A 55884-nucleotide genomic window follows, 5' to 3' on the forward strand; every position below is an offset into this window, starting at 1 on the left:
GCTGGTCACGCTGGGCATTTTCGGCGCCTCGCTGTTCTACGGCGACGGCGTGATCACCCCGGCGATCTCGGTGCTCGGCGCGGTCGAGGGCGTGAAGGTGGCGGAGCCCGGGATGGCGCACTGGGTGGTGCCGATCTCGGTCGTGGTGCTGCTGGTGCTGTTCTCGGTGCAGCGTTTCGGCACCGAAAAAGTCGGCCGTCTGTTCGGGCCGGTGATGCTGGTCTGGTTCGTGGCGATTGCGCTGTTCGGCATCCACATGATCGTGCGCAATCCGGCGGTGCTGTGGGCGCTCGACCCCATGTACGGCGTGCGCTTCTTCCAGGTGCACGGAATGATGGCCTTCATTTCGCTGGGCGGCGTGGTGCTGGCACTGACCGGTGCCGAGGCGCTGTATGCCGACATGGGGCACTTCGGTAAGAAGCCGATCCGGCTGGCCTGGTTCAGCTTCGTGCTGCCGGCGCTGACGCTGAACTATTTCGGCCAGGGTGCGCTGCTGCTGGAGCATCCCGCCGCGATCGACAACCCGTTCTTCAAGCTGGTGCCGCATGTGCTGCTCTACCCGATGATCGGGCTGGCCACGGTGGCGGCAGTGATCGCCTCGCAGGCGGTGATTTCCGGCGCCTTCTCGATGACCCGCGAGGCGATGTCGCTGGGGTATTCGATGCGCATGCCGGTGCTGCACACCTCGCGCGAGATGTCCGGGCAGATCTTCGTGCCGTGGGTCAACGGCTTCCTGCTGGTGATGGTGCTGGTCGCGGTGCTCGGGTTCCGCAGTTCCGACAACCTCAGTGCGGCCTACGGCATCGCGGTGACCGGAACCATGGCGATCACCACCCTGCTGGCGCTGGTGGTGGCCCGCCGCCAATGGCACTGGAACGGTTTCGTGGTGGTGCTGGGCGGCATCGTGCTGCTGGCCATCGACCTGTCGCTGTTCAGTGCCAACGTGATCAAGATCGATCATGGCGGCTGGTTCCCGCTGGTGCTGGGGCTGGGCGTGTTCGTGCTGATGACCACCTGGCGCCGCGGTCGCGAGCTGGTGGTGCGCGAGATCAAGCAGGGCGGCCTGGCGCTGGCGCCGTTCATCCAGAACATCGGCGAGCATCCGCCGATCCGCGTGCCGGGTACGGCGGTGTTTCTCACCGCGAACCAGGAGGCGGTGCCGCACTCGCTGCTGCACAACCTGAAGCACAACAAGGTGCTGCACGAGCGCAATGTGCTGTTGACGGTGGAGATACTCGAAACCCCGGTTGCCGAGGCCGACGAGCGCATCCGCATCGCCAGCCTGGGTGGCGAGTTCTACAGCATCGAGCTGCAGTTCGGTTTTGCCGAGGATCCGAACGTGCCGCTGGCCTTGTCGCAATGCGCCCGCAACGGCCTGCCGTTCGACATGATGGACACGACCTTCTTCCTCTCGCGCGAGACCGTGGTCGCGCACAAGCGGCGTCCCGGCATGGCACTGTGGCGCGACAAGCTGTTCGTGTTCATGGCGCGCAACGCACTGCCGGCGACCGCGTTCTTCCAGATTCCCGGCAATCGCCTGATCGAGCTCGGCGCGCAAGTGGAGATCTGATCCGTTCGGTCAGCGGAACCTGGGCGGTCTCCGCCCGGCCAGGCGAGTCGGGGACGTGCCGGACGCACTTTCCCGACAAAATGAAGCAAGCCGGATTTGACAGGCAGTTCGTCCATTTCCCGGCATGTGCCGCCATAATGTCCCCATGACCGATACCCGCATCGTGACCGCCGCCACCCAGTTCGACGACGAGGCGCTGGAGGCGTCCATTCGCCCGAAGCGGCTAGCCGAGTATCTCGGGCAGCAAGCGGTGCGCGAACAGCTCTCGATCTACATCGAGGCCGCGAAAAAGCGCGGCGGGGCGCTCGACCATGTGCTGATCTTCGGTCCGCCGGGTCTGGGCAAGACCACACTCAGCCACGTGATCGCCAACGAGCTGGGCGTCAACGTGCGCTCCACCTCCGGCCCGGTGCTGGAGCGTGCCGGCGATCTGGCCGCGCTGCTGACCAATCTCGAGCCGCACGACGTGCTGTTCGTGGACGAGATCCATCGCCTGTCGCCGGTGGTCGAGGAAGTGCTCTACCCGGCGATGGAAGATTTCCAGATCGACATCATGATCGGCGAGGGACCCGCGGCACGTTCGATCAAGCTGGACCTGCCGCCGTTCACCCTGATCGGTGCCACCACCCGTGCCGGCCTGTTGACCGCACCGCTGCGCGACCGCTTCGGCATCGTGCAGCGACTGGAGTTCTATTCGGCGGATGAGCTGACTGCGATCGTGCGGCGTTCGGCGCGCATCCTCGGCATCGATTGCGAGGTGGAGGGGGCGCAGGAAATTGCGCGCCGCTCGCGCGGTACGCCGCGTATCGCCAACCGCCTGCTGCGACGGGTCCGCGACTATGCCGAAGTGCGCGCCGGTGGACGCATCACGGTAGCGGCGGCCCAGGCGGCCACCGACATGCTTAAAGTCGATGCCGAAGGCTTCGACGAACTCGATCGTCGCCTGTTGACCATCATTATCGAGAATTTCGACGGCGGCCCGGTGGGCGTCGAATCGCTGGCGGCCGCACTGAGCGAGGATCGCGGCACGCTGGAGGACGTGGTCGAGCCCTACCTGATCCAGCAGGGCTTCCTGGTCCGCACGGCACGAGGTCGCATGGCCAGTGCCCGCGCCTGGCGTCACCTGGGGCTGAGCCCGCCGCCGCGCCGTCCCGCGCCCGGCGACCTGTTCGCCGAAGGGCAGGGCTGAGCCGGCTCCATTTTCGGCTTCCATCCGCGACGCGGCGAAACCGCGCGGTTGCCGGTATGCTTTGAGGCTGGACCAAACGGTCCGACCTCCCGTCATGTCTCCCGGTTTCCATGTCCCCAGCAACCGTCCAGCCGTCCGAACCGTTTCGTTGGCCCGTCCGCGTCTATTGGGAAGACACCGACGCCGGCGGCGTGGTCTATCACGCCAGCTACCTGCGTTTCATGGAGCGTGCCCGCAGCGAGTGGCTGCGCGGGCTGGGGGTGGATCAGTCGGCCCTGCGCGAGGCCACCGGACTGGCCTTCATGGTGCGCCACATGCAGCTGGACTTCCTGCGCCCGGCCCTGCTGGACGATGAACTGCAGGTAACGGTAGCCGTCCAGGAACGGCGCGCAGCCAGTATCCTTTTCGCCCAGTCGATCTACCGGCCGGACGGCACGGAACTCATCCGTGCGCTGGTGCGGGTGGCATGCGTGGACTTGCGACGCATGCAACCGGCACGCATCCCGGACGGCGTGATCCCTGGCGTCGACCCCTGAACACAACAACCCTCGCGGCGGAGCACCCCCAAGCAATGAACGGTGGAATGAACATTTTCTCGCTGATCGCGGATTCCAGCTGGCCGGTCAAGGCCGTGCTGCTGGTACTGCTGGGCTTCTCCTTCATGTCGTGGGTGATCATCGTGCGCAAGTACGTGCAGATGAAGGCCGCGATGTCCGACGCCGAGGCGTTCGAAGAGCGCTTCTGGTCCGGTGCCGACCTGGCCCAGCTGTTCCGTGAAGTGAACGGGCGCGGCGCCGAGAACGGCGGCATGGAAAACATCTTCGAGTCCGGCTTCCGCGAGTTCGCCCGCCAGCGCCAGCGCCGCGTGCACGACCAGCGCATCGTGATCGAGGGCGCCGAGCGTGCGATGCAGGTCACCGTGACCCGCGAAGTCGGCCTGCTCGAGCGCAACCTGGAGTTTCTTGCCAACGTCGGCTCGATCAGCCCCTACGTGGGCCTGTTCGGCACGGTGTGGGGCATCATGGGCGCGTTCCAGGGCCTGGGCCAGATCAAGGACGTCACCATCGCCGTGGTCGCGCCGCACATCTCCGAGGCACTGATCGCCACCGCGATGGGCCTGTTCGCCGCGATTCCCGCGCAGTGGGCCTATAACCGCTATGCCAACAAGGTGGAGCGGGTGGCCTCGCGCTACGACGTGTTCCAGGAGGAGTTTTCCTCCGTGCTGCAGCGGCAGATCCAGTCCGACGACGCAGCCTGAGCAGGAGCACCCGCATGCGTTCCGCGCGACCCTCAAGGCGCCACAAGCGCTTCAAACTGAAGTCAGAGATCAACGTCGTCCCCTACATCGACGTGATGCTGGTGCTGCTGATCATCTTCATGGTCACCGCGCCGATGATCAACGCCAGTGTCGACGTCAACCTGCCCCAGGCCGATGCCAAGGCGCTGCACACCAAGGAAGAGCCGGTCATCGTCGAGGTCGACCGCAACGGCAACTTCTTCCTGCGCAAGAGCAAGCATGACCGCGACCCGGTGACGCCCGAGCAGCTGAAGGTGGAGATCGGCGCTATCGTCAAGGAAAACCCGGATGTCAGCGTGCTGGTGGCAGGCGACCAGTCCGGCAAGTACAACGGCGTCTACCAGGCCCTGACCGACCTGCAGCAGGCGGGTGTGTCCAAGGTCGGCCTGATGAGCACGCCGGAGTCGGGCAAATAGAATGCGCGACCGTAACGCGACCCCGTTGGCGGTGGTCGTCTCCGCCATCCTGCACCTGGGCATCGTGGGATTCCTGTTCCTGGCGACGCTGCCTTGCACCAGCTACGAAAGCCTGTTCCAGGCGCTGCACCTGCCGCAGTGGATGAACCGGATCACCTGTTCGCCGCCCTTGCAGTTGCAGGGGCCGGTGATCGAGGCGACCCTGGTGGGGCCCACCACCAGCCCGCGGCCGAAGGCGAGCAAGGCGAAGCCGCAACCACATACCCAGCCACCACCGCCCAAACTGCCACCGCCGACCCCGCCGCCGACGCCCGCGCCCAAGGTCAAGACCCTGCCGCCACCGCCGGTGCATCCGGACGTGAAGGACCAGGAACGGGTGGTCGAGCAGGGCCTGCAGAAGGCCGAGGCCGACCGCGTGCAGAAGGAGCGCGAGCGCCAGCACATGGCCGAACTCGACGCCCAAGCGGCCAAGCGCAAGGAAGAGCTGAAAAAGGTCGACGAGCTGTTCGCCAAGATGGATGCGGCGGCCAAGAACACGCAGAAGCTGGATTCGGCGGCCAAGCGGCAGCAGGCGGACCTGAAGAAAGCCCAGGCCAACCTTCCCAAGGGCGACCAGCTGCAGAGCGGGACCGGGGCACTCGACAGTTCCCTGGTCGACCGTTATGCAGCGGCGATTCAGAACGCAGTCACACCGAATTGGTTAAGGCCGGATAACATGCCGAATGTTCCCTGCAAGGTTCATATCGTGCAGTTGCCCGGTGGCCAGGTGATGAGCGCCAAGGTCGACCCCAGCTGCCCGTACGACGATGCCGGCCGACGCTCCATCGAGAATGCGGTGCTGCGGACCCGGACCTTGCCCTACAAGGGGTTCGAGAAGGTGTTCAGCCGCAGTATCACCCTCACTTTCATGCCGCGATAATCCAGTCCATGCGTAAATCCAGCTCGTTGTTCGCCCTCGTTCTGCTGGTTCTGGCGGCGTTTGTCGCGATTCCGGCATCCGCGCAATCGCTCAATGTCGACATCGTCGGTGGCCTGAAAACGGCAACGCCGATCGTGGTGGTACCGTTCGCGCAGCCGTCCGGCGCACCGTTGCCGACCGATGTGGCTGCCGTGATGCGTAACGATTTCAACCGTTGTGGCAAGTTCCGCGCGCTGGCCAAGAGCGAGATCGTCGAGCAGCCGACCAAGGGCTCAGAGATCAAGTTCGCCACCTGGCGGCTGCTCAAGCAGGATTACATCGTGGTCGGCCGCATCACCGACGCCGGCAACGGCAAGGTGCAGGTCGAGTACGAGCTGTGGGACGTCAACAAGCAGCAGAGCCTACTGCACCAGGAAATGCCGCCGGCCCCGATAGGCGACCTACGCGGCGTGGCGCACCAGATCGCCGACATCATCTACCAGAAGATCACCGGCGTGCGTGGCGCGTTCTGGACCCGGATCGCCTACATCACGGCGGTGGGTCTGGGCGACCACATGACCTATTCGCTGGTAGTGGCCGATTCGGACGGCTACAACCCGCAGGTGGTAGCCCGTTCGCACGAGGCGCTGCTGACCCCGCGCTGGTCGCCGGACGGCAACAAGATCGCCTACGTCTCGTTCGAGAGCGGCAACTCGGCGATCTATGTGCAGAACATCATCACCGGCGCCCGTACCCTGATCTCCGGTCGCCCCAAGGGCATCAACGGTGCCCCTGCCTGGTCGCCCGACGGCACCAAGCTGGCCATGTCGCTTTCCTACCAGGGCAATCCCGAGCTTTATGTGATGGACCTGGCCACCCACAAGGAAACCCGGCTGACCCATAACCTGGCGATCGATACCGAACCGGTCTGGTCGCCGGACGGCAAGAGCATCTATTTCACCTCCGACCGTTCCGGCCGGCCGCAGATCTACAAGATGCCATCCACCGGCGGCACGCCGACCCGGGTCACCTTCCAGGGGCAGAGCAACTACGACGCCGACATCAGTTCGGACGGCAAGCAGCTTGCGATGGTGCAGGCGAATGGGAACGTGTATCGTATTGCCATCATGGACATGAGTTTGGGTGGCCAGGTCCGCTATATCTCGCCTGGCCCATTGGATGAGTCGCCGAGTTTTGCGCCGAACGGTAGCATGCTGCTGTACGCCTCCAGTGCCGGGCGTCACGGCGTGCTTTATGCCGTTTCCGACGACGGCAAGGTCAGGCAGCGTCTGGTGCTTGCGGATGGCGATGTGCGCGAGCCGGCCTGGGGACCTTATCGGACGCATTGAATCAGGCTCGGTGGCGGCTGGATGAGCGCCGTCGAGTGTCCTAGGAAGGGGGCCGAGGCCGTTCAATACGTCCCCGGTATCGGGCCGCGGCATATTTGCCGTGGCCTGTTGTACTGAGGTTGCCGCAATCGACCGCGCGACCGGACTTTAAGCAAGTTGTTGGACCCATAAAAATACAGCCGGACCACCGGCGACTGTTGTCCCGTAACCGCAATCGTCATTGACTGTCCGAACTCAACCCGTTTGAAGGAACGTTCACCATGAATAAGACCGTTCGCGTCGCCCTGGTCGCCCTGCTTTGCGTTGGCGCGGCCGCATGCAGCAAGAAGCAGGAAGTGAAGCCGCAGCAGCCGCCGGCTCCGGTCCAGCAGGCCCCGGCACCGGCCCCCGTCAGCAACGGCAAGTACACCCCTGCCGATCTCGAGACCGATGCCTGCCTGAAGCAGCGCGTCGTGTACTTCGACTTCGACAAGTCCGAGATCAAGCCGGAATTCCAGCAGATCATCGCTTGCCACTCGAAGTACCTGCAGGACCGTCCGACCGCCCGTATGCGCCTCGAAGGCAACACCGACGAGCGCGGTACGCGTGAGTACAACCTGGGCCTGGGCGAGCGTCGTGCCGACGCCGTGGCCAGTGCCATGGAAGCCGACGGTGCTTCGGCCAGCCAGATCAACGTGATCTCCTACGGCAAGGAAAAGCCGGTGTGCCGTGAGCACAACGAGGACTGCTGGAGCAAGAACCGCCGCGTCGAGATCGTCTACACGGCCGAGTAATGAAACACCCACTGGCTTATCGTTTCATGGCCAGTTTCGGCACGGCGGGCGCCCTGGCGTCCGCCGTGCTGTTTATGGCCCCGTTGCATGCACAGGATGCGCGCCTGAGCCTTGCCGACCGGGTGACCCGGCTCGAGCAACTGGCACAGAGCCGCGACCAGACCAATTTCAAGCTGCTGAACCAGCTGCAGCAGATGCAGTCGCAGATTCAGCAGCAGCAGGGCCAGATCGAAGTCCTGCAGCACCAATTGCAGGACATGCAGGACACCAGCAAGGCGCAATATCTGGACCTGGATTCCCGCGTGGGGCGCCTGGAAAAGGCTGCCGCCCCGGCCAGCGGCCAGCCTGCCGCGGCATCGTCGGCACCGAGCGCATCCGCCTCGTCAGCGCCGGCACCGGCTGCCGCGACCGTACCGAGCAAGGCCACACCCGCGCCCAGTCGGCCCACGGCAGCAATGCAGAAGGCCTACGAGGCGGCGTTCAAGGACGTGACCTCCGGTCATTACGTGGATGCCTCGCGCGGCTTCCGCGACTACATCGAGAAGTACCCGGTCAACACACTCACGCCGAATGCCTTCTACTGGCTGGGCGAGTCGTACTACGCGACCACCAATTATCCTATCGCGCTGCAGGCGTTCCAGCACCTGCTGCAGCAGTTTCCGGACAGCGAAAAGGCTCCAGCCGCGCTGCTGAAACTGGGCTATACGCAGCAGGCGCTGAAGCAGCAGCCTGCTGCCGAAGCCACGTTGAAAGCGGTTGTCGCCAAGTACCCCGGAACCCGTGTCGCAGAACTGGCCAAGGAACGGTTGCACCAGATGGCGCAGCCGCCGGCCGCTCGTTGAGGCCGATGCATGGCTGACGAGCAGCTCGAACAGGCGCCCGATGCGCAGACGCCCCCGCTGGCCGAGCGGCTGCGGATCACCGAAGTCTTCCACTCGGTGCAGGGCGAGGCCGATGCGATCGGCTGGCGGACCGTGTTCGTCCGCCTGACGGGGTGCCCGTTGCGCTGTGTGTGGTGCGATACCGAATACTCCTTTTACGGCGGTGGCTGGCGCGCCATCGACGACATCCTTGCCGAAGTGGCCAGTCATGGCGCGCGGCACGTCTGCGTGACGGGCGGCGAGCCGCTGGCGCAGAAGCGCTGCCTGGTACTGCTTGAACGCCTCTGCGACGCGGGCTACGAGGTTTCGCTGGAGACATCCGGCGCGCTCGACGTGGCCAGAGTGGATGCACGGGTGCGCAAGGTGATGGACCTGAAGGCGCCCGACTCCGGCGAAAGTGCGCGCAACCTTTGGTCCAATCTGGATCACCTGTTGCCGCATGACCAGCTGAAGATCGTGATCGCCAGCCGAGGTGACTATGAGTGGGCCCGTGACAAGGTCGCCGGGTACGCGCTTGATCAGCGCTGCATGGTGCTTTTTTCGCCGGTACATGGCGCAGTCGAGCCGCGTGAACTGGCGGAGTGGATCATCGAGGACAAGTTGCCCGTGCGCTTCCAGTTGCAGCTGCACAAGTTGCTCTGGAACGACGCGGCCGGGCATTGAGCAAGGAGGCGGATGACGACGCGTGCGCCCGCGGGGGCCGCCCGTCGGTGCTGCATCAGCTCCATCCGCTTTGGTCTTACGCGCGCTGGCCTGTGTTGCCGGTGGCGCTTTCCCGGTCGGTATCCGGCCGTACATCAGTGGACGAAAACCCATGTCTGAAACATCTCTCCGCAAGGCCGTCGTGCTCGTTTCCGGCGGCATGGACTCGGCCGTAACCGTGGCGCTTGCCCGCGAACAGGGCTTCCAGGTGCATGCGCTGAGCGTGGCCTATGGCCAGCGGCACGAGTCCGAACTGGCCGCGTCGGAACGCGTGTCCACGATGCTGGGCGCGGTCGAGCACAAGGTGGTGCATGTGGACCTGCGCAGCATCGGCGGCTCGGCGCTCACCGCCGATATCGACGTGCCGCTGGACGCTGCTGGCTCCAACGCGATTCCGGTGACTTACGTGCCGGCGCGCAACACCATCATGCTGTCGATCGCGCTGGGCTGGGCCGAGGTGCTCGGTTCGGCGGACATCTGGTGCGGGGTCAATGCGGTGGACTACTCCGGCTACCCCGATTGCCGACCGGCCTTCATCGAGGCGTTCGAGCAGCTTGCCAACGTGGCCACCAAGGCGGGCGTTGAGGGGGCGGGCATCCGTATTCACGCACCGCTGATGGCGATGGGTAAAGCCGATATTGCCCGCGAGGGGCTGCGCCTGGGCGTGGACTTCGCGCAGACGGTGAGCTGCTACAAGGCGGATGCCGAAGGCCGCGCCTGCGGTCACTGCGATGCCTGCCTGTTGCGTGCGCAGGGCTTCCGCGAAGCGGGGCTGCCCGATCCCACACGCTACGTGTAAGTCGTCTTGGCTTGTGCCGCCAACGCATAGCCCATAAAATCGTCGGCTTGCCTGGTCATCGGGCCGTTAGCTCAGTTGGTAGAGCAGTAGACTTTTAATCTATTGGTCCCGAGTTCGAGTCTCGGACGGCCCACCAGCAAAAGAGGATCTGCATCGCGCAGGTCCTCTTTTTTTGTGCGCGATGCCTACAGCCGGATCACGCGCGACAACACCGACACACCGCGTTCGTCGAAGGCTTCGACGGCCACGTAATAGGTGACTGTCTTGTTCAGCGAGGTCAGTTCGAGTCGCGTCGGGTGATCGGCAAAGCGCTGGTAGGTCTCGTACAGCCGGTTCGGGGCAATGCCCCAGCGCACGTTGTAGCCGACCGCGCCGGGAACCGGATTCCACGCGATCGTGGCGTCACGACGGTCTGCCATGCGTGTCGCGGACACCAGCTTCGGCGCAGCTGGTGGCGGTCCGTCCTCGTTGCCGAACACACGCAGGCCGGCAATCGCCAGGTGGTGCGCACCCACATGGCCGTGCACGTAGCGGATATAACGCACACGTGCTGCCGGGTCGATCTCCATATAGGCGTTGGGTCGGTCGCGGGTCGATCGGGAAAGATCCGCAAGCATGCTCCAGTGCTTCCCATCGAGCGAACCCTGGAGCTGGAAGCGGGTATAGATGTCCGGTGCATCGCCGTAGCGGCCGGACTTGTAGTCGGCAAAATCGACCTGGATTGCATGCACCGTACGTGGGCCGCCAAGGTCGACGGTGAGTGTCTGGCCAGGTGCAGTGCTGGCGGCAAGCCAGAAGGTACGCGGGTTCTCGTCGAATGCATCGCTGGCCGGATGGCCCGGCATCGCCGAGGAAGCAAAGGCGTGCTTGCGGTAGGACAACAGCATCCAGCCGGTGAACGTGCTTTCACCGGGGCGCAGTGGATGGTCGGGCATGCGGTGGGGGAAGTCGCCGAAGCGGGTGTCGATCCACATCTGTCCATCGGCGTCGAAGCCTGCCGGGAACAGGTCGATACGACGCTCGAACTTCCAGTTCAGGCCTATCCACGAGGTGCCGGTGTTCCAGTAGTTGCCATGGGCATCGCGGAAGGTGGAGCCATGGCCGGCTCCGGTGGCGAAACCGCCCGGCTTGTAGCCGACCGGGTTGTAGGGGGCGTAGTGGAACGGCCCCAGTGGGCCGTCGCCTACATAGACGCCCGTGGCATAGACGTTGTATTCGGTACCCGGCGCCGCGTACTGCAGGTAATAGCGCCCCGCGTGGCGGTTCATCCAGGCGCCCTCGATATAGGGTGCGATGCTGGCGTCGCTGTGGTCGCGGCCGAAGCGCTCCCAGCCATGCTGCTCGGGGTCGGCATGCAGCAGGGGTTGCGGCTTCGTGACGAAGTGCAGGCGCTTGCCTTCGCCAGCGGCGGTGTCGTCCAGGCGCAGGTCGAGCTCGGCGCCGTAGAGCGGATAGATGTTGGACGAGTCCCAGTACAGATACGTCTTGCCATCCCTGTCCAGGAACAATCCCGGATCCCAGGGCCCGGGCGGCAGCTGGCCGGGACCGACCGGGCTACCCTCGCTGACCGCGCCGGGCACCGGGGGCAACCGGCGGGTCCAGAACTTCCAGTGGCCGTGCGCCGGGTCGGTGGAGTAGAGCAGCGGCCGCGGGCCCATCGCCGCCTGCATCAGGAAAAGCTTGCCGCCGGCAACCAGTGTCGCCGGGGCAACCTCGCTGTCGAACGGCCAGCGATCCGGTTTGACGAAACGCCAGTGCACCAGGTCGGTCGAGCGCCAATAGCCATCGGCCAGCGTCAGGAACAGGTAGTAGGCATGCTTGTATCGCACCACCGCGGGGTCCGCGCCGGTGCGATACGAGATGCCCAGGTTCATCTGCTCGAAGTTGTAGCGGTAATCGATGTCGACCGGGTTGGCCCAGGTATGTCCCTGGGTCGGGGCAGCGTGGGCGATTCCGCCACGCACCGCCAGCGCGAGTACGAATGCGAATGCCGCGCAGCTCCCGATCCATCGTGCCAGGCGCGCCGTTCGGGGTGGGCTGGTGAGGTAGTTGGGCATGATGGCACGGTCCTGGCGGGAGCTCCCGGGCATCGCTGCAATGTCGCGGAGGCAGGCGACGATGGGGCGGAGCGTGCGGCAACGTAAACGTTTTCATGCGCGAGTGTCAACGCGCAGTGCATCAAGGAGGGACGGCTGCTGGCGGTGGTGAAGCCGGATGAAATGGGCTGCCGCATGGGGCGTATGCACGCGTGAGCGGTGCAGGGCCGGAGGCCGGCGGGTCAGTGCTGGCGACTGCGGATGCGCTCCAGCACCAGTGGCGACAGCGAGAGCAGCGCCAGTACGCTCAGCGGCAGCAGAACCGCGGGGTCGAGCAGAAGATGGATGCCCAGGTGTCCGCCACGGTCCAGTGCCTTGCCCAGCCCGGCACCGATCGAGCATTCGAACACCAGCATCAGGGTGCCGCCCAGCCAGGTGGTTGCCAGGAACAGCCACAGCGGGCAGCGCAGCCAGGCCAGCGCCACGGTGAGCAGGCCGAACGGTGCCACCGGTATCAGACGCAGGAACAGGGTGTAGCTGACCGGATGGCGCTCGTAGCCATGGTGCAGGGTGTCGATGATCGCTGGCGGATGCTTGCTGCCGCTGCCGAAGGCATAGCGGCTGGCGAGGTAGAGGATCAGCGAGCCCAGGGTCAGCCCGACCGACGACGACAGGGTGGCGTCGACCGCGCCGAAAGCGAAGCCGCCGGCCAGGATCATCAGGATCATGCCGGGAACCCCGGTCGCCGTGACCAGGGTGAGCAGGCCGATATAGGCCAGCCGGCTCAGCCAGGGGTGGGCGGCGATCCGCGCATGCAGTTCATGCTGGTGGGCAATCAGCTGGCTGGGGTGCAGCCGGTCGAAGCTGCCGGAAGCGAACAGCAGGATGCCGGCAAGCACCAGCAACAGCAGTGGCAGCGCGGCGCGCAGGCGTTTCAATAGGACTGCCCGGCGGCGCCGTACTCGGCAAGCACCGCGCGTGCGCGGTCACGCAGGATGTCACGGCGCACCGCAATGCCGCGGCGTTGCAGTTCGCCGATCCAGTCGTTCGGCAGCGGGCCCTCGTCGAACTCGGTGAGGGCTTCCACATCTTCGGAACGGGCGCCGATCAGCAGTTCGTCGATCCCGGCCCACACCGTGGCGCCGTAGCATTGGCAGCATGGCTGCGCACTGGTGGCGAGGGTGTAGCGGGTGCCCTGCGCATTGAGTCGGAAACTGGCCAGGCGCTGTTGCGCGAGCATGTAGGCCAGCATCTCGGCGTGCGCCACCGAGCAGGTCTGCGGGATCACGCGGTTGGCGGCAGCGGCGATCAGGCGGCCATGCTCGTCGAACACCGCGGCTCCGAACGGACCGCCGGTACCCAGTGTGATATTCCGCTGCGACAGCTCGATGGCCAGGCCCACGCGTTCCTCATCCGTGTGGTAGCGGCGCGAGGTGTCGGCCACCTCGCTGATCCACGGCGGCAGGGTCAGGTGCAGCTGGAGTGGCAGTAGGGACACGGCATCAGCCTCCTGCTTGCTTTGCCCAGGTATCGCGCAGGGTCACCACGCGGTTGAATACCGGTGCGCCGGGGCGATGATCAATGCGGTCGGCGACGAAATAGCCCAGGCGTTCGAACTGGAAGCGTTGTTCCGGTTCGGCGGCTGTCGCGGCAGGTTCCAGCCAGCCCTGCACCACGCGCTTGGCATCCGGGTTGATGTGGCTGGTCCACGGCTGCCCATCGTCCTCGTTGTCGGGGGCGGCCACGTTGAACAGGCGGTCGTACAGGCGCACCTCGGCAGCCACCGCATGCCGGGCGCTGACCCAGTGGATGGTGCCCTTCACCTTGCGGTCGGCACCGGGCAGGCCGTGCCGGGATTCCGGGTCCAGGCTGACGCGCAGCTCGATGACCTGGTCGTCGGCGTCCTTGATCACGTCCTCGCACTTCACGATACCGACGCCGCGCAGGCGGACTTCACCGCCGGGCACCAGCCGCTTGAAACCCTTCGGCGGCACTTCGGCGAAGTCCTCGCGCTCGATCCAGACCTCGCGCGAGAACGGCACGTCGCGCGTGCCGAAGTTTTCGTCCTTGGGGTGGTTGGGGAAGCTGAGCGTCTCGTCGTGGTCGTCCGGAAGATTGGTGACGACCAGCTTGAGCGGGTCGAGCACGGCCATGCGACGTGGCGCATGGGTATCCAGGTCCTCACGGATGCAGGCCTCGAACACGGCGTAGTCGATCACGCTGTTCTGCTTGGAAATGCCCACGCGCTCGATCAGCAGGCGGATGCCGGCCGGGGTGAAACCGCGCCGGCGCAGACCGCGCAGCGTGTTCATGCGCGGGTCGTCCCAGCCGTCCACGAAGGCCTCGTTCACCAGCTGTGCGAGCTTGCGCTTGCTGGTGATGCAGTAGCTGAGGTTCAGGCGCGAGAATTCGATCTGGCGTGGCGTGGCCGGCTGCGTTCGGATGCCGGCATCGGCCAGCGGCTGCCACAACTCGGGGTGGCTGGGCAGGTCGACATTCGCCACGCACCAGTCGTACAGCGGACGATGGTCCTCGAACTCCAGCGTGCACAGCGAATGGGTGATGCCTTCGATGGCGTCCGACAGCGCATGCGCGAAGTCGTACATCGGATAGATCGGCCAGCTGTCGCCGGTGTTCTGGTGGGTGACCTTGCGGATGCGGTACAGCGCCGGATCGCGCAGATTGATGTTGCCGGCGGTCATGTCGATCTTCGCGCGCAGGGTGCGGCTGCCATCGGCGAATTCGCCCGCGCGCATGCGCTTGAACAGGTCGAGATTCTCCGCCACCGGGCGGTCGCGGTAAGGCGAGTTGCGGCCCGCTTCGGTGAGCGTGCCGCGGTATTCGCGCACCTGCTCGGGCGAGAGGTCGTCGACGTAGGCCTGGCCGTTCTCGATCAGCCGGATGGCGGAGCGATAAAGCACCTCGAAGTAGTCCGAGGCATGGCGCAGCTCGTGCCAGTCGTAACCCAGCCAGCGCACGTCTTCCTTGATGCCCTCGACGAATTCCGGGTCTTCCCGGCCGGGATTGGTGTCGTCCAGACGCAGGTTGCACCAGCCGTCGAATTCGCGCGCGATGCCGAAGCTCAGGCAGATCGCCTTGGCATGGCCGATATGCAGGTAACCGTTCGGTTCCGGCGGAAAGCGGGTGTGGATGGCGGCATGCTTGCCACTGGCCAGGTCCTCGCGAATGATCTGGCGAATGAAGTCGCGCGGCTCGGCATTGCTATCGGTGGCGGGCTTGGCAGCGGAATCGTTGGACATCGGGCAGGAACCGGCAGGCGGATTGGAGACCGTCAAGTTTACCCTGTCCCATGCGGAGGTTTCTGCTTTGGCGTCAGCTTGGCCGGAGGAATCGGACTCCTGCGTGCGGGCTGCGGCTATTGGCCACCGCTGCGGCAGGCGTCAGCGGTCGTGTCCGGCAAGTTCCAGGTAGCGCGCGTGCAGTGCCGCGACCTGGGTGGCGAGGGTGGTCGCATCGGCACGGTTGTCGATGACGTCGTCCGCCACGGCCAGGCGCTGTTCGCGCGTGGCCTGGCTTGCGAGGATACGGCGCGCCAGCGCCTCGTCGATATGGTCGCGGGCGATCAGGCGCTGGATCTGGGTGGCTTCGTCGGTATCCACGACCAGTACCCGGTCGACCCAGCGATAGTGGCCAATGTGCTCGGCCAGCAGTGGAATGGCCAGCAGACAATATGGTCCGGTGTCGGCCAGGGCCAGCTCCTGCAGTCGCAGCCGGACACGCGGATGGATGATGGATTCCAGGGTCCGGCGCGCGTCGCGGTCGGCGAAGATGCGTTGACGCATGGCTGGCCGGTCGAGGCGGCCATCAGCGCCGATCACCTCTGGACCGAAGGCTTCGATGATCTGCGCCAGTCCATCGGTGTCCGGCTCGATCACTTCGCGCGCGGCCTGGTCGGCGTCGTACACGTGGATGCCGTGTTCGGTGAAGCAGCGTTCGACCGTGCTCTTGCCAGAGGCGATGCCGCCGGTAAGGGCGATCACGGGACGGCGCGGAGCGTTCATCGCATCCCGGCGAAATGCATGTAGGCATGCAGCAACTGCGGGCCCGCCACGAACCAGACCCAGCCGGCGGCGGCGATGAACGGACCGAACGGAATGGGTATCTCGCGCTGGTGCCGGCGCAATGCGATCAGGCTGCCGCCAACCAGGGCGCCGATTAGGGACGACAGCAGGATGATCGGCAACAGGCTCCACGGTCCCAGCCAGGCGCCCAATGCAGCGAGCAGCTTGAAATCGCCGTAGCCCATGCCCTCCTTGCCGGTGAGCAGTTTGAACAGCCAGTACACGCTCCACAGGCTGAGATAACCGATCGCGGCTCCCAGAATCGCCATGTGCGCGTTCACGAACATCGGCAGCAGAGCAAGCAGCAGGCCGAGCCACAGCAGCGGCAGGGTGATCTGATCAGGCAGCAGCTGGGTGCGGAAATCGATGCCGGCCAGCGCGACCAGCGACCAGGTGAGCAGCAGACCGGACAGCGCAGCCCAGCTGGCGCCGAATTTCCACACCACGACTGCGCTGAGCACGGCCGTCATCAGTTCGACCAGCGGGTACTGGATCGAGATGGCGGTCTTGCAGTAGCGGCATCGGCCACGGAGCAGCAGCCAGCCGAACAGCGGAATGTTGTCGGCGGCCGACAGCGGGTGCTTGCAGTGCGGGCAGTGCGAAGGCTCGCGCACGATGCCGGGCGGCAGGGGCGGTGCAGGCTCCCGCTCGGCGTCGGGTTCCAGCAGGTCGCGGGCGTCGCGCTTCCACTGGGCCTCCATGCGTTCGGGAAGGCGCAGGATCACCACATTCAGGAAGCTTCCCACCACTAGACCGAGCAGGGCGGCGGCGAGCGTCCACGCGTAAGGAGGCAGATCGGGCATGTATCAGTCTTGTCTCATGCTCATGGTTCCCGGCCAGTCACTGGGATGTTGCCTGTCACGACACCGGGGCGTCCGGCGCGGCAGGATGGCGCCGCACCGGTCGAGGCATGCGGGGTCCGGATCAGAACGTACCGGCGAGCTTGAAGATCGGCAAGTACAGCGAGATCACCATGCCGCCCACTATGACGCCCAGGATCACCATGATCATCGGTTCCAGCAGGGTGGACAGGGTGTCGACGGCATTGTTGACCTCGTCCTCGTAGAACTCGGCCACCTTGAACAGCATGCTGTCCAGGGCGCCGGATTCCTCGCCGATACCGGTCATCTGCACCACCATGTTGGGGAACAGATTGGTCTGGCGCATCGCCAGCTGCAGCTGGTGACCCACCGCGATGTCGTCACGCATCTGCTTCACGGCATCGCCATAGACTACGCTGCCGGTTGCGCCGGACACGGCATCCAGCGCCTCGACCAGCGGCACACCGGCGCGGAAGGTGACACCCAGGGTGCGTGCGAAGCGGGCGATGGCCGACTGGCGCATAATGTTGCCGATGACCGGCAGCCTCAGCGTCAGGCGGTCGAGGAAATGCGCGAATTTCACCGAGCGTCGCTTGGCCATGCCGAAACCGACGACCGTGGCGACGATGATGAGAATGATCAACCACCAGTAGTGCTGCATGAACCGCGAGGCACTGACCACGATCTGGGTCGGGGCGGGCAATGCGGCGCCGGCGCTCTGGAAGGTCTTGGCAAACACGGGCACCACGAAGATCAGCATGATCATGCTGACCAGCATGGCCACAGCCAGCACGCTGATCGGGTAGAACAGTGCCTTCTTGATCTTCTTCTTCAGCGCCTCGGTGCGTTCCTTGTAGGTGGCGACCGTGTCCAGCACCGTGTCGAGCACACCGGCCGACTCGCCGGCCCGCACCAGGTTGCGGTACAGCTCGTCGAACTGGACCGGGTAGCGGCCCAGCGCCTCATGCAGCGACTGACCGCCCTCGATGCCCATCTTCACGTCGGTGAGGATGTTCTTGAAGCGGGGGTTCTTCTGGCCGTCGGCGATGATGTCGAACGACTGCACCATCGGTACGCCGGACGCCATCATGGTGGCGATCTGGCGGCTGAAGATCGCCACGTCGCCGGGCGTGACCGTTTTGCCGGTGGAGCCGAACAGCGGCTTGGGCTGCTCGCGCACGGTCTGCGGATTCATGCCCTGGCGGCGCAGCTCGGCCTTGACCAGCGAGGCGTTCTTCGCCGGCATGGAGCCCTTCATCTGCTTGCCGCGCTTGTCCAGCGCGACCCAGTCGTAGGTGGTCAGCTGACTGACCTGGGCCCTCTGGGCGCCGACAGTACGAGCGTTGTTTGCGGTGGCGCTAGCCGTGGCCATGCGGTCATTCCCCCGATGATCGGATCCGGTCTGTTCGTTTCACAGGCCGGGCAGTCTGCAGCTTACGCCACAACCCGGCACGAATTTTGTGGTCCCCTGTGCAAGTCTCGCACAATCCGTGCGCCTGCCCGGGACAATCGCCTGCAGGATGCACGTCTGGGGCGCGCGTGACCATCAGATCAGTCCTTGGTTACCCGGTCGATCTCGGTAAGGCTGGTGACGCCGTCCTTCACCTTTTTCAGCGCCGAGGCGCGCAGATCGTTGATGCCGGCCTGGCTGGCCACTTCGGCGATCTGCAATGCGTTGCCGCCCTGTAGCACGATCTTCTGGATCTCTTCCGCCATCGGCATCACCTGGTAAATACCGACGCGGCCCTTGTAGCCCTCGTTGCACTCATCGCAGCCGACGGCCTCGTAGACGGTCAGGCCGGCATCGATCTCTTCCTGGGTGAAGCCGGCGTCGAGCAGCGCCTGTGGCGGCAGGTCGATCGGGCGCTTGCAGCTGTGCAGGCGCCGCGCCAGTCGCTGGGCGATGATCAGGGTGACCGAGGACGTGATGTTGTAGGGCGCGATGCCCATGTTCATCAGGCGGGCAATGGTCTGCGGCGCATCGTTGGTGTGCAGTGTGGACAGCACCATGTGGCCGGTCTGGGCGGCCTTGATCGCGATTTCGGCGGTTTCCAGGTCACGGATTTCGCCGACCATGATCACGTCCGGATCCTGGCGCAGGAAAGATTTCAGCGCGGCGGCGAAGGTCATGCCGCGCTTGGTGTTCTGCTGAACCTGGTTGATGCCTTCGACACGGATTTCGACCGGGTCTTCGACGGTGGAGATGTTGCGTTCGTCCGTGTTGAGGATGTTCAGCGCCGTGTACAGCGACACGGTCTTGCCGGAACCGGTCGGGCCGGTGACCAGCACCATGCCGTATGGCTTGGCAATGGCATCCAGGTAAAGCTGCTTCTGGTCTTCCTCGTAACCCAGCTTGTCGATGCCGAGTTTGGCCGAGGCGCTGTCCAGAATACGCAGCACGATCTTCTCGCCGAACAGGGTCGGCAGCGTGCTGACGCGGAAGTCCATGGAGCGGTTCTTGCCCAGGTTCAGCTTGATGCGGCCGTCTTGCGGAACGCGGCGTTCGGCGATATCCAGGCCGGCCATCACCTTCAGGCGCGACGAAATGCGGTTGGCCAGCTTCATCGGCGGACTGGCGACCGCGCGCAGCATGCCGTCCATGCGCAGGCGCACCCGGTACTGTGTCTCGAACGGTTCGAAGTGGATGTCGGAGGCGCCGCGCCGGATGGCGTCCACCAGGATCTTGTTGACGAATTTGACGACCGGTGCGTCATCGCCCGCGTTGGCGTCGACACCGGTGGATTCGACCTCGTCGTCGCCCGATTCGAGCGCCAGCTCGTCCAGTTCGCTGCCGCCCAGGTCGGGCATTGTGTTGCTGAGCGCGCTGATGGCACTGTCGATCGCACGATTGAGCTGGCTGCGCTCGACCAGGATGGGTTCCACCATGCAGTTGGAGTGGAACTTGATCTCGTCCAGCGCATGCAGCTGCATCGGGTCGGCGATGCCTACGAACAGTCGCTTGCCGCGCTTGAGCAAAGGCAGCACACGGTGCTTGCTCAGCAGCGCTTCGCTGATCAGGTTGATCGGCATGCCGGCAGTCTGGATGGACGAGACATCCATCATCGGCATGCCGAATTCGACCGAAGCCAGCTGAGTCAGACGCGAACCGTCGACCAGGTTGTGATCGAGCAGCCAGGTGGTCAGGGTGACTTTGCGCTGGGACGCATCCGCCATCGCCTGGCGCACGTCGTCCTCGGGCATCAGTCCCTCGGTGACCAGGCGCCGAGCGATGCTGGACAGGCCTAACAGCGTGGGTTGTACTTGCGACGACATGATGAAAGTGGTCCAGCCCCCTGAATTACAGGGAAATCTACCGCAGATTGCCGTATTGGGCCACGACTTTCGGGGGGGAAGTCTGCGATCGGCAGCTCATTCCACGCGCCCCAGAACGCGTAACGACGGCTGTAGCGCGGCGGAGCAGGTAATGGCGGCCGGTTCAGACGAGTCTGAATCATGCGCGGACAGGCTTCACATCTTTTGGCATCCCCCGTCAAATTCGTTCCGGTGCGCGCGCTATGATGCCGAGGTAACCGGGGGAGTACTACTTGAATCGTCTAAGCATCATCCTGCCTGCCAAGAACGAAGCCCAGGCGCTGCTCAACCTGCTGCCACGCCTGCGTGAAGCACAGCCTGACGCCGAAATCATCGTGGTGGACGACGGTTCCACCGATACCACGCGCGAAGTGTGTGCCCATGCCGGCGTGACCTGCCTGAGCTCGCCCTATTCGATGGGCAACGGTGCCGCGATCAAGCGCGGTGCCCGCGCTGCCAGCGGCGATCTTCTGGTGTTCATGGACGGCGATGGGCAGCATGATCCGGCGGACATCGCCCGCCTGCTGGAGGCGCTTGCGCAGGGCTATGACATGGCGATCGGCGCGCGTGACTGGAGCAGCCAGGCCGGTGTGGGGCGCGGAGTGGCCAACACCCTGTACAACTGGCTGGCGACCCGCATGACCGGACACCAGGTCGCCGACCTCACCTCCGGCTTCCGCGCCGTGCGCGCGGAGAAATTCCGCGAGTTCCTCTACCTGCTGCCCAACGGTTTCAGCTACCCCACCACAAGCACCATGGCGTTCTTCCGCAGCGCCTATCCTGTGGTCTATGTCCCGATCAAGGCGGCGCAGCGGGTCGGCAAGAGCCACATCAAGCCCCTGCGCGATGGCGTGCGCTTCCTGCTGATCATCTTCAAGATCGCCACGCTGTATTCGCCGTTGAAGCTGTTCGTGCCGACCAGCGTGGCTTTCTTTCTTGCGGGTTGTGCAAACTACGCCGCGACTTTCTTGTCGCAGGGGCGGCTCACCAACGGCAGTACAATGCTGTGGAGTGCCGCTGTAGTCGTATTCCTGATCGGGCTGGTGTCCGAACAGATAACGGCGCTGATGTACCGGCGCAATGACTGAGACGCGGCGCCCGCGCATCTTGCTGGTCACCCGCAATTTGCCGCCGCTGGTTGGTGGTATGGAGCGGCTTAACTGGCATATGGCCGAAGAGCTTTCCCGTTACGCCGACGTACGGGTGATCGGCCCTGCGGGTTCGGCAGCGATGAGGCCTGCCGGTGTTAGGGTTTACGAAGTGACGCTCAGGCCGCTCTGGAAATTTCTGCTCCATGCGCAGTGGCGTGCGTTGTGCTTGGCATTGACGTGGAAGCCGGATGTAATCCTTGCAGGTAGCGGCCTGACTACTCCGATCGCATGGTGTGCGGCCCGTGCAAGCGGAGCGCGTACTGCGACCTATGTACATGGCCTGGATCTGGCTGTGCGCCATCCGGTCTATCGTGGCCTGTGGTTGCCGGCGTTGCGGCATATTGATCGGGTGATCGCGAACAGTCGCTCCACGGCTGCGTTGGCACGTGCTGCCGGCGTGAGTGCCGAGCGCATTGGCATCGTGCATCCGGGCGTTGATCTTCCAGTAGAGCATGTTGCTGTTGGCGGATCCGTTGTTGCCGCGGTGCAGGAAGCGGAAGACAAGGAGCCTGCGGATTTCCGCGAGCGACATCAATTTGGCAGCCGCCCGCTTCTGCTTTCGGTGGGCAGGTTGTCGACGCGTAAAGGGTTGCGCGAATTCGTCGCTCAGGCTTTGCCCCATATTGTCGAGGCATATCCCGATGCACTTCTGGTGGTCGTGGGTGACACACCCACGGATGCCCTGCATGCTCAGGCGCAGACGCCCGAGAGCGTTCGTGCGGCGGCCGAGCAGGGTGGGGTGGGTCAAAACCTGTGCTTCCTGGGCACGATCACTGATTATCGCGAACTTGGCTCGGTCTATCGTGCCGCCAATGTGCACGTCTTTCCCGTAAGGGACATTCCCGGGGACCCGGAAGGGTTCGGGATGGTCGCGGTGGAGGCCGCGGCCCATGGCCTGCCTACCGTGGCCTTTGCGACCGGTGGCGTTGTCGATGCCGTGGCTGAAGGTGAATCAGGCTGCCTGGTGGCGAGCGACGATTATGCGGGCTTTGCCGAGGCGGTACGACGGGTGCTGTCCGGGTGTGGATCGCTGTCCGGCTCAAGCAGGGTATTTGCCGAACAGTTCATCTGGCCTCGGTTTGGCGAGCGGCTATGGCAGTTGCTGCTGCCGGTGCGAGACTGATGGATACTGCATGACACGGCTTTGCTCATGCCGTGCTCCTCGCCTGAACGTATATTTTAGTCGCTCAGCCATGCCGCCATCCACCAAATTGAGTGTCCGTCCAGATCGGTGCCGCATGTTGCATGCCCTGCTTGATCTGTGGGTTGGAGCAGGGAAGTCATGAGTCAAGAGCCGGCTGTCTGGTTTCCGAGTATCCGGGCGGGTACCGGAGCAGATGTTTTCATCCAGCGTCTTTGTGAGGCGTTGGTCGCACGCGGCATCCGCGCCGAAATCACCTGGTTGCCACATCGGGTGGAATATCTGCCTTTGAGCGTCAAAGTGCCTCACCCGCCGGCATGGGCGAATGTTGCGCATGTGAACAGCTGGCTTCCCCGGCGATTCTGGCCGCAAGAGTTGCCTGTGGCCGTCACTGTGCATCATCTGGTACACGACCCGGCATATGGGCCTTATCGCTCGCAGTTGCAGAAGGCTTATCATGATTTGTTTATCAGGCACAGGGAGTTGCAAGCCATACGTCGTGCAGATGCAGTTACCACCGTGTCGTACTATGTACGACAAACGGTTTCACTCTTCTCGGGGCGAGATGACATCACTGTCATCTACAATTGGGCCGATTTCGAAAAGTACCCCATCAGTCTGCATGACGGTCGACGTGTGGAAGGGACGGTGAGGCTGCTCATGGCTGGTAGCAGGTCTAGGCGAAAAGGTTATGACTTGTTGCCAGAACTGGTGAAGGCGTTGGGAACGGGTTTCGAGATCAGGTACGCCGGTGGGCATGTGGACGACCCGGTGAAGATTGATGGGGTCATCGAACTTGGATGGTTGAGCGAGGATGCCCTCATTCACGAATACATGATGTGTGATGCCGTGGTATCCCTATCCCGTTACGAGGGGTTCGGCTATACCGCACTGGAAGCGATGGTCTGCGGCAAGCCTTTCTACGGCTTTGCGACGAGTGCGCTCCCCGAAGTCGTTGCGCCCGGTTGTGGCGTGCTGGTGCCGATTGACGATGTGAGCGCCCTTGCGACTGCTTTGCATGATTTTCGAGCTCGCCTCGACCAATCCGAAGGGATTTCTCCAAGCGCGAGCCGGAGTCGTGCATTGAGCCATTTCAGTCCCCGCAACGTCGATCGTTATATCGACATCTATCAGTCGTTGATTGCGTCGAAAGGTACCGATTAGCAGGGGCACAATGACGGTATTGCGGTTCGATTGATTAGGATTATCATCCTGACTGGCAGCATGCCGACATGGCTTCACATCGCGGGTCTTTAATGCCGAAGATCGACTTGACGTATATCGGAGTCATGTTTTTAGAGGTGGCAACGGGGATGGCAGGCACGTGATCAGGATAGGGATTGATGTCAGCCGCATCCGTGGTGGCATGACGGGGGTGGGCAGGTACGCTGCCGGCATATTGTCCGAGCTTGATGCGGCGATGCCGGACGCGCAGTTTGTGCTGTATGCGTACCGCGACACATCGGTCGAACCTATATCCTCGCGATGGCAGGTCATCCGTGATAGGCATCCGTTCTGGAGTCGGCTTCCGGTCACGCAGTGGATGCATTTTCGACTTGCCGCATTAATCAAGCGGGAGCCAGTGGATGTGTTCTGGTCGCCCAATACATTGATTCCGAAAGGTGTGCGCGTGCCTTGCGTGCTTACCGTGTATGACTTCACGCATGTGCTCGTGCCGGAGACCTTGGCGCCAATGACCCGTTATGCACATAGCAGATGGGTTGACGCCGATATCCGCGCTGCGGATGCCAACGTCGTCATTTCGCTCGGTACCGCGCAGCGCATGCTCGATCTGCTTGGCCGACGCCCCGATGCAGTTGCGTATCCGGCGGTTTCAGCAGAGGCGATGATTTCCGATGAAGCTTTTTCAGCGCGGCTATTGTGGCACGCGGGTGTCCGCAAGCCTTATCTGCTGACAGTGGGTTCGCGTGCACCGCGCAAGAATCTGGCAGGTGCCGTTGTGGCGATGGAGCAGCTGCGTGCGACCGGACATTTTCTGGATTATCAGCTGGTCATGGCAGGCCCGGAAGCCTGGGATCGCGGTGGCAGGGCCATGGAGCGTGGGCGTGACTGGATAAGGCCTCTGGGCTTCGTCAACGATGAATTGCTGTCGGCGCTGTATGCCAATGCGGAGGCATTGGTGTTTCCGTCGATATACGAAGGCTTTGGCATGCCGGTGATCGAAGCACGCGCGCATGGTTGCCGCGTAGTCACAACCGACTCGCCTGAGCTTCGGGAAGCGGGCGGTGACGATGCCGTCTATACCGATACTACCCCGGAGGGTATTGCTGCGGGCATACGCACAGCGCTCTCGTTGCCGCGCCCTTCGCCTCGGCGCGTGGCACACAGTTGGGAGAACGCCGCCGAAGTAATGGCTTCAGTCTTCCGTAGACTGGTCGCGTCTAGCGCTTCCGCTGCTTAAAGCTAGGAGGTTTTGAGGGTGCGTAGATTCTGCTTTGAATATCGCAATCAGGTTGCTGGTGACGACGCCATGTCGATTGCCGTGGAAGGTGGCGTTGATTATCGCCGTGGCAATCTTCCGCGCCGTGGCAACCATGATGCGTGCGATCGCCCGTTGCAGGCCCAAGCCAAGGATGGGTAGTGCTGGCGGGTAGGTTGCTACCAGTTCTAAGTTTGCCTGTGGAGCTAACTGCCTCAGCGCTGTTGTTCCAAGCAGCGTTTTGTGGGTTATATCCCCGTACATTATTCGTCCCGAAAACGGGCTGTCACCACTCGGGATTCGGATAAGAATGCGTCCGTCGTTTGAAAGATGTCTCTCCCATGTCTGCATCATGGTGATGATGTCTTCAAGTGACAGATGTTCGATTACGTCGAATGCAACAATCAGGTCAAACTCTCTTTCGCCGGCGACAGTGTCTAATCCGGTGGCAGATCCATAGGCCTCGATGCCTGAATCAATGGCCCGGTCGACAAGCGCTTGGTTAGCTTCTATCCCAACATAGTGCTGGGTGAATTCGCGTATCCACCCAGCAAACGTGCCGTTACCGAATCCGATTTCGAGCACTTGAGTTTCATTGTTCAATAAAACGCCGGTGCGTCTGACTTCAGAAATAAATTTGATGCGCTCATCTTTTGAGTACGTGCCGAAGGCGGCAGAATCCCAGTCTTTCCAGTTGATGTAGTCGTTCTCAACATTACGTTGCACTGGAAGCGATCTCCCTTGCCAAGGTCATGATCATTAGGACTCCAATCAGGGCCATTGTCCACTCTGAAAAAGCCAATGCCAGCGGCATTCCGATGGTACCGAGTCGTGCGGTCAGAGCGACCGAGGCCATGAAGAGGGCTAGTAAGCCGGTAACCTCGAAGGCGACTCGCATCCATGGCTTACCAAGTGCCATCAGTACGCCGCCCGAAGCCATGCGCAGGGTCATGCCGGGAATGGCGAGCGTGAGCCAGTGAAGCATATGCTCGATACCTGCATAGCGGTGCCCGAACAGCCAGGCAACGGCCGGTGCACACACCCATAGCGTGCAGGACAGTAGGAGGCTGTAGGCCGTCGTGGCGGCGAATATCCAGCGCAGCAGGTGAGCGGTACGTCCCGGGCGTTCCTGGCCTTCCCGGAACAACCGGGGCAGGGCGGACAGCATCATCGCGATCACGGGCAGAGTGGTGGCACCGATCACGCGTTGTCCAGCGGCGTATACGCCGCTATCGGCCAGTGGCAGCAGCTCGGTGGCAAGCGTCTTGTCCAGTTCGGCAGGGCTGGTCGCGGTCATGTTGAGCGCGGCATAACCGGCTGCTTCGCGCCATTCGGCCATGCTGGGCCAGCGCCATTGGTCCGGCTTCGGCCAGGGTGACGGTATAGCGATCGTGGCTACGATGAGGGCAGTGACGGATGCCGCAAGGTAGCCGTAGCCGTATGACATCAACGGGTCCGCGGGGGCTAGCAACATGATGCCTGCGGCTGCTGTGAGGCGCAGTGCAAGCGGTAAAACAGTCAGTAACTGGGAACGCGCGACTTGGCCATGTGCAAGCAACTCGGATGTACGCAGTCCAAGCAACGGCTGTAGCAATGTCTCGGCGATGCCTAAGGCAAACAGCACCCTTAAAGGTACATTGGCTTCGCGTAATCCCATCTTACAGATCGCCAGAAACACGGCCAGCAACAGTGTGCCGCAGGCAAGTGTGGTTGGCAGGGCGCGCGATAGCATGTATTCACGGTGGTCTGGATCGCGCGACATGTGTCCCAGCAGGACCAGGTGCAAACCAAAAGTCGAAAGCGTTCCGAGGATCACCGCCAACGCCGAAAGGCCCGCGAATGCGCCGTAAGCGCGTGGCCCCAGCAGTCTTGTGACCAGCAACAGCGTGCCGGCCTGTACCAGAAGACGCAGGCCCAGCACGCTGCTGGCGCGAATCGTGCCGCGTGCGATGGGTCCCTTAAACGGCATACGGGTCCTGGCGGGTTGCTGAATTACTACCGTGCGGCAGACTCACGATGCGCACTAGTCGGAATGTAAAAGCCGTCATGTGATCCTGCCCTCGTGCTGCTCGTACAGAGCCCGTGCCGTTCAGTGCATGGCCGGTGCGCCGCTCGCATCGGCCAGAATTTTCTGAAGGTTGGCGATGCTGCCATCGAGTCTTCCGCCGATATTCAGGGCTTCCAGTGCCAGCAACTGTTTATGCGCTTGTTGCAGCTGTCCGTTCACGACCAGCATGCGTGCCAGGGTGATGTGATAAGCCGGCTCATGGGGGTCGGCCTTCACTGCGGCTTGGGCCATGTCCAGGCCCAGTGCGTGGTTTTCGAGCACGTTCCAGGCGTAATCGCCATAGCCTGCGAGTAGCTGAGGGCTGGGGTTCGGGTACGAGAGTGCTGCCTGATAGGCTGCGATCATCTTGTCTGGGGGCAGGTTGCAGTCGCCATCACGGGCGCAGTGGGTCAATGCGCTCAGCGAACTCTGATCCTGCACACCCGGTTTCCGTCTCTTCAATTTGCCGATCAGGCTGTTCCACCACGCATTCTTGATGGGCAGATGCATGCGCGCATTCATAAAAATGAGAGCCTGCTCCGGCAGGATCGACGAGCCGGGAAGTGCGGCGGCTCGCTCCAGAGGGCCATATGCCATCTTCACGAATGGAGAGGAGGGCTGGTATTGGGAGTCGATGATGTAGGTCCGTCCCAGGCTGTATTGGGCCCGTGGAGAGTCGGGTGCGCGGGCGGCCAGTGTTTCGGCCAACGTAAGCGGGTTGCCCCAGGCCATGGCGGTCATCGCGGTTTCGCCAGTCCACAACAGCAAAAGGCCGACCAGTAGTGTCCGCCTGGCCAGACGGAAATCATTTCCGCCGGATGCGGGTTTGGCAAGGGGTAGAAGCAAAGGGATCAGGGCCAGCAGCAGGCCGATGCTGGCGAAGTAATTTCGGTGCTCGTAGACCAGTTCCAGCGGCAAAATGGTGCCGGTAAGCAGGTGGCAGCCGAGGAACCAGGCGATGCCTAGGGCGATCAGTGGGCGCCGAGAGCGTATCCGGATGGCGAACGCCACTAGTGCCATCAGGACCAGAATGCAGGCCGCTGTGGTCCAGGGATGGAACAGGCCAGTCGATACCCGGAAGTTGTCGTGATAAAACGACAACGCATGTGCCGTAGGCAGTAGTGTCCAGATGATGTAATCGACCACGACACGTGCTTCGGTAAGCAGACGGGTGTGCAGGTCGAAGTTGCGACTGGCCCAGTCGGCTGAGTTCAGCACGTTCGGCAACTGCCAGGTCAGGCCGGCGATCAGCGGCAGCACCAGGACCAACGCAAACAGCCAGAGCAGGCGCTTGTCCCATGCGTGTTTGCCGTTTGGGCTTCCTGTGCCGGGCGTGAAAGCGGGTGCCTGGAAGTGCGGTAGTGCCCATTCGAACAGCACAGCGTAGAACGGCAGCATGACGGCCGTTTCCTTGGCCAGGATGCCGACCGCTGTCGGTACCGTGATGGCGATGACGCAGGCCAGGAATCCCAGGCGACCCGCACGTGCCTGCGCCGGCGCCGTGGCCTGTTGTGCAAGCATGCGGCGGCGTCCGCTGACATAGATGATCAGACCGACCAGTACGAATAAATTGGCCAGGCTCTCCATGCGCTGCACGGTGTAGAGCACGCCAGTCAGGTTGATCGGTAGCAGCATCCATGCGGCGGCGATGACGGCGGCGATGCGTGCACGCTGTTCGCCATCGGCTTCTGGTTCGGACCATTGCAGAAGGCTGCGTGCAAGCAGGAAAACCAGCATGCCGTTCAGCAGATGGATGACCAGGTTGGTCAGCTTCATCCAGTATGGATCCAGCCCTGCCAGCAGGTAGTTGAGTGCGAACGTCAATGACGCCAGAGGGCGCTTGAACTCGCTGGAGGGAGACGACAGCGCAGCCCTTGCCAGGTCGGGTAGGCTGAAGTGATGGATTTGCAGCCCCGTGTTCTCGACGATGTTGGGATAGTCGTCGAACAGCCAGCCACCGGAAAGGCCGGGCCAGTAGGCGAGTGCGGTTACGAACAATGCAGCTGTGAGAATGAACCTGGATGATACCGAACGCATTAGTGGACGATGCCTTGGGGGGAGTCGAGATGTGATGAGCCAGTTTCAGCATGCTGTGTGGCGGCATTGAGCTGCTTTTGCAGGGCGGCAATTTCACTAGGCCAATAATGCTGGCGTTTGAGTATCCAGGCGTGCAGCATCGGCATCCCGAAACCCGGTGGCATTTCTTGGTGTTGTACGCGCTGGTAGTGATTCAGCAAACTAAGCCCGAGCTTTGGGTAGCCGGCAGACCCAAGTGTTGCTGCAGCCTGTAGTGCAAAACTTGGGTGAACTTGTATGTCCAAAGCCTGCGTAAAATCAGCTTGTGCGGTGTGAGCGTGCTTCTCTCTTAGAGCAATCAAACCGCGAAGGTATGTCAAATCCTGTCTGGGGCCGGGAAGGTCAAGCTTGCGATTTTTTAGCCCGTCGTTGATCAAATTCTGAAGGAGCGCTGGAGTCATGCCGGCACAGTGCCCAGACATGGCCAGAGGCAGCGAGCGCTCAAACCAGCGAACGAAGAGTGTGCCAGTGGCGGCAGTGTGTAGCATTGCGTATTTCGTGTCCGTGATCGTGCCGGGGACGATATGCCCGAGCATGCACTCCGCATCAATCAGGTTAAAAGCTAGCTGAGCTTGATCGGGCTGGGCAGCAAGAAGTTTTCCAAGAGTTGCTACGGCATTTTTGGCATGTCCATTGGACATTTCGATCTCGGCTGCATTCGCCTGCGCACGGGGGGAGTCCGGATTAATCTTTGCCCAAATGAGTCCTTGAGCTTCCATATTTCCCCAAACACTGGCTCGTTCGTAAGTCATACAAGCCAGAGTTAGGGGTAGTAAGACTGTCAGCGCCAATTTGACCTGGCGAAGGCTGCGCTCATTGGTAAGCCACAATGCAAGTGGCCAGAACATCAAAAGCGCTGGGGTATAGTTGCGGTGCTCGAAATAGAGCTCTAGCGGAATCGAGGTAGATTCCAAAAGCTGGCCAGCGAAATAAAATAGAACCGCAAGCGCTAGTGCCGGTCGGTGTCGACGTTGCCACCAGGCCAGCGCAATCAATGCCGTAACCGCAGCCAATGCGAAAACAGTAGTGATTGGACTTAGCAAGGACGTTGAAGCTGTAAATTGGTCGTTGAATAGCCCGCTTGAGAATGGCCGGGGTAGCCATAGCAGCTGAAGATAGTCCATGAGCACGCGTGGCTCGGTCATCAAACGTTGGGCGTAACTCCAAGAGCGGTTGCTTGCTAAGCCGCCCTGCGCAATGCCGTGAATGCCTATGTAGAAGAGATAGGTGCCGACAAGTGTTGCGGGTATCAGTCCGAACGCGATCAATATCGTCTGGTACACACGGGAGGCCGTTTGTCCGGTTATCCGTTGTCTCGATGCCAGCACCGTGGCCTCAATGAGCAGTGCATAGATCGGTAGGAGTACGCCATTGGCCTTGGCCAATGTTCCGAGCAACGTGAAGCCACCAAGTCCGAGCATGGACCAGAGGGTGCCTGCTTTCAGATGGTTGCTCGCGAGAAGCGTCCGCCCGTGAATCCATAGCAGTAATCCTGCCATACAGCAGGTTGCCACAAGCATGGCTTCGCGCTGCACGATATAAAGTGTGGTCGATACCATTAAGGGGTGTAGTAGCCAAAAGGCGCACCCAAGCAGCGCAGCGGTTCGCACTCGCCGGCGTTCTATCTCCAGTAGCTCACCAAGCTTGGTCAGCAGTGCATACAGCAGCAATCCATTGACCAGATGGATGCACAAGTTGGTGCGTTTGAACGGAAGCGGACTGGCAGGCCAGTTTCGTGCATCCAACAAGAACGTCAGCATGGCGAGCGGGCGACCGGCGGGGTCAGCTGTGCCCGAAGTGATGTAACGCCAGAATGTATGCCAGTGCACGACAGGTCCCTGTGCACCAAGCGCCGGCAAGCTGCCCAAGTCATCGAACAGATAGCCGCCTGACAAGCCTGGCCAGTACGCATATGCCGCAAGCGAGATCGGCAAGAGGATAGCGAAAAAGGTCAGCAGGTGTGATCGAATTTGCATACGAGCGTGGATATCAAAGTGAGAAGGGCCGCACTAGGCGGCCCTTCTCGATCTTACGCTTCTCGCTGGGATCAACGGCAAGAGGACGGAAGATACTTCGGGTCTACAGTGGTGTAAGACGCATTGTTGCAGGTCCAGGTGATGCTGCCACCGTTTGGTGTCGCAGAAAGGGAAAAGTACTTGCCCTGGATAGCCTTATTGGCCGTGGTGCTATTGAACTGTGCCTCAATCACGCCTGGCTTGGTGCCAACATTGACATTGGCGACATACTTGCCGCTGATGGATGCCGCGTTCGTGGGAAGGCCGGCCGACGCGTTGCTACCCGGGAATGTACCGTAGTTGGAGTAGTACTCCGAGATAGCTGTCTTTGCGCCATCGGTGAGCACCGCACCTTCAGATACCTGCGAACGGATCAGGTAATTCTGGTAGGCCGGAATGGCGATGGCGGCAAGAATCGCGATGATCGCCACGACGATCATCAGTTCGATCAGGGTAAAGCCCTTCTGCAGGTTCTTCATGGTAGTTCCTCTAATTGGCTAGCTAGCGTAGAACGCCCCCTGGGTTCCGGCCCCGATACCCCCTAGGTAGGCTCGAACCCCATTACGTCATGGTCAGGAACGACCAGGAAGCTGACGGAAGTGAAGCATCATGCGTGCCACAGCGTCCGTTCGGATATTGCCGCATATCCGGCGCCATGACTACTGTGCAAGCTGTCACGAAAGGCGGCTTCCACGCCGAAATCCGTCGAAAGCTACCTGTTGGCGCCAGTTGTAGAAAGCGTCTGAGGCATGGCCATGTCGGGCAGAACGTGACACTTTTTGTCAGCTTCGGACATGTGCAGACGAAGTCAACTACGACAGACCGAAGGTAGATACTTAGGGTCTAGGGTCGTACCGGTGCTATTGCAGCTCCACTTGATGCTTCCGGTCCCGGAGGTGGGTGAAAGCACCAGTTGCTGACTGCGAATGGCCGCATTGGCCTGTGAAGTGTCGTAGGAAACAGTGATCTTGCCTCCTGTGACATCAACCCGCGAAACATACTTGCCGATGATTGAGCCTGGCGATGGCAACCCGGCAGTCTGGTTGCTGGGAGGGAACTGGCCGGTATTCGAGACATAATCCCAGACGGCAGCCTTGGCGCCGCTGGCCAGGCTCATGCCCTCGCTGACCTGTGCACGTATCAGATAGTTCTGGTAAGCCGGGATGGCAATGGCTGCGAGAATGGCGATGATCGCCACGACGATCATCAGCTCAATCAGTGTGAAGCCCCGCGAATAGGGTTGGCTGGACATGATTTGGTTCCCCCTAGGAATGCTCTCAGCCCGTAGCACTTCCCGTACCAAAAGTCCTGTGGCCAGCAAGTAAGTTTGATTTCGTGACTCGCCTCACACTTTGTTTCTTGGTTCCTGCGGCGTTGGATTTTGACGCAGGGCTTGTACCCACATGGCCATGCGCCAGCAGGCATAGATCGCCAGCAAAATCTCGAAGCCTCGATATGGGATGGAATAGCGAGGCTCGGATTGCAGTATCGAATAGACGGTGGTGACATACAGAGAAAGAAGCGCCACTGAGCCAGCAAGGGGGGCTATGTATCGATACCGGTAAAACACTGTGATGCAGCCACCCAGGGCAAGCAGCATCAATAACGGATTGATCGCTTTACAGATCGAGGCCAGTGCCTCGAAGAGGGGCATCTCGTCGAAAGGAGAGCGAAGTGTCGGATATACGTAGATGTCGCCCTGGCCAATCTGAATGTTCCATCCCCAGAGGGCGAACGGTTTGCGCAGGTACCATGCCAGATAGTGCAGAGGCCGGGCTCCGATCCGATGCGCGATAAGGGCGATGCCTGCGCGCGGTGTGGTTTGGAGCACATCGTCTTCGTGCTGGATGGCTTGAAGTATCTGCTTTGCCTCAGGGTTGCCCTGGACTGCTGCACGGTATGCGGGATGATATTCCGGCCACGACCCCTGGACGAAGTTGAGAAGTGCGCGCCCTGTGGATGTGGATGAGGCGTCGTGCGAAGGCAGCCGGGCATTGCGAATGCTCCACGCTGCAGGCAGGGCCAGAGACGAAAGCATCAGTGCGAGAAGCAGGCGACGATTCACTGTCTTCTGCCAAAGCAAAGCCAAGGCAACAAGCGGGGCAAAAGGAATCAGTACGGCATTGGTCAGGGCGGCAGCACTGAAGGCAAGGCCGGCAGCGATGGCCCAACCTTTTTTCGTCTGATTGAAAGCGCGACTAAGGCAGTAGAAGCCCAACGCACATAGAAAGCCGAATAGCGTCTCGCTCAATAGGAAGCTTGTAATTGTCACGCTGTGTGGCCAGACGGCCATCAAAAGCCCTGCGGCGAATAGCCAGCGAGCGGGCAACCAGGTGCGTGCAGCAGCCACCAGCAACGTGACTGTAGATGCGCCCAATGCAGCCTGGACCATCAGTACGGTCGGGTACCAGATCGCAAACCCGGGAAACAGTTTCATCCAGATGGCGAGGAACAACGGGTAGCCGGGATCGCGGAAACTGTCCGGTGTGACTATATGGCTGTGGGGTGCTGCCTGGGAAAAGATCCAATGGTGCGCAAGGTTCCAGGCGTAGGCGTGGTATTGAACGGCATCGCCACGGATGGGTAGGTAAACCACGGCATGTGCAACATAGAACCAGCGCAGCCCGAGGGCGATCACGCCAATCAGCGCCAACATTGAAAACCAGCGTGCGCTGGTGAGTCCGGATGCTGGGTCAAGGTAAGTCTTTTGTTTGTTCTGGCGCATGTTTCCGTTCCCCTGGATGGCTCAATGCCGTGCACCACGCTTGACTGAGTGCATAGGTCGATGGCCTGCGCTCGGTATAGTACGGGACTTTGGTGGGCTTGAATGCGGGTGAGTAGGCTAAAGCCAGCGAGCGCGCCTCAGTACTGCATAGATGCCGCCCACCAGGCACGCCACCACCGCGATGATGGTGGGGTAGGCCCATGGCCTGGCCAATTCGGGCATGTGCACGAAGTTCATGCCGTACCAACTGGTGATCAGTGTGGGCGCGGCTAGCATGGCGGCCCAGCCGGCCAACTTTTTCATCACTTCATTCTGGCCAAACGTCACCAGTGACAGATTCACGTTGATGGCGGCATTGAGCATCTCGCGCATCGCGCCAATCGACTCGTTGACGCGGAACACGTGATCGTAGATGTCGCGGAAATAGGCACGCAGTTCCTCGGGAATCAGCTGCGGATGCAGGCGCACAAGTTGGCTGATAATGTCCTGCATCGGAGCCACCGCGAGCCGCAGCGTCATGAGATCTCGCTGCATGTCGTAAAGACGGCGGACCGTACCGCGGTTGAAGGTGGCCGAAAAAATGTCCTGTTCGAGTTCCTGCAGTTCCTCGCGGAAGTCGCGCACGATCGGCAACAGGTTGTCGACAATGAAGTCCAGTACGCCATACAGGCCGTAACTTGGGCCTAGCGCGAGCATTTCAGGCGCATGTTCGCAGTGGCGGCGCGCGGGTGCGTAGGACAGCGAAGCGCCATGGCGCACCGTCACCAGGTAGCGTGGACCCAGAAAGATGTGCGTCTCGCCAAACGCGATGTTGCCGCTGACGTGCTGGGCGGTCTGCACCACGATGAACAGCGAGTCGCCATAGGCTTCGATCTTGGTGCGCTGATGAGCGTGCTGGGCATCTTCGATGGCCAGGTCGTGCAGGTCGAATTCACGCTGTAGCTTCAGCAGCAGCTGTTCGTCCGGCTCGTGCAGCCCCACCCACACAAATGTGTTGGGTGATTCAAGCGTCTCGCTGATGGCATCGATGTCGATGTCGCCGATGCGTGTGCCGTCATTGCGGTAGGCGACACAGTTGACGACCATCGGCGTGCTGCCCGCTTCCCGTGCAATCGAATCCTGAGTGCTCATGCATTGCATGATGCCGCGAGCAATGCGATGCGGCAATTCAACGGCGTAATTCGAGGCGTGGGCGGACCAGAGTGGATTGCCGCAAACCCCAGGCCAGCGCCAGCCATACCGGCATGGCGAACAGGATCCACGGCTGGTTCTGCTGCACGGTGCCGGGAAGCAGGTGCAGCACCACGGCGGTGAGCATGGCGAGCAGTTGTATCAGCAGCACGGCATTGGCCAGTCGGCTGGGCGCTACGTATCGGCGTGATCGCCACAACGCAGGCAGCAGCAGTAGTGCCAGTGGATTGAACAGCAGCAGGTTGGCGTTGGCCCAGGCGGCGTGGTGCGTGGTCAGTGTCCACAGAGCCAGCAGCAGCAGGCCGACCAGGCCGGCGAGGATCAGGTAGAGCGATCCCAGCAGGGCGAAGCCGGTGCGCCAGCGGCGTGCGGCGGCCAGAATCAGTGCGGCCAGCAGCAGGCCGGCGGCCGCCAGCGGTAGGCGTAGGTCGGGTGCATGGGCGGGCGGAACGGCGATGTGGTTCGGCGCCAGTTGGTGTTCGCTTTCTACCAGCGGCCGGGTACCGCCGTGGCCGTCATCGACACGGATGCTGCGCAGGTTGGCCTGCAGCACCATCGGCAGGAAGCTTTCCTTCCAGGCGTTGAGCGGCTGGTCGGCATACGGCCCAAGCCCCAGGTCCAGCACCAGCATCAGCCAGGGTTGCGCGCTCATCAGTCGGTCGGTCTGCTGGCGGTAGGTCATGCCGCCGGGGCGCGCGGTAAGGGTGGTCTCGATCACGCCGCCGAGTGCGCGGTTCAGCGCGTCGCGGACGCGGGTCGTGCAGTTGTCGATGTAGTAATCGTAGTTGTAGCCGGCGTTTTCCGGGCGCAGGTTCCACAGCAGGAAATCGCGCAGGGCAGAGGCCTGTTTCGGGGTGAGCGCGAGCCGCTGCCGGACGATGGAGCGGCCTTCCTGCACGTAGAAGGCTTCTTCCGGCCCAGCGTATTCGGCATCCATCAGGTAATGCATGCGGCCGCGTGCGAAGTTGATGAAGAAGTTCTTCTCGTTGAAGTCGAACACGCCGTAGTTGAAGTTGATCGTCTGGCCGCTGACGGTGTCACGCAGCTGCAGCGCGTCGTGGCCGAAGCGCTCCCAGTAGGTGGCGCCGGGGCCGTAGGTGATCAGCGAGACTTGCAGGTTCGCACCCGGTGCGTCGGCGACGTCGGCATGGGCCGGTACGGCGGTCAGCAGGAACAGGGCGAGCAGGGGAAGCAGCAGGCGGAATGGACGCATGGCGGCAAGCTTCGGGGATTCGGGCGCGCGGGACAAGGGCAGCCCGGTGGCAAGGCCTGTGGATGGGGACGGGGCGTCATCGTTGCCGGCCGGCGATCGCCCCGGCTTTTGCCGGGGCCGTGGCCGTCAGGTGTCGGCGGCCGCTCAGTCGGTCTGGCGCCGGGTGACGCGGAATTGCTGCACGCGTCGGTCGTCGGCTTCGGTCACGTGGAACAGGAAGTCGCCGGCGGTGGCTTCCTCGCCGGTCTCCGGCAGGTGCCCGAATTCGGCGGTGATCAAACCGCCGATGGTGTCGAATTCCTCGTCCGAGAAGTCGCAGCCGATGTCCTCGTTGAAGTCTTCGATCGGGGTCAGCGCACTGACCAGCCACGAGCCGTCGGCCTGTGCGTGGATCAGTGCCGGCACGTCCTCGTCGTCGTGCTCGTCGTCGATCTCGCCGACGATCTGTTCCAGCACGTCCTCGATGGTGATCAGGCCGGCCACGCCGCCGTACTCGTCCACCACCAGCGCCATGTGGTTGCGGCTGCGCTTGAACTCGGCCAGCAATACGTTGAGGCGCATCGATTCGGGAATCAGCACCGCCGGCCGCAGGATGCTGTGGATGTCGAACGGTGTGTCGTTGCCGAAGAACTTCAACAGGTCCTTGGCCAGCAGGATGCCGAGGATGTCGTCCTTGTCCTCGCCATGCACGGGGAAGCGCGAGTGGCCGGACTCGACCACGACATTGAGGATGTCGGCCAGTGGCGCTTCGGCGGAAATCATCACGATCTGGACGCGCGGGATCATCACGTCGTCCACGCTCAGTTCGGTGACTTTGAGGGCGCCCTCCAGCATGGGCAGGGTTTCGGCATCGAGGAGGCCGTTGGTGTGCGCGGTGCGCAGCTCCTCGATCAGTTCCTCGCGGTTGCGGGGTTCGCCGGAAAACAGGTGGCCCAGTCTGTCCCACCAGGTGCGGTGGGCCGGGCCGCTGGTACTGCCAGGGTCGTCGTTCATCAATCCGGTTGCATTCGGCCCGGTCGGGGCGGAGACCCGAGTCTAGCGGAAAAAGTGTGACGCTTCAGGGCGCAGGCGCACGCCGGGCCTGCGTGCCGGGATCGCCAGCGGCTCTTCAGGCGTAAGGGTTTGCGATGCCGAGCTTGGCCAGGATGCGGATTTCCAGCGCTTCCATCGCCTCGGCCTCGCGGTCCTCGATATGGTCGTAGCCGAGCAGATGCAGCGTGCCGTGAATGGTCAGGTGCGCCCAGTGGTCGCGCGCCGGCTTGCCCTGTTCGGCCGCCTCGCGGGCGACCACGGACGCGCAGATGGCCAGGTCGCCGATCAGCGGAAGCGCCACGCCGGTCGGCAGCTCGGCCGGGAACGACAGCACATTGGTGGCGTAGTCCTTGCCACGGTAATCGCGGTTCAGAGCACGCCCCTCGTCGGCATCGACGATACGGATGGACAGCTCGGCGGGCTTGTGCCGTTTCGCGCCATGCAGCGCGGCCTCGACCCAGCGGCGAAAGCTGGCGGCGGCAGGAATGCCCGCGCGCGGCACCGCGTAGCCGAGATGCACGGTCGCCAGCGTAGCGGCGGTCGTCACCTGGCGTCCTCGTTCTGTTGCTCGAACGCTTCGTAGGCCCGCACGATCTTGGCCACCAGCGGGTGGCGCACCACGTCGCGCGAGGTGAAGAAGGTGAAGCTGATGCCGTTCACGCCGCGTAGCACTTCCACCGCGTGGCGCAGGCCCGAGCGGATGTTGCGTGGCAGGTCGACCTGGCTGACGTCGCCGGTGATCACCGCCACCGAGCCGAAGCCGATGCGGGTGAGGAACATCTTCATCTGCTCGACGGTGGTGTTCTGCGCCTCGTCGAGAATCACGTAGGAATCGTTGAGGGTGCGGCCGCGCATGTAAGCCAGCGGCGCGATCTCGATCACGTTGCGCTCGATCAGCTTGGCGACTTTCTCGAAGCCGAGCATCTCGTACAGCGCGTCGTACAGCGGGCGCAGGTAGGGGTCGACCTTCTGGCTCAGGTCGCCGGGCAGGAAGCCCAGCTTTTCGCCGGCCTCCACCGCGGGGCGCACCAGCAGCACGCGCTGCACGCGGTTCGCTTCCAGCGCTTCCACCGCGCTGGCCACGGCCAGATAGGTCTTGCCGGTGCCCGCCGGGCCGACGCCGAAGTTGATGTCGTGGCGCGAAATGGCGTGCAGGTAACGCGCCTGGTTGGGGCCGCGTCCCTTGATCACGCCACGCTTGACCTTGATCACGACGTCCTGCGTGGCGTCGCCGGCATCTTCGGCGAGCGCATCCACGCCGGACTCGGCCAGCTGCAGGTTGATCTTCGCGCCGTTCAGTGTCTCGTTCTCACTGCTGGCGTAGAGCGCGCGCAGCACCTTCTCGGTGGCGCGGGCGATGCCCGGTTCGCCGATCACCTGGAAGATATTGCCGCGGTGGTCGATTTCCACGCCCAGGCGCAATTCCACCTGACGCAGGTGTTCGTCGAAGGGCCCGCACAGATTGGCGAGACGGGCGTTGTCCTCGGGTTCGAGGACGAAGTCGTGTTGCTGTAGGTCGCTTGCCATAAGTCGCTCAGATTAGCGCGGTGTCGGGTTGACTGGCCACTGGTTCGGATGCCCTTGCCAGGGCGGCATCGTCAGCGATGGCGGGGAGGTTTGAGGTGTGGTGGTTCCGGTCTGGCGCGCTTCGCTTCCGTCGGTCGGATCTGCTCGCGGATGACTGGCTGGGTGGGTTTGCAAAAAACACGAGCCTATAGAAAACGGTGCATCACGTAGACGTCGACGGCACCGAGCGTGGCGTGGCGGAACGCGCCGGGAACCTGGCCGACGATGCGGAAGCCGCAGCTCTGCCAAAGGTGCACTGCTGGGGCATTGGTGGATACCACGAAATTGAACTGCATCGCGGTGAAGCCAGCCTGGCGCGCCTGGTCGAGCGAGTGCATGCAAAGTGCTCGTGCCACGCCGCGACCACGTGCCGCAGGTGCCACCATGTAGCTGGCGTTGGCCACGTGGTCGCCGCGACCCGGTTGGTTCGGGCGCAGCTTGTAGAAGCCGAGCAGACTGCCGTGGTCGTCTTCGGCGACGAAGCAGCGCGTGGGCGGCGCGGTCCACATCGCACGCGCCTCCTCGTAGCCGAGATCGGCGGGGTAGTTGTAGGTGTCGCCGGGTGCGATCACCGCCTGCATCACCGGCCACAGGCGATCGAACGCTGCGTTGCCGTCGCCGGTGGTGATCTCGCGGATCAGCATGTCGCGCCGGGCCTTACGCTGCCGGCAGGTCTGCGGCTTCGTGCGGCGGGTCGGCAGCCAGGGCATCGCTTGCCAGCCGGCCGCGCAGCGAGTTGGTCATCGCCTCGGTGACGACCACGTCGACGAAGCGGCCGATCAGCTGGGCTGGCCCGGGGAAGTTCACGAAGCGCATGTTCTCGGTGCGGCCGGTGAGCTCGTTCGGATTCTTGCGGCTGGGCTTTTCCACCAGCACCCGCTGCACGGTGCCGACCATCGCCTCGTTGATCTGGCGTGCGTTGTCGTTGATCTTCGCCTGCAGGCGCGACAGGCGGGCGTGCTTGACCTCGGACGCGGTGTCGTCGTCGAGGCTGGCTGCAGGCGTGCCGGGGCGGGCGGAAAAGATGAAGCTGAAGCTCTGGTCGAAGCCCACGTCCTCGATCAGTTTCATGGTCTTCTCGAAGTCGTCCTCGGTTTCGCCGGGGAAGCCGACGATGAAGTCGGAACTGATGCAGATGTCGGGACGCACCGCGCGCAGCTTGCGGATCTTCTGCTTGAACTCGAGTGTGGTGTAGCCGCGCTTCATCGCGGCCAGGATGCGGTCGGAGCCGGCCTGCACCGGGAGGTGCAGGAAGTTGGCCAGTTTGGGCACGCTGGCGTAGGCCTCGATCAGCGAGTCGGAGAACTCCAGCGGATGCGAGGTGGTGAAGCGGATCCGGCCGATCGCCTCGATCTGCGCGATGGCGTGGATCAGCACGGCCAGGTCCGCGGTGCCGCCATCGTGGGTCGGGCCCTGGTAGGCGTTGACGTTCTGGCCGAGCAGGGTGACTTCGCGCACGCCCTGTTCGGCCAGTTGGGCCACTTCCACCAGCACGTCGTCGAACGGGCGGCTGATCTCGGTGCCGCGGGTGTAGGGCACCACGCAGTAGCTGCAGTACTTGGAACAGCCTTCCATGATCGAGACGAAGGCGGTGGGGCCCTCGGCACGTGGCTCGGGCAGCTTGTCGAACTTTTCGATCTCGGGGAACGACACGTCCACCTGGGCCTTGCCGGTGGCCCGCTTGGCCTCGATCAGCTCGGGCAGGCGATGCAGGGTCTGCGGGCCGAACACCAGGTCGACGAACGGTGCGCGCTTGATGATCGCCTCGCCTTCCTGCGATGCCACGCAGCCGCCCACGCCGATCAGCACCGGCTTGCCGCCCTGTTTGTGCTCCTTCCAGCGGCCGAGCTGGCTGAACACCTTTTCCTGCGCCTTCTCGCGGATCGAGCAGGTGTTGACCAGGATCACGTCGGCTTCCGCCTCGTCCTGGGTCAGTTCCAGGCCGTGCGAGGCCTTGAGCACGTCAGCCATCTTGGCCGAGTCGTACTCGTTCATCTGGCAGCCGTGGGTCTTGATGAAAAGCTTGCCGCTCATGGGCTTGTTACCGTTGCTGGTTCCGGGGCGGCAGGGTGCTGCCGAACCGCACAGTTTACTCGTGGTGGTGGTTGCCTTCCAGTCAAGCAGGCTGCCGGATCAAGCACTTGCCGCGTGGTGTGGTGCACGAAACGCGCGTGGCGGGCTTGGCGCCGGGCGACGAGCGGAGCACACTGCGGCGCATGTCTTTCGCCACACGCCATCGGGGGAGCGTGGGCCTGCCCGCAGAGTCTTTCCCGCACCGCCATTTCCCAGCCAGGGTCGCGATGGGCTGCCTGCTGTTGCTGGCCGGTCTGCTGGCCTGCGGGGCGGTACGTGCCGGCACCTTGTACCGGTGCGTCGGCAGCCATGGCGAGACCGTTTTCAGCAGCAGTCGTACCGGTTATCGCGATTGCCGGAGCATGGGCAGCTATCCGGATGCGGGCGTGAGGGCGGCACCTGCACCGAGAGCGCCGGTGGTGTCACTGGCACGCGTGCGGGGCTCGGCAACCACCACGGGCCATGTCGACCGGCCGCGGATGACCTCGCTGGCATGGGTGCGTGGCTCGGTGACGACGACCGCCCGGTCGTTGCCATCGCCGGCCGGGGCCAGGCCCGGACAGTGGAACTATCGCGATTCGCAGGGAGCGGGTGCCGCGGCCGTCGCCCGTGCCGGTGCGAGCACCTCGGGGTCGGGAGCGCGGGTCTTGCGGGGCTCGGTCTACCGCGTAGTGCATGCCGACGGCAGCGTGGAGTACACCAATGTGCGGCCGGCCGGGCGCGTGCATGCGGTGACTATGCTGTTCAGCTATATCGCCACCTGCTTCGCGTGCAATCTGCATTCGCACGTCGACTGGGCCCGCGTGCCGCTGCATCTGCGCGAATACGCCGACGTGATCCACGAGGCGAGCAACCGTTATGGGGTGGACGAAGCCTTCCTGCGGGCGATCATCCATGCCGAGAGCGCGTTCAATCCCGACGCCATGTCGGCCAAGGGGGCGCAGGGCCTGATGCAACTGATGCCCGGCACGGCCAACGACATGGGCGTGGCGGACGCCTTCGACGCCGACGACAACATTCTCGGAGGCGCCCGCTACCTGGGCCTGCTGTTGAAAACCTTCAACGGCAACGAGCGCCTGGCGGCGGCGGCCTACAACGCCGGGCCGGCAGCGGTGGAGCGCTACCACGGCGTGCCGCCCTATGCCGAGACCGAGGTGTATGTGCAGCGCGTAGGCGAGTTGCGCAAACGCTACGGCAGCATGCTGCGCGCCTCGCTGGCCGATCGCGGCCCGGGCTAGCTGGCCGAACGTTTCGGCCGGATGCTTCGGCAGGGCGAAACGCTACTGCGGCAGGGATTCGTTGCTGGATGCCTGCTGGGTCGGCCGTGAGGCGAGGGTGACCTCGACATGGAACGGGCTGCCGTTGCGCAGTCCGGAGACTTTCACCCGGGTGCCGGGCTTGAGCGAGGCCTCGTAACGGCGCAGATCGGAAGGATCGAGGATGTTGTGGTCGCCGATGCGCAGCAGGATGTCGTGCGGCTGGATGCCGGCCTGTGCCGCCGGGCCGCCCGGATAGAGGTCGGTGACCTGCACGCCGCGAGCCGCCGCCGGCAGGCCGCTGTCGGCGGCGACCGGGACGAAAGCGTAGTCGGCGCCCAGCCAGCCGCGCACCACATGACCCGTGGCGATCAACTGGTGCATCACCTCGGTGGCGGTGTCCACCGGAATGGCGAAACCGATGCCCTCGGCATTGGCGGCTTTGCCGATCAGCAAGGTGTTGATACCGACCAGCTGGCCCAGGGTGTTGACCAGTGCGCCCCCGGAGTTGCCGGGATTGATCGCCGCGTCGGTCTGGATGAAGTCTTCCGGGCTGCCGCTTACCAGCTGTCGGCCAAGGGTGCTGATGATGCCCATGGTCACGGTCTGGTTGAGGCCGAGTGGGTTGCCGATGGCCAGCACCACGTCGCCGACCCGCAGGGTCTTGGCATTGGCCATCTGGATCGGCTGCAGATTGCTGGCGTCGATCTTCAGCACGGCCAGGTCGGTTTCCGGATCGGCGCCGACCAGGTGGGCCTTGGCGACCCGTCCGTCATACAGCAGTACCTGGATGTCGTTGGCGTCCGCGATCACGTGATTGTTGGTGAGCACGTAGCCCTTGGAACTGACGATCACGCCCGAGCCCAGGCTCTGTTCCGGGTGCTGGTAGGTACCGGCCGGAGTGCCGCCGAACACCCATTGCAACAGGGGGTCGCGGTACATGCGGATGGCCTGTTCGGTGACCATCTTGTTGGCGTAGATGTTGACCACCGAAGGCTCGGCGCGCGCGACCGCATCGGCATAGGACACGGGCGCGGGCGACTGCGGGGCTTGCCCGGCCGAAAGGGCTGCCACGACGGGTTGTGGCCCGGCCAGCCCGAAGTGGGTGCGCAGCCGGTTGCCGATGCCGGGCCAGAACAGGCCGATCACGAACGCCAGCGCTAATCCCAGTACGACAAAGCGGGCGACGAAGGCGAGCAGGCCGGCGGCATGTTTCATGTCGTAGGGCGGTCCGTGACAAAAGCGGGCGAATTAGGGTAGCGTCGGCAACAGGGGCGTTGCGTTTGCCGCCGGGGGCTTAATTGTACGGATTCACCCCTGACGCTAGACTAACGCGATTTTTGCAGGGGCCGAAAAACCTGCGTCTCAATGGTAGTGCAAGCAACCGGAGAGCCTGATGGCGAATGAAGTCGTCGATCAAGGCCGCCGCCGATTCCTTACCGTTACCACGGCAGTGGTTGGCGGAGTGGGCGTGGTAACGGCAGCGGTACCTTTTATCAAGTCGTGGGCACCCAGTGCGCGGGCCAAGGCGGCAGGGGCCCCAGTCACACAGTCACTCAAGAAGGTCGAGCTAGGCCAGCAACTGATCGTGGCGTGGCGAAGCCTCCCGATTTTCATCGTCAATCGCACGCCGGCACAGCTCGCCGCGCTACCCAAGCAGGACCCTCGTCTGGTCGATCCCACGTCGACAGGCACGTCGGCCGGCCAGCAACCGAAGTACGCGCAGAACGAAACCCGTTCGATCAAGCCGGAATGGCTGGTCATGATCGGCATCTGCACACACCTCGGTTGCGTTCCCGATTATGTGGGCGAGATGAAGCCCGAGCCGTTCGACCCCGACTGGCAGGGCGGCTACTACTGCCCCTGTCACCATTCGCGCTACGACATGGCCGGTCGCGTGTACAAGGGCGTTCCCGCCCCGAAGAACATGCAGATTCCGCCGTATCACTACGTCGACGAGACCACCGTGCAGATCGGCGTGGGTCCTAAGGGGGCTGCGTAATGGCAAACGCATTCATTCGTTGGTTCGACGAGCGTGTACCCGGACTTGCGCCGATGTACCGCAAGCACATGACCGAGTACTACGCGCCGAAGAACTTCAACATCTGGTACTACTTCGGTTCGCTTGCCCTGTTGGTGCTGGTCAACCAGATCGTCACTGGCATCTTCCTCACGATGAACTACAACCCGAGTGCGGCCGGCGCGTTCGACTCGGTGCAATACATCATGCGTGACGTGGAGTGGGGCTGGCTGATCCGCTACATGCACACCACCGGGGCGTCGCTGTTCTTCGTGGTGGTTTTCCTGCACATGTTCCGTGGCCTGCTCTACGGCTCGTACAAGAAGCCGCGCGAGCTGGTCTGGGTGCTGGGCATGCTGATCTTTCTGGTGCTGATGGCCGAGGCGTTCATGGGCTATGTGTTGCCTTGGGGCAACATGTCGTTCTGGGGGGCCAAGGTGATCACCAGCCTGTTCGGTACGATCCCGGTGATCGGCAAGGGATTGGAGCAGTGGATCGTGGGCGATTACCTGCCTGCAGACGCCACCCTGAACCGGTTCTTCGCGCTGCATGTGATCGCCTTGCCGCTGGTACTGCTGCTGCTGGTAGTGCTGCACCTGGCCGCACTGCATGAGGTCGGGTCGAACAATCCGGATGGCGTGGATGTGAAGCACGGCCCCAAGGGCAATCGCTGGGACCCGCTGAAGCCCGCCGACGCCATCCCGTTCCATCCCTACTACACGGTGAAAGACCTGGTCGGCGTGGGCGTGTTCCTGATCGTGGCCGCTTTCATCATCTTCTTCGCGCCAACCCTGGGTGGTTGGTTCCTCGAACACGACAACTCGATCCCGGCCAATAACCTGGTGACTCCGGCGCAGATCAAGCCGGTCTGGTACTTCACTGCGTTCTACGCGATCGTGCGCATGGTGCCTTCGTTCGCCGGTACCGCCGTATGGGGCGTGATCGCCATGTTCGGTTCGATCGCGTTGCTGTTCGCACTGCCCTGGATCGACGTGGGCAAGGTGAGGTCGATCCGCTACCGCGGTACCGGCTACAAGGTCGCGCTCACGGTGTTCGTGATCGCCTTCTTCTGCCTGATGCTGATCGGCATGGATCTGACCGATACGCTGTTTCCGAAAATGTTCGGCAGCGGCATCGACATCACCACATGGGACAACGTGTTCGGCCGCATCATGACAGTGGCCTATTTCGGGTTCTTCGTGTTCCTGTGGCTGTACACGCACCTTGGATGGGAAAAGACCAAGCCGGTTCCGGAACGGGTGACGACGCATGACTAAGCGGCTCATATCCATCGTCCTGCTGGGGGTTGGCCTTCTTGCGGGCAGCTTTACTGCCTGGGCCGAAGGCCCGGACCTGCCGTCCGCCGGCAACAACCTTCGCGACCAGGCCTCGCTGCAGCGCGGCGCCCACCTGTTCTTCAACTATTGCGTGGGTTGCCATTCGCTCAAATACCTGCGCTATTCGCGCATGGCCAATGACCTGGGCCTGACCGAGCAGGAGGTGATGAAGGATCTGGACTTCACTGGTGCCCGGTTCGACGACCCGATCATCACCCGCATGCCTCCGGATGTGGCGACCAAGGCGTTCGGCAAGGTGCCGCCGGACCTGTCGCTGGAAGTCAGCGCGAAGGGTGCCGACTGGGTCTACGCCTACCTCAACTCGTTCTACCTCGATCCGAAGAGCCCGATCGGCTGGAACAACACCATCCTGCCGAATGCGGCCATGCCGTTCCCGCTCTGGAAGCTGCAGGGCGAACAGACCGCGGTGATGGGCAAGGATGGCAAGACGGTGGAGAAACTGGAGCTTTCGCACCCGGGCGACATGACGCCGGCCCAGTATCGTCAGGCCACACGCGACCTGGTCAATTTCCTCGCCTACGCTTCCGAGCCGGCAGCGCTGCAACGGCACAAATACGGCGCCTGGGTCATCCTGTTCCTGGTGTTGTTTACCTTCCTGGCCTATCTGATGAAGAAGGAATACTGGAAGGACGTCCACTAATAAGATGTTGATGCGCCTTGGGCCGCAAGGTGCGGTCGAGGTGCTGCGGGGGAGATTCGCGCATGGTTCAAAGCGCACGTACACGTACCGTTCTTACCTTGTACACGACCGCCGATGACGTGCAGTGCCATCGCGTCAGGCTGATACTGGCCGCCAAGGGAGTCACTTACGACCGCGTGCTGGTCGAGCCCGGACAGGCGCCGCCCGAGGACCTGCTCGATCTCAACCCGTACGGCAATGTACCGACCCTGGTGGATCGCGAGCTCACGCTTTACGACACTTCGGTAGTCTGCGAATATCTCGACGAGCGCTATCCGCATCCCCCGTTGATGCCGATCGACCCGCTGTCCCGTGCGCGACTGCGACTTGCAGCCATACGTATCGAACGCGACTGGTTGCCGGAGATGGAAACCATCCGCACGGGCGGCCGTCCGGCCGATGGGGCGCGGAAGCGTCTGCGCGAACAGCTGCTGAGTGCACTGCCGCTGTTTCGTGCATCCAAATTTTTCCTCAATCCCGAAATGAGTCTGCTCGATTGCCTGGTGGCTCCGGTGGTCTGGCGCCTGCCTTGGCTGGGCGTCGACCTGGGGCGTGAAGGCAAGCCGATCGTCGATTACGGCGAACGGTTGTTCCACAGCCAGGGCTATGCGCGCAGCCTGACTCCCGAAGAAAAGGCAATGCGGTGACCGACAATACCCCTGTGCCGATGACCTCGAATCGCTCGTACCTGCTACGGGCGGTCTACGACTGGATCACCGACAATGACCTGACGCCCTACATCCTGATCGACGCGGCCCATGAAGGCGTCAAGGTGCCGCCGCAGGTGGTGAAGAATGGGCAGGTCGTGCTGAACATCGCCATGCGTGCGGTGGCCAACCTCGACCTTGGCAATGACTGGATCACCTTCCAGGCCCGTTTTTCGGGCGTCAGCCAGCACATCGTGCTGCCGGTGCCAGCCGTGCTGGCGCTGTACGCTCAGGAAAACGGGCAGGGCATGATGTTTCCCGCCGAAGGCAGCGGCGATGCGCCGCCGCCGGATGACACACCGCCATCGCCGCCTTCGGACCCGCAACCCACGGACGACGAGCGACCACGCCGCGGCGGCTCCCATCTGCGGGTGGTGAAGTAGCCTCGTCGCAGCACGCCGGGCAGGGCTCCACCTGCCTGCCCGTTGCCGAACGAGATGCCTCAGTGCCGATCCGGCGGGTTGCCGCTGCGTGGATGCAGCTGGATCACATTGCTGGATGGCGGCGCGATATCCGGCAGGGCACGCCCGTCGTGGCTGGCCGTGCGATGGTCGATCGTGGGCAGCCTGAAACCGCTAAAGCCCTCGCCGATCATCCATAATCGCCCGGATTCGCGGTCATTGCCGTTGATGCTGACCTCGAAGGCATAGCTGCGTTCAATCCTGTAGCTGCCGCGGACGCGGCGCAGGTGGACGCCGGCCAGCCCCACGGTTTCGTCGAGCAACTGCAGGCCGTGGCGTTCGCACTGGCGGCGCGCTTCGGCGACCGCCAGCTCGCGCGCCCGCGTGAGCTTCATCCATAGCCCGACCAGGGCAAACAGGACCAGTAGCGGCAGGAGTTCGAGTAGCCCGTTCATGCATGCAGAGTGAGGGCGCCGGCATGCCGACGCAAGCGTCTATTCCAGTCGCAGGCGCAACGAGAGGTCGACGGCGCGGACATGCTTGGTCAATGCGCCGACCGAGATGAAGTCGATACCGGTGCGCGCATATTCGCCGATCGTGCTCAGGTCGACATTGCCTGAAACTTCCAGCGGTACGCGGCCTGCCGTGCGTGCCACAGCCTCCCGCATCAGGGTGGGCGTGAAGTTGTCCAGCATGATGCGGTCGACGCCTGCAGCCAGTGCCTGCTCCAGCTCGTCGAGGTTTTCCACTTCCACTTCCAGCAGCAGCGCGGGGTGAAGTGCGCGGGCGGCGGACACTGCTGCCGTGAGCCCGCCGGCGGCGATGATGTGGTTTTCCTTGATCAGGATGGCGTCGTACAGGCCGATGCGATGGTTGTGGCCGCCGCCGCAACGCACCGCATATTTCTGGGCCATGCGCAGGCCCGGAACGGTCTTGCGGGTGTCCAGCAACCGGGTTCCGGTGCCCTCGACCGCCGCGACGTAATGCGCCGTGATCGTGGCGGTGCCTGACAGCAGCTGCAGGAAATTCAGGGCGGAACGCTCCGCGCTGACCAGTGCGCGGGCATTTCCGCGCAATTCGCAGATGACGGTGTCGGGCGCCACGCGCTGGCCGTCATGCGCACCCCAGACAATCTGCACGTTCGGGTCCAGATGCCGGAAGCAGGCGTCGAACCATGGAATTCCCGCGAGCACGGCGTCTTCGCGGCAGGTCAGGCGGGCACTCGCGTGCGCATCGGCGGCCAGGAGCCCGGCGGTGGCGTCGCCCTGGCCGAGGTCTTCGGCGAAGGCGCGCGCGATATCGGTGGCGATGGTGTGGGCGTCGGGTGGGGTGAAGCGGGAGGCTGTCGTCATTCGGTGTCTGTCGTGCCTTCATCGGCCGGATGGCTGAGACGGTCGACGATCGCGTCCATGGCGCGGTCGAACAATGCGTTGGACTCCAGCAGTCGGATCTTGCCGTGGGCCAGCGCATGCGCCAGTTCCTGCGGCGAATGATCGGCGACCTTGAGGCCGCGACGATTGACGAACAGGTAGCGGCCGCTCATCGGGCTGATCCACGACAGCTTGGCGCGCTCCGGCGTTTCGCCGTCGGCACCGAACTCGAGCCAGGTGCCGGGACGCATCTCGCCCACCCGTTGCAGTTCGGCATCGTACTCCGCCGAGGTGTCTTCGACCGCATCGGTAGCCGTGTCGTCCAGCGGCTCATCCTCGTTCACCAGCGACTGCACGCTGTCGGGAATGGGCAGGTTGCTGGCCGCTTCGGCTGCATCCTGTGGCGAAGACGCCGGCGGCGGTGCGATTTCGCCCAACTGCTGGCGGTAATAGTCATGCAGCTGTGCAAGCAGGCGCTCGATGTCGCTTTCCTGGAAGGCCACGCTGGCCAGGCCCTGCCGCAATGCGCGCTCGATACCCGGCAGCATTTGCCGCAGCGCACGCCTGGATTCCAGGTCGCGGGCCGGGCGGGTGCTTTCGATGAAGTCGTTGACGAAGCGCAGTGCGCTCTTGTATTCGAGCGACTCCTCGCCCTGGCGCAGGATGGTGAGTACCAGATGATTGGCCCAGGCGCGTGTCAGCACGCCATGGATCAGCGGTGGCAGGGTCCGGCCATCGATGCGGGTGAGGATTTCGCGTGCGGCCTGGCGGCGAGCCTGTTCCAGCTTCTCGCGTCCGCGCGTGGATTCGGCCACGCGCTGTTCCGCCAGCTCGGCGCGTCGCGTGCTGGTTTCCTGGAACGCGAGCAGTTCGTTGCACAGGCGTTCGAAAATGCCGAGGTCGTCGTCGAATTCCTGCAGCAGGCGGTCGACGATGGACTTCACCATCTCAAGCAGGCGACCGTCGCGATCGGACTCCTCGGACCAGCCCTTGGCCGCATCGGCCAGGCTGTCCAGCAGGCGGCGAGCGGGGTGCTTGCGATGGGCGAACAGCTTGCGGTCGAGGATGGCGGCCTTGAGATAGGGGATCTGCAGGCGTGCGAGCAGTACCTGCATCTGGGTCGGCAGGTTGCGGTCCTCGAGAATGAACTCGAACAGCATGCCGACCAGATCGATGGTGTCCTCGTCGATCGTGGCGACCTGGCCGGGGCGCTCGCCGCGCAGGGCGCCGAGCTGGGTCAGCAGGTGCTCCTTGAGCTGGAGCACTTCTTGCGCCAGCACTGCCGGGCCCTGGCTGGCTACGGGGGCGGGCGGCATGGCGGCCGCCTGGTTCTGCAGCACGCTGAGCGCGCCGATCAGCTCGTTTGCCGTGGGCAGCGGACCATGATTCATGGTCGACAACGGTACGCCGGGGTGTGTGCGGCGCGCCTGGAACAGGTTGCGCAGGGTATGCAGCAGCTCCGCGCTGACCTCGTCGCTCTGGCCGTCGACGTGAGCCTCGCCGGCATCACCCGCGTGCTGGGGTGATGCGGCATGCTCACCGCCTTGCGGTGCGGCGGCGCCCTGACTGTTACGGCGTACTTCATGGCGCAGCTGCGGCAGCACGCCCGCCCGCATCAGTTCGTTGTTCGTTTCCTGGTACAGCTCGTCCAGCGTGGCCAGGACATAGCGATCGAACAGCTTGTAGATGATCAGCTTCACGCGCATGTCGGCACTGAGCTCGCGCACCGACTGTCGGAAGGCCTGTGACAGGCTGGCCGGACCGATCGGGTTGCTGGCGTCGTCGATCTTCATGCCGCCGCAGATCACCGAGAGCCGCTGGTTGACCGCGAACAGGTCGCGCGCCAGGCGGGTTTCGGTCTTGCCGATCATGCTGGTGATGGCCAGCGATTCTTCCAGTTCGTTGTCGGCGACCAGCGAAAGTTCGACCGGCCCTGCGGGTGTCGCCGCCGTGGCTTGACTGGCTTGCGGGCGCCCCTTGCTGGCGAACTCGTCGATATTGCGCGATACCAGCAGCAGGAAATTGCGCTCGACCATGGGGCGGCGCTTGCGCACTTCGCGCATGCCATCGAAGTAATGCATCTGGGCCGCGTTGTTTTCGGCCTTTTCGGCAAGGTCGAACAGGGCGTCGTCGACCTGTTCGAACAGGTTGCCCAGGCATAGATGCAGGCGCCGCGAAGCAATGTTCCGCACTGCGTTCAGCAACTCGCCGCCGCGCGGGCTCGACGGGTCCACGCGCTGACTCAGATTGACGATGTTCGAGGGATCTTTTGCGTTTTGCATCGCCACGCCCCTGTGTATAGCTGTATGGCCGGCACACTGAAAGACAGGCTATCCTGCATGTCTGCTCAATATGCCAGAAATGCCGCGCCAGTCCTGCGCAGGCGGTCACGTTCCTGTCGGGAAATCCGTCAATTGTGCGGTGCCGATACCTTCTTCCGGCAGCATGACCGGAATCCCGTCGTCGATCCGGTAGATCACCTTGCGATCCACGCTGATCAGGGCTTCGTCCAGGCGGCCCCCGACGGCCACTCCGGCGACCGTGTCGAGCTGTCCGGCGCCGATGGCGCGGTTCAGGGCGTCCAGCTCGGCGGCGTTGGCCAGCCGGAGAGGCGTCTTGCTGACCGGGCAGCACAGGATGTCGAGCAGGCGCTTGTCCATGGGATGTTTCGTGACGACGTGCGAAAGTCCGTACAATAAACCTTTTTGGACGGCCGGACCATGACTGGAACTGCTGCAGCGCCGAAGGTTGGCGTGGTAATGGGCTCGCGTTCGGACTGGGAAACCATGATGCACGCGGTAGACGTGCTGACCCAGCTCGGCGTGCCGCACGAGGTGCGCGTGGTATCCGCACACCGTACGCCGGACCTGTTGTTCCGCTATGCGGAAGATGCTGTCGGGCGCGGTATCGAAGTGATCATCGCCGGTGCCGGCGGTGCGGCCCACTTGCCCGGCATGCTGGCGGCCAAAACGCGGCTGCCGGTGTTTGGCGTGCCGGTGCAGTCGAAGGCGCTCAACGGCATGGATTCGCTGCTCTCGATTGCCCAGATGCCGGCTGGCATACCGGTCGGCACCCTGGCCATCGGTCGTGCCGGTGCGGTGAACGCCGGGTTGCTGGCCACCGCCGTGCTGGCGCTGCATGATCCGGCCCTGGCCACCGCCCTCGACGCGTTCCGCGCCAAGCAGACGCAGACCGTGCTTGATAACCCGGATCCGCGCGCATGAGTACGTATCGTCAACCCGTGCTGGGCATTCTCGGCGGCGGCCAACTGGCCCGCATGCTGGCTCTTGCGGCAGCCCCGCTGGGCGTGAAAACGGTGGTGGTCGACAGTGTCGCCGACGCTTGCGCGGGCCAGGTGGCCCCGCTGGTGCAGGCTGACTGGAACGACCACGAGGCGCTGGCGGCCTTCGCTGCCCGCGTCGACGTGATCACTTTCGACTTCGAGAACGTGCCTGCCGAGGCGGCCGAGCGGCTGGCGGCCGATGTCGCGGTATATCCCAATCCCGCGGCGCTGGCGGTGGCGCAGGACCGGCTGTCCGAAAAGACCCTGTTCAATGCCTGTGGTATCGCTACGCCAGCGTTCCAGCCGGTGGACGACCGAGAGGGACTCGACCGTGCGCTGGCCGCGGTGGGGGCGCCGGCGATCCTCAAGACCCGCCGACTCGGTTATGACGGCAAGGGCCAGTTCCGTCTGCGCACGCTTGCCGATGCCGACGCGGCCTGGGCTGCGCTGGGTGCGCAGGCGGCCGAGCATGGCCTGATCCTGGAAGCCTTCGTGCCGTTCGAGCGCGAGCTGTCGGTGCTGGCCGTGCGCGGCCGCGACGGCGAGTTCCGTACCTGGCCGCTGACCGGCAACTCGCATACCGACGGCGTGCTTTCGTTGAGCCTGGCGCCGGCACCGTCCATTGACGACCTGCAGCAGCGGGCCACGGCCTTGGCGCGCACGCTTGCGGAACGGCTGGATTACGTGGGCGTATTCGCACTGGAGCTGTTCGTGAAGGACGGCCAGCTGCTGGGCAACGAGATGGCGCCGCGCGTCCACAACTCCGGTCACTGGACCATCGAGGGCGCCCACACCAGCCAGTTCGAGAACCATGTTCGCGCCGTGCTCGGCATGCCCTTGGGCGATACCGGCGTGCGCGGCGGCTCGGTGATGTTCAACTGGATCGGCGAGCTGCCGGCTGCGGCGCCGGTGCTGGACACGCCGGACGCGCACTGGCACGACTACGGCAAGCAACCGCGGCCGGGGCGCAAGGTGGGGCATGCCACGGTGTGTGCGCCGGATGCCGCGACCCTGGCGGAACGGGTGGCGACGATCGCCCGTGCGCTGGGACGTGAGGCGCAGGCCGAACCCGCCCTCCGGGCGCTCAGGGATCTCTGAGCTGACGGCAAGGCCCATGCGACAGGCATGAAAAAAGCGGAGCCCGTCGGGCTCCGCTTTTTTGTTTGTGTTTGTTTGTGCCGTGTATGCCGGGATCAGGCCAGGTTTTTGGCGGCGAAGTCCCAGTTGACCAGGCTCCAGAACGCCTCCAGGTACTTCGGGCGAGCGTTGCGGTAGTCGATGTAGTAGGCGTGTTCCCACACGTCGCAGGTCAGCAGCGGCTTGTCGCTGCCGGTGATCGGAGTGGCGGCATTCGAGGTGTTGACGATGCCGAGCGCGCCATCCGGACGCTGCACCAGCCAGGTCCAGCCGGAACCGAAGTTGCCGGCCGCGGACTTGCTGAATTCTTCCTTGAACTTCTCGAACGAGCCGAACGACTTGGCGATTGCGTCGGCCAGCTTGCCGGTTGGCTCGCCGCCGCCGTTGGGCTTCATCGAGTTCCAGTAGAACGTGTGGTTCCAGGTCTGGGCGGCGTTGTTGAACATGCCGCCGGAGGACTTCTTGACGATGTCTTCCAGCGCGGCGTTCTCGAATTCCGTGCCCTTGATCATGTTGTTGAGGTTGGTCACATAGGCCTGGTGATGCTTGCCATAGTGGAACTCAAGCGTTTCGGCAGAGATGTGCGGCTCGAGGCCGTTCTTTTCATACGGAAGGGCGGGAAGTTCGATCGCCATGATTGAGGCTCCTGGGCGTTGGCTGAGGGAGGGTGATGTCATGCGCGCCGCGCCGGTGGCGGCACGCGTCCGACTGATACACTAGCGTTCTTCGTGCATTGTAATGATGAATACCCGACCTATGGACGTTAACGAGCGAATCAAGGCGGTACTGGCCGAACATGCCATCGTGCTTTTCATGAAAGGCACGCCGCAGTTTCCGATGTGCGGGTTCTCCAGTCGCGCCGCACAGGCGCTGAAGGAAGCCGGCGCCACGTTCCATGCGGTCAATGTGCTGGCCGATCCGGAAGTGCGTGCCGCACTGCCGCACTACGCCAACTGGCCGACCTTCCCGCAGTTGTTCATCCAGGGCGAGCTGATCGGTGGCTGCGACATCGTGGAGGATCTCAAGGCCTCCGGCGAGCTCGCCCGCATGGTGCACGACGTGAGCGGCCCGGAACACGCATGATGCTGCCGACGGGGCGGCTTGCCGACGATTGGACCCCGCTGTCCGAAGGCAGCCTTGCGGGTCGCGTGGTCCTGGTCACAGGTGCTTATGGTGGTCTCGGTAGTGCCGTGTCGCGTGTCGCTGCACGTGCGGGTGCGACTGTAGTGATCTCAGGTAAGCGCAAGCGCCCGCTCGAACAGCTCTACGATGCCATGCTGGCCGAAGGCCTGGCCGAGCCGGTGATCCACCCGCTCGACCTTGAACAGGCCACGCCTACCGATTACGAAGCGCTGGCCGACGGCATTCAACGCGACTTGGGGCGGCTCGATGGCATCGTGCATGCCGCCACGAGTTTCAGCGGGCTGACCCCGGTGACGATGCACAAGCCGGACGAATGGCTGCGCAGCCTGCATGTGAATGTGTCGGCGCCGTTTGCGCTGACCCAGGCGTGCCTACCGCTGCTGAACGCGGCGCCCGACAGCGCGGCGGTGTTCGTGCTGGACGACCCCGGCCTGCTCAGTCGCGCCCACTGGGGTGCGTACGGTGTCTCGAAGGCTGCGCTGGAGCGCTTCGTGTCGATCCTGCACGAGGAACACGACGAAGGCGTGCTGCGCGTGCATGCGCTGCTGCCCGCGCCGATGAGGACGGCCTTGCGCCGGCTTGCCTACTTTGGCGAGGACACCCTGCAGGTGCCGACGCCGCAGGCAGCTGCCGAAGCGGCAGTGTGGCTGCTTGCGCCGCAGGCGGCAGGCCTGCGCGGTCGTCTGCTCGACCTGCGGCCTGCATGAGCGCGGCACATTTCACATTATCCGGCTGCGCCACGCGGGTGCGGCAGCAAGATCGATACAGGGGGCCCTCATGGAAACGCAGATGACTACGCTGTCGGCGGCGATCCTGCTGTTCCTGATCATGGACCCGTTGGGCAACATTCCCTTGTTCCTGAGCCTGCTCAAGGACGTGGCGCCGCGTCGTCGTCGCGTGGTGATGGTGCGCGAGCTGCTGATCGCACTGGGCGTGCTGCTGGGGTTCCTGATCGGCGGGCGGCACATTCTGGACCTGCTGCAGCTCAAGCCCGACTCGATCAGCATCGCCGGCGGCATCGTCCTTTTCCTGATCGGCATCCGCATGGTGTTTCCGCCGGCCGATGGCGGCGGCATTTTCGGCAAGCCCGGCGAGGGCGAGCCGTTCATCGTGCCAATGGCGATTCCGGGCGTGGCCGGGCCTTCCGCCATGGCGGCGCTGCTGCTGCTGACCAATACCCAGCCGGGGCGCACCGCCGACTGGGCGATCGCGCTGGTCGGTGCCTGGCTGGCCACGGCGGTGATCCTGCTGTGCTCGACCTATCTTTTCCGCTGGCTGGGCGAAAGCGTGCTGACCGCGCTCGAGCGGGTCATGGGCATGCTTCTCATCGCCCTGTCCGTGCAGATGTTCCTAGGCGGTCTGGCTGCGTACCTGCACGGCAGCGGTTTCTGAGGGTGAGTGGCATGGGCTGGCGACTGCACTGAGGCGACCCGCCTTGGGCATGTCGTGATCTTGTAACGAAGGGCCCAATGTCACGAAAGACCAGCTCTCGGCGGACCCGGCTGGCTGCCTGGTGGGTACCGGTCGTTCGCTACGGGTGCTTGCCGCAAAGGCAAAATCTTTCGTTGCTGTTATCGTGATCATCGAGCCTTTTCCGTAAGGTTCGCGTGATCTTTCTTGCGTCAGTTAAAAAACTGTCACAAACTCTTTGTAAAATTCGCATTAACTTGCTTTGGGGTGGGCCATCTCGGCGATGGCCATCAATCTGCACACGGTTGCCGTGCCTTGCGCGGCC

The 55884-nt window shown here is 63.3% G+C and carries 54 protein-coding genes and 1 tRNA gene (1 of these 55 only partly in view); 27 read left to right on the forward strand and 28 right to left on the reverse strand.

From position 1 onward, the window contains the following. From RA164_RS02835 to RA164_RS02890, 12 genes are all read left to right on the forward strand, one after another. Positions 1-1570 carry the 3' portion of a potassium transporter Kup gene (locus tag RA164_RS02835; RefSeq protein WP_329742465.1) on the forward strand. The gene continues 320 nt to the left of window position 1, outside the view, so the window shows 1570 of its 1890 coding nt (coding positions 321-1890); its start codon lies beyond the left edge, outside the window; its stop codon occupies positions 1568-1570. 145 nt (positions 1571-1715) lie between these two features. Next, the gene (gene ruvB / locus RA164_RS02840) at positions 1716-2759 is read left to right on the forward strand and encodes a Holliday junction branch migration DNA helicase RuvB (RefSeq protein WP_329742466.1); all 1044 of its coding nucleotides are present in this window, start codon (positions 1716-1718) and stop codon (positions 2757-2759) included. Positions 2760-2869: 110 nt separating this feature from the next. Beyond that, a complete protein-coding gene (gene ybgC / locus RA164_RS02845; protein WP_329742467.1) occupies positions 2870-3295 on the forward strand; it encodes a tol-pal system-associated acyl-CoA thioesterase in 426 nt (141 codons plus the stop codon). A 35-nt stretch (positions 3296-3330) separates the two neighbouring features. Further along, positions 3331-4017, forward strand: coding sequence for a protein TolQ (tolQ, locus tag RA164_RS02850; protein ID WP_329742468.1), 687 nt, complete (start codon positions 3331-3333; stop codon positions 4015-4017). A gap of 14 nt (positions 4018-4031) precedes the next feature. Then, positions 4032-4472 (forward strand): protein TolR, encoded by a 441-nt coding sequence (tolR, locus tag RA164_RS02855; RefSeq protein ID WP_329742469.1) that lies wholly within the window; start codon positions 4032-4034, stop codon positions 4470-4472. Position 4473: 1 nt separating this feature from the next. Continuing rightward, the gene (locus RA164_RS02860) at positions 4474-5391 is read left to right on the forward strand and encodes a cell envelope integrity TolA family protein (RefSeq protein WP_329742470.1); all 918 of its coding nucleotides are present in this window, start codon (positions 4474-4476) and stop codon (positions 5389-5391) included. A gap of 8 nt (positions 5392-5399) precedes the next feature. Then, positions 5400-6719, forward strand: coding sequence for a Tol-Pal system beta propeller repeat protein TolB (gene tolB, locus RA164_RS02865; RefSeq protein WP_329742471.1), 1320 nt, complete (start codon positions 5400-5402; stop codon positions 6717-6719). A 260-nt stretch (positions 6720-6979) separates the two neighbouring features. After that, on the forward strand, positions 6980-7492 hold the full coding sequence (pal, locus tag RA164_RS02870; RefSeq protein WP_329742472.1) for a peptidoglycan-associated lipoprotein Pal: 513 nt from the start codon (positions 6980-6982) through the stop codon (positions 7490-7492). After that, positions 7492-8334, forward strand: a complete 843-nt coding sequence (gene ybgF / locus RA164_RS02875) for a tol-pal system protein YbgF (RefSeq protein WP_329742473.1) — start codon at positions 7492-7494, stop codon at positions 8332-8334. The genes pal and ybgF overlap by 1 nt, the downstream gene beginning before the upstream one ends. Before the next feature lie 9 nt (positions 8335-8343). Beyond that, on the forward strand, positions 8344-9036 hold the full coding sequence (gene queE, locus RA164_RS02880; protein WP_329742474.1) for a 7-carboxy-7-deazaguanine synthase QueE: 693 nt from the start codon (positions 8344-8346) through the stop codon (positions 9034-9036). Positions 9037-9187: 151 nt separating this feature from the next. After that, positions 9188-9874 (forward strand): 7-cyano-7-deazaguanine synthase QueC, encoded by a 687-nt coding sequence (gene queC, locus RA164_RS02885; RefSeq protein ID WP_329742475.1) that lies wholly within the window; start codon positions 9188-9190, stop codon positions 9872-9874. A 60-nt stretch (positions 9875-9934) separates the two neighbouring features. Next, positions 9935-10010 (forward strand) — tRNA-Lys (locus tag RA164_RS02890). Positions 10011-10059: 49 nt separating this feature from the next. On the opposite strand, the gene RA164_RS02895 is transcribed toward RA164_RS02890, so the two are convergent. The 8 genes from RA164_RS02895 to pilB all read right to left on the reverse strand — a co-directional run bounded on the left by RA164_RS02895 (position 10060) and on the right by pilB (position 20086). Continuing rightward, positions 10060-11931 carry a family 43 glycosylhydrolase gene (locus RA164_RS02895; RefSeq protein WP_329742476.1) on the reverse strand — a complete coding sequence of 624 codons (1872 nt, stop codon included), beginning with the start codon at positions 11929-11931 and terminating at the stop codon, positions 10060-10062. A gap of 221 nt (positions 11932-12152) precedes the next feature. Beyond that, on the reverse strand, positions 12153-12848 hold the full coding sequence (locus RA164_RS02900; RefSeq protein WP_329742477.1) for a TVP38/TMEM64 family protein: 696 nt from the start codon (positions 12846-12848) through the stop codon (positions 12153-12155). Beyond that, on the reverse strand, positions 12845-13408 hold the full coding sequence (locus RA164_RS02905; RefSeq protein ID WP_329742478.1) for a nucleoside deaminase: 564 nt from the start codon (positions 13406-13408) through the stop codon (positions 12845-12847). Before RA164_RS02905 ends, RA164_RS02900 begins: the two co-directional genes overlap by 4 nt. 4 nt (positions 13409-13412) lie before the next feature. Then, complete coding sequence (locus RA164_RS02910; protein ID WP_329742479.1) at positions 13413-15170, reverse strand: glutamine--tRNA ligase/YqeY domain fusion protein; 1758 nt, start codon at positions 15168-15170, stop codon at positions 13413-13415. 141 nt (positions 15171-15311) lie between these two features. Next, on the reverse strand, positions 15312-15932 hold the full coding sequence (gene coaE, locus RA164_RS02915; protein ID WP_329742480.1) for a dephospho-CoA kinase: 621 nt from the start codon (positions 15930-15932) through the stop codon (positions 15312-15314). Next, complete coding sequence (locus tag RA164_RS02920; RefSeq protein ID WP_329742481.1) at positions 15929-16795, reverse strand: prepilin peptidase; 867 nt, start codon at positions 16793-16795, stop codon at positions 15929-15931. The genes coaE and RA164_RS02920 overlap by 4 nt, the downstream gene beginning before the upstream one ends. 121 nt (positions 16796-16916) lie before the next feature. Then, the gene (locus RA164_RS02925; protein ID WP_329742482.1) at positions 16917-18185 is read right to left on the reverse strand and encodes a type II secretion system F family protein; all 1269 of its coding nucleotides are present in this window, start codon (positions 18183-18185) and stop codon (positions 16917-16919) included. Between the two features lie 179 nt (positions 18186-18364). Then, entirely contained in the window at positions 18365-20086 is a 1722-nt protein-coding gene (pilB, locus tag RA164_RS02930) for a type IV-A pilus assembly ATPase PilB (protein ID WP_329742483.1), read from the reverse strand. A gap of 272 nt (positions 20087-20358) precedes the next feature. On the opposite strand from pilB, the gene RA164_RS02935 reads away from it, so the two are divergent. The 4 genes from RA164_RS02935 to RA164_RS02950 all read left to right on the forward strand — a co-directional run bounded on the left by RA164_RS02935 (position 20359) and on the right by RA164_RS02950 (position 24839). Continuing rightward, the gene (locus RA164_RS02935; RefSeq protein ID WP_329742484.1) at positions 20359-21213 is read left to right on the forward strand and encodes a glycosyltransferase family 2 protein; all 855 of its coding nucleotides are present in this window, start codon (positions 20359-20361) and stop codon (positions 21211-21213) included. Beyond that, positions 21206-22399, forward strand: a complete 1194-nt coding sequence (locus RA164_RS02940) for a glycosyltransferase family 4 protein (RefSeq protein ID WP_329742485.1) — start codon at positions 21206-21208, stop codon at positions 22397-22399. Before RA164_RS02935 ends, RA164_RS02940 begins: the two co-directional genes overlap by 8 nt. Before the next feature lie 159 nt (positions 22400-22558). Beyond that, positions 22559-23581 carry a glycosyltransferase family 4 protein gene (locus RA164_RS02945; RefSeq protein ID WP_329742486.1) on the forward strand — a complete coding sequence of 341 codons (1023 nt, stop codon included), beginning with the start codon at positions 22559-22561 and terminating at the stop codon, positions 23579-23581. Positions 23582-23741: 160 nt separating this feature from the next. Beyond that, complete coding sequence (locus RA164_RS02950) at positions 23742-24839, forward strand: glycosyltransferase family 4 protein (protein WP_329742487.1); 1098 nt, start codon at positions 23742-23744, stop codon at positions 24837-24839. On the opposite strand, the gene RA164_RS02955 is transcribed toward RA164_RS02950, so the two are convergent. The 14 genes from RA164_RS02955 to miaB form a co-directional block, all read right to left on the reverse strand. Next, positions 24795-25583, reverse strand: coding sequence for a class I SAM-dependent methyltransferase (locus tag RA164_RS02955; protein ID WP_329742488.1), 789 nt, complete (start codon positions 25581-25583; stop codon positions 24795-24797). The genes RA164_RS02950 and RA164_RS02955 overlap by 45 nt on opposite strands. Beyond that, positions 25573-26826 carry a lipopolysaccharide biosynthesis protein gene (locus tag RA164_RS02960; protein ID WP_329742489.1) on the reverse strand — a complete coding sequence of 418 codons (1254 nt, stop codon included), beginning with the start codon at positions 26824-26826 and terminating at the stop codon, positions 25573-25575. The genes RA164_RS02955 and RA164_RS02960 overlap by 11 nt, the downstream gene beginning before the upstream one ends. 120 nt (positions 26827-26946) lie before the next feature. Continuing rightward, positions 26947-28941, reverse strand: coding sequence for a tetratricopeptide repeat protein (locus tag RA164_RS02965; RefSeq protein ID WP_329742490.1), 1995 nt, complete (start codon positions 28939-28941; stop codon positions 26947-26949). After that, the gene (locus RA164_RS02970) at positions 28941-30956 is read right to left on the reverse strand and encodes a tetratricopeptide repeat protein (protein WP_329742491.1); all 2016 of its coding nucleotides are present in this window, start codon (positions 30954-30956) and stop codon (positions 28941-28943) included. The genes RA164_RS02965 and RA164_RS02970 overlap by 1 nt, the downstream gene beginning before the upstream one ends. Before the next feature lie 71 nt (positions 30957-31027). Further along, entirely contained in the window at positions 31028-31474 is a 447-nt protein-coding gene (locus RA164_RS02975; protein ID WP_329742492.1) for a pilin, read from the reverse strand. Positions 31475-31803: 329 nt separating this feature from the next. Then, positions 31804-32247 carry a pilin gene (locus RA164_RS02980; protein WP_329742493.1) on the reverse strand — a complete coding sequence of 148 codons (444 nt, stop codon included), beginning with the start codon at positions 32245-32247 and terminating at the stop codon, positions 31804-31806. Between the two features lie 93 nt (positions 32248-32340). Beyond that, a complete protein-coding gene (locus tag RA164_RS02985) occupies positions 32341-33720 on the reverse strand; it encodes a glycosyltransferase family 39 protein (protein WP_329742494.1) in 1380 nt (459 codons plus the stop codon). Between the two features lie 117 nt (positions 33721-33837). Continuing rightward, positions 33838-34851 (reverse strand): magnesium and cobalt transport protein CorA, encoded by a 1014-nt coding sequence (locus RA164_RS02990; RefSeq protein WP_329742495.1) that lies wholly within the window; start codon positions 34849-34851, stop codon positions 33838-33840. A 37-nt stretch (positions 34852-34888) separates the two neighbouring features. Further along, complete coding sequence (locus RA164_RS02995; RefSeq protein WP_329742496.1) at positions 34889-36124, reverse strand: lipoprotein N-acyltransferase Lnb domain-containing protein; 1236 nt, start codon at positions 36122-36124, stop codon at positions 34889-34891. 144 nt (positions 36125-36268) lie between these two features. Then, positions 36269-37117 (reverse strand): HlyC/CorC family transporter, encoded by an 849-nt coding sequence (locus RA164_RS03000; RefSeq protein WP_329742497.1) that lies wholly within the window; start codon positions 37115-37117, stop codon positions 36269-36271. Between the two features lie 115 nt (positions 37118-37232). Then, positions 37233-37703 (reverse strand): rRNA maturation RNase YbeY, encoded by a 471-nt coding sequence (gene ybeY, locus RA164_RS03005; RefSeq protein ID WP_329742498.1) that lies wholly within the window; start codon positions 37701-37703, stop codon positions 37233-37235. Continuing rightward, positions 37700-38683, reverse strand: coding sequence for a PhoH family protein (locus tag RA164_RS03010; RefSeq protein WP_329742499.1), 984 nt, complete (start codon positions 38681-38683; stop codon positions 37700-37702). Before RA164_RS03010 ends, ybeY begins: the two co-directional genes overlap by 4 nt. 185 nt (positions 38684-38868) lie before the next feature. Then, positions 38869-39366 carry a GNAT family N-acetyltransferase gene (locus RA164_RS03015; RefSeq protein WP_329743467.1) on the reverse strand — a complete coding sequence of 166 codons (498 nt, stop codon included), beginning with the start codon at positions 39364-39366 and terminating at the stop codon, positions 38869-38871. Between the two features lie 13 nt (positions 39367-39379). Then, positions 39380-40756, reverse strand: a complete 1377-nt coding sequence (gene miaB / locus RA164_RS03020) for a tRNA (N6-isopentenyl adenosine(37)-C2)-methylthiotransferase MiaB (protein ID WP_329742500.1) — start codon at positions 40754-40756, stop codon at positions 39380-39382. A 266-nt stretch (positions 40757-41022) separates the two neighbouring features. On the opposite strand from miaB, the gene RA164_RS03025 reads away from it, so the two are divergent. Then, the gene (locus tag RA164_RS03025) at positions 41023-42033 is read left to right on the forward strand and encodes a lytic transglycosylase domain-containing protein (protein ID WP_329742501.1); all 1011 of its coding nucleotides are present in this window, start codon (positions 41023-41025) and stop codon (positions 42031-42033) included. A 42-nt stretch (positions 42034-42075) separates the two neighbouring features. On the opposite strand, the gene RA164_RS03030 is transcribed toward RA164_RS03025, so the two are convergent. Beyond that, the gene (locus RA164_RS03030) at positions 42076-43269 is read right to left on the reverse strand and encodes a S1C family serine protease (RefSeq protein WP_329742502.1); all 1194 of its coding nucleotides are present in this window, start codon (positions 43267-43269) and stop codon (positions 42076-42078) included. Positions 43270-43447: 178 nt separating this feature from the next. Here RA164_RS03030 and petA point away from each other — a divergent pair, with 178 nt between their 5' ends. The 5 genes from petA to RA164_RS03055 all read left to right on the forward strand — a co-directional run bounded on the left by petA (position 43448) and on the right by RA164_RS03055 (position 47198). Beyond that, positions 43448-44053, forward strand: coding sequence for a ubiquinol-cytochrome c reductase iron-sulfur subunit (gene petA, locus RA164_RS03035; RefSeq protein ID WP_329742503.1), 606 nt, complete (start codon positions 43448-43450; stop codon positions 44051-44053). Further along, entirely contained in the window at positions 44053-45348 is a 1296-nt protein-coding gene (locus RA164_RS03040; protein WP_329742504.1) for a cytochrome b, read from the forward strand. The genes petA and RA164_RS03040 overlap by 1 nt, the downstream gene beginning before the upstream one ends. Continuing rightward, on the forward strand, positions 45341-46069 hold the full coding sequence (locus RA164_RS03045) for a cytochrome c1 (RefSeq protein ID WP_329742505.1): 729 nt from the start codon (positions 45341-45343) through the stop codon (positions 46067-46069). The genes RA164_RS03040 and RA164_RS03045 overlap by 8 nt, the downstream gene beginning before the upstream one ends. 62 nt (positions 46070-46131) lie before the next feature. Then, entirely contained in the window at positions 46132-46755 is a 624-nt protein-coding gene (locus tag RA164_RS03050) for a glutathione S-transferase N-terminal domain-containing protein (RefSeq protein WP_329742506.1), read from the forward strand. A gap of 20 nt (positions 46756-46775) precedes the next feature. Then, positions 46776-47198 carry a ClpXP protease specificity-enhancing factor gene (locus RA164_RS03055; RefSeq protein WP_329743468.1) on the forward strand — a complete coding sequence of 141 codons (423 nt, stop codon included), beginning with the start codon at positions 46776-46778 and terminating at the stop codon, positions 47196-47198. Between the two features lie 59 nt (positions 47199-47257). Here the strand turns inward: RA164_RS03055 and RA164_RS03060 are convergent, their stop codons facing one another. The 4 genes from RA164_RS03060 to RA164_RS03075 form a co-directional block, all read right to left on the reverse strand. Then, positions 47258-47671, reverse strand: a complete 414-nt coding sequence (locus RA164_RS03060; protein ID WP_329742507.1) for a DUF3301 domain-containing protein — start codon at positions 47669-47671, stop codon at positions 47258-47260. 39 nt (positions 47672-47710) lie between these two features. Next, positions 47711-48568 (reverse strand): carboxylating nicotinate-nucleotide diphosphorylase, encoded by an 858-nt coding sequence (gene nadC / locus RA164_RS03065; RefSeq protein ID WP_329742508.1) that lies wholly within the window; start codon positions 48566-48568, stop codon positions 47711-47713. Next, positions 48565-50868 carry a DUF1631 domain-containing protein gene (locus RA164_RS03070; RefSeq protein WP_329742509.1) on the reverse strand — a complete coding sequence of 768 codons (2304 nt, stop codon included), beginning with the start codon at positions 50866-50868 and terminating at the stop codon, positions 48565-48567. The genes nadC and RA164_RS03070 overlap by 4 nt, the downstream gene beginning before the upstream one ends. Before the next feature lie 105 nt (positions 50869-50973). Further along, positions 50974-51246 carry a Trm112 family protein gene (locus RA164_RS03075; protein ID WP_329742510.1) on the reverse strand — a complete coding sequence of 91 codons (273 nt, stop codon included), beginning with the start codon at positions 51244-51246 and terminating at the stop codon, positions 50974-50976. Between the two features lie 60 nt (positions 51247-51306). Here RA164_RS03075 and purE point away from each other — a divergent pair, with 60 nt between their 5' ends. Then, complete coding sequence (gene purE / locus RA164_RS03080; RefSeq protein WP_329742511.1) at positions 51307-51810, forward strand: 5-(carboxyamino)imidazole ribonucleotide mutase; 504 nt, start codon at positions 51307-51309, stop codon at positions 51808-51810. Continuing rightward, entirely contained in the window at positions 51807-52967 is a 1161-nt protein-coding gene (locus RA164_RS03085; protein ID WP_329742512.1) for a 5-(carboxyamino)imidazole ribonucleotide synthase, read from the forward strand. Before purE ends, RA164_RS03085 begins: the two co-directional genes overlap by 4 nt. Positions 52968-53062: 95 nt before the next feature. Here the strand turns inward: RA164_RS03085 and sodB are convergent, their stop codons facing one another. After that, positions 53063-53641 carry a superoxide dismutase [Fe] gene (gene sodB / locus RA164_RS03090; RefSeq protein ID WP_329742513.1) on the reverse strand — a complete coding sequence of 193 codons (579 nt, stop codon included), beginning with the start codon at positions 53639-53641 and terminating at the stop codon, positions 53063-53065. Positions 53642-53762: 121 nt separating this feature from the next. On the opposite strand from sodB, the gene grxD reads away from it, so the two are divergent. The 3 genes from grxD (at position 53763) to RA164_RS03105 (ending at position 55541) form a co-directional block, all read left to right on the forward strand. After that, entirely contained in the window at positions 53763-54089 is a 327-nt protein-coding gene (grxD, locus tag RA164_RS03095; protein ID WP_329742514.1) for a Grx4 family monothiol glutaredoxin, read from the forward strand. Then, complete coding sequence (locus RA164_RS03100) at positions 54086-54856, forward strand: SDR family NAD(P)-dependent oxidoreductase (protein ID WP_329742515.1); 771 nt, start codon at positions 54086-54088, stop codon at positions 54854-54856. Before grxD ends, RA164_RS03100 begins: the two co-directional genes overlap by 4 nt. A gap of 82 nt (positions 54857-54938) precedes the next feature. Next, positions 54939-55541 carry a YhgN family NAAT transporter gene (locus tag RA164_RS03105; protein ID WP_329742516.1) on the forward strand — a complete coding sequence of 201 codons (603 nt, stop codon included), beginning with the start codon at positions 54939-54941 and terminating at the stop codon, positions 55539-55541. Positions 55542-55884: the final 343 nt, after the last annotated feature.

The sequence above is a fragment of the Dyella sp. A6 genome (assembly GCF_036320485.1).
In the GTDB taxonomy this organism is placed as follows: Bacteria; Pseudomonadota; Gammaproteobacteria; order Xanthomonadales; family Rhodanobacteraceae; genus Rhodanobacter_A; species Rhodanobacter_A aluminiiresistens.

What these genes read in the sequence shown, in the direction of transcription:
- RA164_RS03060 (WP_329742507.1), bottom strand. Translation starts at nt 47,671, where the DNA reads ATGAACGGGCTACTCGAACTCCTGCCGCTACTGGTCCTGTTTGCCCTG.
- pal (WP_329742472.1), top strand. Translation starts at nt 6,980, where the DNA reads ATGAATAAGACCGTTCGCGTCGCCCTGGTCGCCCTGCTTTGCGTTGGC.
- RA164_RS03000 (WP_329742497.1), bottom strand. Translation starts at nt 37,117, where the DNA reads ATGAACGACGACCCTGGCAGTACCAGCGGCCCGGCCCACCGCACCTGG.
- ruvB (WP_329742466.1), top strand. Translation starts at nt 1,716, where the DNA reads ATGACCGATACCCGCATCGTGACCGCCGCCACCCAGTTCGACGACGAG.
- RA164_RS03045 (WP_329742505.1), top strand. Translation starts at nt 45,341, where the DNA reads ATGACTAAGCGGCTCATATCCATCGTCCTGCTGGGGGTTGGCCTTCTT.
- RA164_RS02910 (WP_329742479.1), bottom strand. Translation starts at nt 15,170, where the DNA reads ATGTCCAACGATTCCGCTGCCAAGCCCGCCACCGATAGCAATGCCGAG.
- RA164_RS02990 (WP_329742495.1), bottom strand. Translation starts at nt 34,851, where the DNA reads ATGAGCACTCAGGATTCGATTGCACGGGAAGCGGGCAGCACGCCGATG.
- ybgF (WP_329742473.1), top strand. Translation starts at nt 7,492, where the DNA reads ATGAAACACCCACTGGCTTATCGTTTCATGGCCAGTTTCGGCACGGCG.
- miaB (WP_329742500.1), bottom strand. Translation starts at nt 40,756, where the DNA reads ATGAGCGGCAAGCTTTTCATCAAGACCCACGGCTGCCAGATGAACGAG.
- queC (WP_329742475.1), top strand. Translation starts at nt 9,188, where the DNA reads ATGTCTGAAACATCTCTCCGCAAGGCCGTCGTGCTCGTTTCCGGCGGC.
- RA164_RS02985 (WP_329742494.1), bottom strand. Translation starts at nt 33,720, where the DNA reads ATGCGCCAGAACAAACAAAAGACTTACCTTGACCCAGCATCCGGACTC.
- RA164_RS02960 (WP_329742489.1), bottom strand. Translation starts at nt 26,826, where the DNA reads ATGCCGTTTAAGGGACCCATCGCACGCGGCACGATTCGCGCCAGCAGC.
- RA164_RS02970 (WP_329742491.1), bottom strand. Translation starts at nt 30,956, where the DNA reads ATGCAAATTCGATCACACCTGCTGACCTTTTTCGCTATCCTCTTGCCG.
- RA164_RS03105 (WP_329742516.1), top strand. Translation starts at nt 54,939, where the DNA reads ATGACTACGCTGTCGGCGGCGATCCTGCTGTTCCTGATCATGGACCCG.
- nadC (WP_329742508.1), bottom strand. Translation starts at nt 48,568, where the DNA reads ATGACGACAGCCTCCCGCTTCACCCCACCCGACGCCCACACCATCGCC.
- RA164_RS02945 (WP_329742486.1), top strand. Translation starts at nt 22,559, where the DNA reads ATGAGTCAAGAGCCGGCTGTCTGGTTTCCGAGTATCCGGGCGGGTACC.
- tolB (WP_329742471.1), top strand. Translation starts at nt 5,400, where the DNA reads ATGCGTAAATCCAGCTCGTTGTTCGCCCTCGTTCTGCTGGTTCTGGCG.
- RA164_RS02980 (WP_329742493.1), bottom strand. Translation starts at nt 32,247, where the DNA reads ATGTCCAGCCAACCCTATTCGCGGGGCTTCACACTGATTGAGCTGATG.
- RA164_RS03040 (WP_329742504.1), top strand. Translation starts at nt 44,053, where the DNA reads ATGGCAAACGCATTCATTCGTTGGTTCGACGAGCGTGTACCCGGACTT.
- RA164_RS03010 (WP_329742499.1), bottom strand. Translation starts at nt 38,683, where the DNA reads ATGGCAAGCGACCTACAGCAACACGACTTCGTCCTCGAACCCGAGGAC.
- RA164_RS03085 (WP_329742512.1), top strand. Translation starts at nt 51,807, where the DNA reads ATGAGTACGTATCGTCAACCCGTGCTGGGCATTCTCGGCGGCGGCCAA.
- ybgC (WP_329742467.1), top strand. Translation starts at nt 2,870, where the DNA reads ATGTCCCCAGCAACCGTCCAGCCGTCCGAACCGTTTCGTTGGCCCGTC.
- RA164_RS03100 (WP_329742515.1), top strand. Translation starts at nt 54,086, where the DNA reads ATGATGCTGCCGACGGGGCGGCTTGCCGACGATTGGACCCCGCTGTCC.
- sodB (WP_329742513.1), bottom strand. Translation starts at nt 53,641, where the DNA reads ATGGCGATCGAACTTCCCGCCCTTCCGTATGAAAAGAACGGCCTCGAG.
- RA164_RS02925 (WP_329742482.1), bottom strand. Translation starts at nt 18,185, where the DNA reads ATGGCCACGGCTAGCGCCACCGCAAACAACGCTCGTACTGTCGGCGCC.
- pilB (WP_329742483.1), bottom strand. Translation starts at nt 20,086, where the DNA reads ATGTCGTCGCAAGTACAACCCACGCTGTTAGGCCTGTCCAGCATCGCT.
- RA164_RS03030 (WP_329742502.1), bottom strand. Translation starts at nt 43,269, where the DNA reads ATGAAACATGCCGCCGGCCTGCTCGCCTTCGTCGCCCGCTTTGTCGTA.
- RA164_RS02895 (WP_329742476.1), bottom strand. Translation starts at nt 11,931, where the DNA reads ATGCCCAACTACCTCACCAGCCCACCCCGAACGGCGCGCCTGGCACGA.
- RA164_RS03050 (WP_329742506.1), top strand. Translation starts at nt 46,132, where the DNA reads ATGGTTCAAAGCGCACGTACACGTACCGTTCTTACCTTGTACACGACC.
- grxD (WP_329742514.1), top strand. Translation starts at nt 53,763, where the DNA reads ATGGACGTTAACGAGCGAATCAAGGCGGTACTGGCCGAACATGCCATC.
- RA164_RS03055 (WP_329743468.1), top strand. Translation starts at nt 46,776, where the DNA reads ATGACCTCGAATCGCTCGTACCTGCTACGGGCGGTCTACGACTGGATC.
- RA164_RS03025 (WP_329742501.1), top strand. Translation starts at nt 41,023, where the DNA reads ATGGGCTGCCTGCTGTTGCTGGCCGGTCTGCTGGCCTGCGGGGCGGTA.
- RA164_RS03075 (WP_329742510.1), bottom strand. Translation starts at nt 51,246, where the DNA reads ATGGACAAGCGCCTGCTCGACATCCTGTGCTGCCCGGTCAGCAAGACG.
- purE (WP_329742511.1), top strand. Translation starts at nt 51,307, where the DNA reads ATGACTGGAACTGCTGCAGCGCCGAAGGTTGGCGTGGTAATGGGCTCG.
- RA164_RS02975 (WP_329742492.1), bottom strand. Translation starts at nt 31,474, where the DNA reads ATGAAGAACCTGCAGAAGGGCTTTACCCTGATCGAACTGATGATCGTC.
- queE (WP_329742474.1), top strand. Translation starts at nt 8,344, where the DNA reads ATGGCTGACGAGCAGCTCGAACAGGCGCCCGATGCGCAGACGCCCCCG.
- RA164_RS03015 (WP_329743467.1), bottom strand. Translation starts at nt 39,366, where the DNA reads ATGCTGATCCGCGAGATCACCACCGGCGACGGCAACGCAGCGTTCGAT.
- RA164_RS02920 (WP_329742481.1), bottom strand. Translation starts at nt 16,795, where the DNA reads ATGCCCGATCTGCCTCCTTACGCGTGGACGCTCGCCGCCGCCCTGCTC.
- RA164_RS02995 (WP_329742496.1), bottom strand. Translation starts at nt 36,124, where the DNA reads ATGCGTCCATTCCGCCTGCTGCTTCCCCTGCTCGCCCTGTTCCTGCTG.
- petA (WP_329742503.1), top strand. Translation starts at nt 43,448, where the DNA reads ATGGCGAATGAAGTCGTCGATCAAGGCCGCCGCCGATTCCTTACCGTT.
- RA164_RS02965 (WP_329742490.1), bottom strand. Translation starts at nt 28,941, where the DNA reads ATGCGTTCGGTATCATCCAGGTTCATTCTCACAGCTGCATTGTTCGTA.
- RA164_RS03070 (WP_329742509.1), bottom strand. Translation starts at nt 50,868, where the DNA reads ATGCAAAACGCAAAAGATCCCTCGAACATCGTCAATCTGAGTCAGCGC.
- RA164_RS02940 (WP_329742485.1), top strand. Translation starts at nt 21,206, where the DNA reads ATGACTGAGACGCGGCGCCCGCGCATCTTGCTGGTCACCCGCAATTTG.
- tolR (WP_329742469.1), top strand. Translation starts at nt 4,032, where the DNA reads ATGCGTTCCGCGCGACCCTCAAGGCGCCACAAGCGCTTCAAACTGAAG.
- tolQ (WP_329742468.1), top strand. Translation starts at nt 3,331, where the DNA reads ATGAACGGTGGAATGAACATTTTCTCGCTGATCGCGGATTCCAGCTGG.
- coaE (WP_329742480.1), bottom strand. Translation starts at nt 15,932, where the DNA reads ATGAACGCTCCGCGCCGTCCCGTGATCGCCCTTACCGGCGGCATCGCC.
- RA164_RS02860 (WP_329742470.1), top strand. Translation starts at nt 4,474, where the DNA reads ATGCGCGACCGTAACGCGACCCCGTTGGCGGTGGTCGTCTCCGCCATC.